Source organism: Ruegeria sp. CDSA020 (assembly GCF_059612345.1).
Genome location: NZ_JBXWQK010000001.1, coordinates 338,092 through 395,762, shown reverse-complemented (window position 1 = coordinate 395,762; position 57,671 = coordinate 338,092). Strand labels below are relative to the sequence as shown.

Here is a 57,671-nt window from a genome sequence, read left to right as displayed (position 1 = left end):
GAGTACTTCCCGGATTTGCCCGGTCCATGGACCGCTGGTGTTTCTTTGCCGGGTGGCGATTTTCCCGTTAGCGCAGTGCAAGACCTTATTGCCGGTCTGGAATTCGACTATGCCTTTTTGAATCGCACATGGGCGGAACGGCTGGTGCGCGCCTATGGAACCGAGGCGCGCGCTATTCTGGCCGATGCAAAGACCGCTGAGGATCTGGGGGAAGAGTTCGGGGCGACTCTGACCGAACGCGAAATGGAATGGCTGGTCACCAAGGAATATGTGCGCTGCGCTGAAGATGCCATCTGGCGCAGAAACAAGCTGGGCCTAAGACTTGATGCCGATCAGATCGCTGCCATCCAGCGCTGGATCGAAAAGCGCCTGGCCCATTAAAGAAAAGCCCCGCGTTTTTGGCGGGGCTTTTTTTGATTTATGCGGCTTCTTCCGAAGGGTCGGGGTCGTTCTTTGTCCCTTTGAGCCATTCCCTCAGCCCCTGCATCAGGGCGTAAAGTACCGGCACAAGGATAACGCCAACCAGAGTCGCCGCCAGCATTCCGCCAAAGACGGCGACACCGATGGCCTTCTGGCTAGCCGCACCCGCGCCATTCGCGGCAAGCAACGGTACAACACCCAACAGGAAGGAGAGGGCAGTCATCATCACCGCGCGGAAACGTTGATGGGCGGCTTCGGCTGCAGCATCTTTGATCGAAAGGCCATTGGCACGCTGTTCCATTGCGAATTCAACGATGAGGATACCGTTCTTCGACGCAAGCCCCACCAGCATGATCATCCCGATCTGCGTGTACAGGTTTATGTCGCTGCCCACGATGGCCACCGCCGCAACCGCCCCGAACAGGGCAACAATAACAGATAGAAGAATGGACACCGGCATCGACCAACTTTCGTATTGCCCCACCAGGAACAAATAAGCGAACAGGACAGCAAGCCCGAGGATAATGATCACAAGGCTGCCGGATGCAAGCTGCTGTTGCGCGGTACCTGTCCATTCAAACGCGTATCCCGAGGGTAGGGCGTTGGCGGATTCTTCTGTCATCACAGTGATAGCGTCGCCACTGGACAGCCCTGGCGCAGGTACAGCTGTAACTGTTGCCGAACGGAACAGGTTATGCCGTTTTAACAGGACTGGCCCCAACACGTTTTCCACGTCGATCAACGTACCCAATGGAACCATATCGCCCTTGGTCGAGCGCACATACAGGTTCGAAATATCTTCGACCTTGTTCCGATAGCTCCCCTCGGCCTGAATCATCACGCGGTAGACGCGGCCAAACAGGTTGAAATCGTTCACATAGTACGAGCCTAGTTGGGCTTGCATCGTCTGGAAAATCTCAGCAACAGACACTTCCAGGGTTTTCGCTTTCTCACGGTCCAGATCGACAAATAGCTGAGGAACATTGGCCCGGAATGTTGTATAGGCCTGACCAATCTCGGGTCGCTGGTTTGCAGCATAGACGAAGGACCCAACGGCCGAGGCCAGATCCTGAGGCGTACCGCCCCCGACTTGCTGAACCTCCATTTCCACACCGGCTGACATGCCGAGGCCCTGAATCGGTGGCGGGTTGAAGGCCACGATCGAAGCTGCGGATTCGCCATTTGCAATCGCCAGAACCTTGCCCAGAATGGCATCGGCAGACAGGTCGGGATCTTGCCGTTCGTCCCAATTGTCGAGGTTCACAAAAACGGTCGCTCCATTTGTGGTTGTGCCGTTCAGCAGCGAAAACCCGTTGATCAGAACCGTACTGGCGACCCCCGAGATATCGCGGATCTGGTCGTCGACCCGACCTGCGATAGTCTCGGTGCGTTCCAGCGTTGCCGCATCTGGCAACTGGATGTCCACAAAGAGATAGCCGTTGTCTTCAAGCGGAATAAAACCGCTTGATGTGTTCGACATGATCGTCCCTGTACCCATTGCCAGAACAACGATGACGCCCAGTCCGGCGACTGGCAGAATTAACAGTTTGCGCACAATGACGACATAACCGTCACGCAGCGTTCCGATGAAACGCTCAAACAGGGCCAGAATACCCTTGGGCGGACCCGAGCGTGCGCGCAGAACCAATCCGCAAAGCGCCGGAGACAAGGTCAAAGCGTTGATTGACGAAATCACGACCGCAGTCGAGATGGTGACTGCAAACTGAGAATACAGTCGCCCCGAGATGCCAGGCATAAAGGTTACGGGCACAAAAACGGCCAGCAGAACCAGTGTGGTTGCGATGACGGGTCCGGTGATTTGGCCCATTGCTTTCCGTGTCGCCTCAGGCGGGGACAACCCTTCGTCGGCGATAATGCGTTCAACGTTTTCAACCACCACGATGGCATCATCGACCACGATCCCGATGGCCAGTACAAGCGCGAACAAAGAAATTGTGTTCAGGGACATCCCAAACGCCAGCAGGAACGCGAACGTGCCAATCAGCGAAACAGGAATAGCAACCGCTGGAATGATCGTGGCACGCCAACTGCCCAAAAAGACAAATACGACCGAAATCACCAATACGAACGTCAGCATCAGGGTGGAAACCACGTCGTTCAGAGATTGTTCCACGAAGTCGGTCGTGTTGAACGGAACCTGATATTCAACATCTGTTGGGAACGAACGCGACAGCCGGTCCAATTCGGCCTGAACACGATCAGAAACAGCCAACGCATTGGCACCGGGGGCTTGATAGATACCGATAACCGTTGCGGGTTCTGCCTGGAAATACCCCGAAGCCGAGTAGAACTGCGCTCCAAGTTCGGTTCTGGCAATGTCCCTTATGCGTACGATTGCCCCTGCATCACCAGTACGGATGACAATATTGCCGAATTCAGCGGCCGAGGTCAGTCGGCCCTTGGTCTTGATCGTATATTGAAATGTCTGTCCCTCAGGGACAGGCGGCGAGCCTATCGAACCGGCAGACACTTCGATATTCTGTTCTCGGATAGCGTCTATGACATCACCCGGTGAAATCGACAGGGCGGTCATCTTGTCGGGATCCATCCAGATCCGCATTGCATATTCAAGGTTGGTCAGAACATCGGCTTTACCAACACCCTGTACCCGCGCCAACGCATCTTTCAGGTTGATCGAAGCGTAGTTCGACAAGAATACACTGTCATAGGTGCTTTTGGGTGAGGTCAGCGTGACCAGCATCAGCATATTGGTCGATGCCTTCTGCGTAACGACACCCGACGAAGTCACCTCTGACGGAAGCGAAGACATGGCCTGCGCAACGCGGTTCTGTACGTTGACGGATGCAATGTCGGGATCGGTGCCGACTTCGAAGGTAATATTCAACGAATACGAGCCGTTGTCCGAAGAGGTGGACGTCATGTAGATCATGTCATCCACGCCGTTGACCTGCGCCTCGATCGGCGCGGCGACGGTGTTCTCGACCGTTTCGGCATTGGCACCGGTATAGGTGGCGGAAACGCTGACGACCGGTGGCGTAATATCAGGAAACTGGGCGACCGGCAGAACCATATAGCCGATCCCGCCCATGATCGTCAGGACAAGCGAAATAACTAGGGCCAGCTTGGGCCGGCTGATGAACAGGGATGAGAACATCTGTTACTCTCCCGGCTGCTCGGATGCGGTGACAGCATCCACTGCCACACCCGGGCGCACGCGCTGAAGGCCCTCGACGATCACGCTTTCTCCTTCGCGCAGGCCGTCCAGAACGATCACAGCAGTTCCGACATTGTCGCCGGTGGTGATATAGCGCTGTTCGACCATTTGCTTATCGTTAACGACCAGAACGAAATCACCGCGCTGATCACGTGACAAGGCCGCCTGCGGGATCAGAACCTGCAAGGTCGGCTCCAGCGCTTCGATATGAACGCTCAGAAACTGACCATCGAGGATCAGCCGGTCGGCATTTGTGAATTCGGCCCGCATTGCAATCGTTCCAGTTAGCGGGTCGATACGGTTGTCAACGAAAACAATCGAACCTGTTTCGCCCAAGTCCGATCCATTGGGCAGTGTTACATGCACATTCGGGCTTTTGGGGCTTTCGGCCAGCGACGATGCATTCTCGCCATATTGTTCAAGAACCGAGGTAAACTGTTTCTCGTTCAACGAGAAATTCACATACACTGGTGCCTCGCTGACGATATTCACCAATGGTGGGTTGTTCGGGCCGACAACGTCCCCGACGCTGATAGCGACCCGCCCGATACGGCCGGTGAACGGTGCGTGGACCTTAGTATAGCTCAGATCAAGTTCGGCCTGTTGGATCGCGGCTTTCGCGGCTTTGACTTCGGCAATGGCCACAAGTTCGTTGGCACGGGCGATATCCCGTTCGCTTTCCGGAGTGGCATCGCGTTTGTAAAGTTCTTCTTTACGGGCCAGGTCAACTTTGGCGAGCTCAAGATTTGCTTCGGCACGGTCCAGATCGGCATTCCGTGCATCTAGTGTCGCCTGATACAGGTCCGGCTCGATCGTGAACATAAGGTCGCCTTCATTCACCATCGCGCCGTCTTCAACATTCTGACTGTCCAGAAAACCGCTGACCCGGGCGACGATATCGGCCTTGTTCAGCGCCTCAGCTCGACCGATGAAAGTCGCCTCGTCCGTGATTTCTTGTGTGTAGGCCGCTGCGATGGACACTTTGGGCGGTGGGGCGTCACTTTTATCCTGCGCGGCAGCTGGCACCACCAACCCACATAGGGCCAAAGCTGCGGCATACCAAACGGATTTGGCTATGGGGTCATTCGGTCGAAAGCTGAAAAGTGTTGATGCAAGGATCATGGCAGAAGCCCCATTGAAACAAAAACTGGACACAACTCGGGTCGCCGCCAGCGGTCCGAGTCGCCTAAACTCTTTGTGAGGATGGCTGGTTTTGGTAGGTTTCTCAAGCGTGTTAGCCCGTAAGGCAATCGCTTACCCAAGGATATTTTTCTGTAGGGTGGCAGGTTTACGTAAATCGGCCAGGGCTAGTTTCCTGATCTGGCAAGGGCGTTTCCGGCAATCTGGATCAAATGCAAAATGAAAAAGGGGGCCGTTAAGCCCCCTGTATTTTTTTCCCGGTCGGGTGTCTTAGGTGCGGACACCTGCAAAACGGTCCTGCCAGTCTTCGCGCTGTTCGTCGGTGATCTTGGCGAACAGAACATCGGGAACGGCAAAGTCGTGGCCTGCGGGCAGGGCGGACAGGGCCGCCGCAACATCGTCAGGCCAGGCGGTATCCAGCGTGTTCATCGCGCTCAGCATACGGGCGCTGGTTTCGGGAATGAACGGCGCACTGAGCACGGCATAGAGCCGGATCAAGTTCAGACCCAGACGCACCTGTACCGCGGCCTGTTCGGGATCTTCCTTGAAGGTCGACCAGGGTGCCGCGGATTGAAGATACTCGTTCCCGGCAACCCAGATGGCGCGCAATTCCTGGGCGGATTTGCGAACTTCCATCGCCTCCATGAACCCTTCATAGGCGCGGACGCGGCGGGTCAGCTCCTCGATCAGGGCCTGCTCGCGGTCGCCATAGGTGCCGCCTTGGGGCACCGCCTCGCCGAATTTTGAGCGGCAGAACTTGGTGATCCGGCTGACGAAGTTGCCCAACACATCGGCCAAGTCCTTGTTCACCGATTGCTGGAAGTTCTCCCAGGTGAATTCGCTATCGCTGCTTTCAGGCGCATGGCTCAGCAGCCACCAGCGCCAGTAATCGGCGGGCAAGATGTCCAGTGCCTGATCCATGAATACGCCGCGACCTTGGCTGGTTGAGAACTGGCCGCCGTCATAGTTCAGGTAGTTGAAGGATTTCAGGTGGTCGACCATCTTCCACGGCTCACCCGAACCTAGAATGGTCGCCGGAAAGGACAGGGTATGGAAAGGCACGTTGTCCTTACCCATGAATTGAACATAGCGCACGTCATCGGCACCTTTGTCAGTGCGCCACCAGCGCTCCCACTCGGCATTCGCTTTGCCGGTCGCATCAGCCCATTCCTTGGCGCAGGCGATGTATTCGATCGGCGCGTCGAACCAGACGTAAAAGACCTTGCCCTCCATGCCGGGCCAGTCCTGATCGCCTTTCTTGACCGGCACGCCCCAGTCCAGATCGCGGGTAATGCCACGGTCTTGCAGGCCGTCGCCGTCATGTAACCATTTCTTGGCAATGGATGTGGTCAGGATTGGCCAGTCGGACTTGGAGTCGATCCAGGCATCCAGTTGATCCTTCATCGCGGATTGACGCAGATACAGGTGCTTGGTCTCACGCACCTCAAGGTCGGTCGACCCGGAAATGGCCGAGCGCGGCTCGATCAGGTCGGTCGGGTCCAGCTGTTTGGTGCAGTTTTCGCACTGATCACCGCGCGCGCGGTCATAGCCGCAGTTGGGGCAGGTGCCTTCGATATAGCGATCCGGCAGGAAGCGGCCATCGGCGTGGGAATAGACCTGCTTCTCGCTCACTTCGCGGATCAACCCGGCGTCTTCCAGCTTGCCCGCAAAATGCTGGGTCAACGCTTTGTTCTGGGCGCTGGATGAGCGGCCAAAGTGATCAAAGCTCAGGCCAAAGCGCTGTGCGATATCGGCCTGCACACCATGCATATCGGCACAGTAATCAGCGACCGGCTTGCCTGCCTTGGCGGCGGCCAGCTCGGCCGGAGTGCCGTGTTCGTCGGTGGCGCAGAGAAACATGACCTCATTCCCCCGGCCGCGTTGATACCGCGCATATAGGTCGGCAGGCAATTGCGAGCCGATCAGATTGCCGAGGTGCTTGATCCCGTTGATATAGGGGATCGCCGAGGTGATGAGAATCCGAGCCATGTTCCGTTTCCGCGTATGTAACTGCAGGCTCGTCTATCGTATGTCACTGCCCAGCAAAAGCCCGGCTTTTGCACGGATGCCACTTTCCGGCCCCAGGCACCGAAAAAACCCCAAAGAACGGATTTCCCGACTGCCGCTGTGTCACCATGTTAATTACCCATAGGTTGAAATATAGAATCACAACCTCTTGAAACTTTGTCATGACTCCCCATATTTACTGCATACCATCGTATACAATAACGGAGACAGCCCACTGATGTTCAGCTTTCTACTCGAGGGTGCATTTGTGCCCTTTACCATTGCGATTGCGCTGTTGTTTGGCCTTTTGGGGCTGGAACTGGTGGCGCTGTTGCTGGGTGGAAGCCTGATGGCGGGTGAGGGCGACGTTGACCTTGATCTGGTTGAGGCTCCGGAATTGGACATCGGTGATTTCGAACTTGATCTGGACGCGGATGTCGATCTGGGTGAGTTCGAGCTGGCCGAGGTTGCGGCGGAAACGCCGGTTGTGACCTCGGACGGTCCTGCAAGCTGGCTGGGCTTTGGCAAAGTGCCTTTCATGATCTGGCTGGTGGTTTTGCTGGCTGGTTTCGGCCTGTCGGGCATCGGTCTGCAACTGGGCCTGCGTGATGTGATGGGCTTTGATCTGCCCTCATGGATGGCTGCGATCCCGGCCGGGGCCTTTGGCATCTGGTTTGCGCGTGGCTTTAGCGTGGTCTTTGCCCGCCTGCTGCCGAAAACCGAGACCGAGGCGATGTCAGAACGGATGCTGGCCCGCCGTCGCGGTTTCATCTCGCAAGGGACGGCATCCCGAGGCCGCCCGGCCGAAGTGCGGGTCATGGACCGCTTTGGCAATGCGCATTACCTGCGCGCTGAGCCCCTGCAGGACAAGGATACGCTGGAACAAGGCACCGAAGTGCTTGTCCTGCGCGACCGACGGCGCGACCGGTTCGTTCTGGTCGGCTTGTCAAACTAACCAATTCAACAACCCCAAATCGGAGGATTTTGCATGGAACTTACATTCCTAGCCGTCACAGTTGTGACCATTTTAGCGGTCGTTATGTTCATTGGCCTTGTACTGGCCCGACTGTACCGCCGCGCAACCCGCGAGGTGAGCCTGGTGAAAACCGGTGCTGGCGGTAAGAAAGTGATCATGGATGGTGGCGTCATCGTCGTGCCGCTGTTGCATGAGGTCAGCCCCGTCAACATGAAGACCCTGCGTCTTGAGGTGCAGCGCAGCGCCGAGGCCGCTTTGATCACCAAAGACCGGATGCGTGTTGACGTGGGAGTCGAGTTCTATGTCTCGGTCATGGCCACCGAAGAGGGCATCGCACGCGCGGCCCAAACCCTGGGCGCCCGTACATTCGATGTTGAGCAGCTGCGTGAGATGATCGAAGGCAAGCTGATCGACGGTCTGCGTGCCGTGGCTGCGCAGATGACCATGGACGGTCTGCATGAAAACCGTGCCGATTTTGTGCAAGAGGTGCAGAATGCCGTCTCCGAAGACTTGCTGAAAAATGGTCTGTCGCTGGAATCGGTCTCGCTGACCGCGCTGGACCAGACACCGTTCGAAGCGCTGGATGAGAACAACGCCTTTAACGCCGTGGGTATGCGCAAGCTGGCCGAGGTGATTGCGACCTCGAAAAAAGAGCGCGCGCAGATCGATGCGGATGCCGAGGTTGAAGTGCGCCGTGCTGCGATGGAAGCCCAGCGTCAGAAGCTGTTGATCGACAAGGACGAAGAGCAGGCCCGCATCGAACAGACGCAACAGATCGAAACCCTGCGCGTGGCGCAAGAGGCCGAGATCGCCGCGCGGACCGAGGATTCTGTACGTGAAACCGAGCGTGCCCGGATTGCGCGCGAGGAAGCAATTCGAGCGGCTGACATTGAACGCGAGCGTAAAATCCGTGAGGCCGAGATCTCGAAAGAGCGTGAGTTGGAGGTTGCCGAGCAAGAGCGTCAGATCATCATCGCGCAGAAATCCGAAGAGGAAAGCCGCGCGCGTGCATCCGCTGATCTGGCCCGTGCCGAGGCGACCAAAGCGACCGAAGCCGTGGTTACTGCCCGCGATGTGGCCGAGGCCGAGCGTCAGAAGCAGATCGTTCTGATCGAAGCGACGCGTGAGGCCGAGCGTCAGGCAACAGCTATCCGTCTGGCCGCCCAAGCCGAGAAAGAGGCCGCCGCTGACCGTGCTGAGGCGCGCCGCGAAGAGGCGCAGGCCGAAGCGGATGCGCTGAACATTCGGGCCGAGGCCAAGAAGAACGACATGCTGGCCGAAGCGGAAGGTAAGCGCGCGATTGTCGAGGCTGACAATGCCCTGTCCGTCGATCAAATCCGTCTGAAGGTTGATCTGGCCCGGATTGAGGCGATGCCGACGATCATTGCGGAAATGGTCAAGCCCGCCGAAAAGATCGACTCGATCAAGATCCATCAGGTCGGCGGGATTGGAGCAACCGGTGGTGGTGGAGCCGCGAGTGGTGACAAGCCTGTTGTGAATCAGGCGCTGGATTCGATCATGGGCATGGCCGTTCAGATGCCCGCGTTGAAAAAGCTGGGCGAAGAGCTGGGCCTGTCGATGGAAAACGGGGTCGGGGGCATCGTCAACGGCGCGCTAGAGCCCACTGTTAAACCAGCAGATGAGGCCGAAGTGGTTGATCAGAAACCTCGAACCGAACACTAAAAGAATGGGCCGGGAATTTCCCGGCCCTTTTTACTGCTTCTCGCGCGAACGTTTCAACAGGCGCCCGATAGTAAAAGAAGTTCGTGGCGAATAGACATAGTTGGTGCGCTCTTCGGGGGTCGGACGTGAGCGCATCCGCGCCAGTCCAAAGATGATCAGGAAGACGTGGCCAAGTGCCACAAATGCGAAAAGCGCGCCGGGTCCGAAGGACTGAATAAGTGTGGATGACAGATAGGGAGACGCAATCGCTCCGAGCGCATACCAGAACATCAGGGCGGCCGACAGCTCGACCCTTTGTTCGGTTGTCGCAAAGTCGTTGGCATGCGCGGACGAGACCGAGAATATTGGGAAGGTCGTAAAGCCGAACAAACTTGCAGACAACATAACACCAACGGTACCGGTGTTACTGGCGGCCATGGTTACGCCACAGCTTAGGACTGCGGCAACAGAAAGCCAGATCAAAACCCAGCGCCTGTCATATTTGTCTGCTAGCCATCCCATAGGATATTGAGCCAGCGCGCCGCCCAGGACAAAGGAAGCCAGGAAGAACGCGATCTGATCGACGCCAAGCCCCACTTCTTGCCCGTAAACAGGACCAACCATCCGAAAGGACGCGGAACTCAACGCGGCAACAATCACGCCGGCCACCGCCAGCGGAGAGCTATTCCATGCCAGTTGGGGGCGCAGGCGCGGGGCGTCTGGTGTTTCTGGTTGGCTAGCGCGTGTCAGTGTCAGTGGTAAAAGGGCAGCGCAGCACAGGATCGCCAGCAAATTATACGAGACATATGATGCTGGCGGCAGAACTGCGATGATCAGCTGGGCGCAGAGGGACGCGCCCATATCGACGATGCGATAGGTGCCCATGGCGCGCCCGCGCGTCTCATTCGTGACCTTTGCGTTCAGCCAGGCCTCGATCACTGTGTAGCACCCGGCGACACAGGCGCCTGACGCGATCCGAAGCATCGCCCAGATATAGGGGTCGTCGGTCAGTGTGTGCCCCAGCAACCCCATTGCGCCCAAAGCTGTGCAAACGGCAAATGCCCGCGAATGGCCGACGCTTCCCATCAGGCGCGGGGCCCACCAGCATCCGACAAAGAAGCCAACGAAATGGGCCGAGCCCAACAGGCCAATCTGCCCGGTGGTGAAATTCAGGGTCAGGCCGGAAATCGCATCCAGCGGGCCAACGCCACCGGTGGACAGTTGAAGCAGAATGACGGAAAGAAATAGGGCGGCAAAGGAAATGATCGTGCGCATGATGGGCTCAGATTGCGATATTTCCAGCGCGGTGCGCGCGGCTTATCGACTTTGTGGCGTCGTTTTTGATCTATCCAGTCTTTTTGATCTTGGCCCGGATATCAAGGCCAACAGTTTCCTTTACGAGGTCGGAATAACCCGAGGCGCCAAATTCGTGACGGTTCAGTGAACCGCTGAGTTGGATGGAGAGGTTATTCAAGTTGTCTCGGGCGCTGCCGGGCGGGCGAAATATATTGGCGCGCAATGTGATTGGTCGCGTTACGCCACGCAAGGTCAGATCTCCTGTGATCTCGGCCCCGTTCGAGATACGCCCACCGTTGCCAAGCTGAATATCGGTCGAGGTGAAATTAATTGTGGGAAATCCTGTGGCGTCCAGAACCCCAGCGCTGAGCATCGGTTTGCGGGCGAAGGGCAGGTTGGTGCGCGCCTTGGCGACGTTTAGCGAGACATCCACCCGGCTGTTGGCCAGGTCGGTCATGTCAATTCGGATATCTGCAGATTGTATCGGCATGGTTCCGGACTGTGTGATGCCGGACAGCTCGAACGTAAAATCTACGGAAGTGCCATTGCGGACCAGTTCATAGGGACGCAACCCGGCCAGAGCCGGGTGCGCAAATGGAAGGGCGGTCAACCCGGACAGTACAGCGCGCCTTGTCAGTTGGGTCATATCATGACCTCCTGCCTGCGGGGCCGCGATCGCCTTAGCAACATCAGCAGGATAGCGATGTTCAGCCCGTTCCAGAGGATGCCATTGATAAAGGCCAGTTGATAATTTCCGGTTAAGTCGTAAATCCAGCCGGACATCCATCCGCCCAGTGCCATGCCCATGATGGTCATCATCATGACAAAGCCAACGCGTGCTCCGGCCTCTTGCGGGGGCATATATTCACGTACGACCAGCGCATAGCTGGGGACAATGCCGCCCTGCGCCAGACCGAACATGAGGCTGACAATGTAAAGTGAGGCCATCCCGTCATAGGGAAGGAACAGAAATAGGGCGATACATTGCAGGAAAGAGCCGACCAGCAATGTCATCAACCCGCCCAGCTTGTCGGCGACCAACCCCGAGATCACTCGGCTGACCACGCCGCCCAGCAACATCAGCGAGAGCATCTCCGCCCCGACCGCCGGGCCATATCCGAGCCCGACGCAGTAGGACACGATATGGACCTGCGGCATCGACATGGCCACGCAACAGCCGATTCCGGCCAGACCAAGAACGTATTGCAAGCTGCGCGGCGATATTCCCACGCTGCGCGCGTTGATCTGGGCATTGGCGGCGGCGGTCTGATGGGCCTCAATCGGGACTTGCCGGCGCAGCAGCAGAGACAGGGGGATGACAACGAGCAGCGTTATGACCGCCAGCGTCAGATAGACCTGCTGCCATCCTTCACGTGCAAGGATGCCTGACAGAAGCGTTGGCCAGATCGCCCCGGACAGGTAGTTTCCGCTGGCAACCAACGCCACCGCAATCCCGCGGCGTTTCATGAACCAGTGTGAGATGTCCGCGATCAGAGGGCCAAAACCAACAGCCGTGCCCAACCCCAACAGCAGATGGGCCAGTGACAAGAGCAGCATATTCGGCGCCCATGTTGCCAACAGATAGCTGACCGCGCTCAGAAGGGCGGCACCGATCAGTGCCTTGGTCACGCCCAACCGATCAACCAGTTGCCCCAGCCACATGTTCCCCAGTGCAAACCCGATCATCGACAAGACATAGGGAAATGAGGCTTCGGCCCGACCGGCGCTGAATTGCGCCTCGATCGCAGGCATCACGACGATTACTGCCCACATGCCCACATTCGCCACCGTAGCGATTGCGAGGGTGATCAGAAGGCGAAGCCAAGAATAGCGGCTGTCATGGATTGGATGGCTCATACCGGAACGCTAGGGTTGGATGTGGCACTTGGCTAGTCACAAGTGCCGTGAGTCGCGTAACTTACTCCCCCCAATACACATCTTGGGCCTTGATCCGCGTCAGGTTCAGCCCGGCATGTGGCTTGGTCTGGGTGGCCTGCCAGCTGACCGGGGGCAGGGCGCGGGCGCGACGGCGAGTCAGGGTCCAGCAGGGAACCCCGGCGTGATGATCCGCAGCCATGTGCCAGCGGGTTTCAACCCCCTGTGCGCCGCCATCGCCAGGGGTCAGTAACAGGCCCAGCGGGGCTGGCCCCATCGTGCCGCCTTGTTCCGCGGCCAGATGCATCCGCCGGACCGGTGTCAGGCCGGGCGCCTCGGGCAGATCGCAGATCACCAGTGGGGTTGCCCCGCTGCGCAACGCTTCTTCCATGCACCACAGCAGGTCCTCGGCATGGTTGGGGCGGGCAAACAGGAACCGAGCAGGATCGGCAAAGGCCATCATCCCACCCGGGTGCAACTGGCTGGCCTCCCACGCGGGGGAAATCCACAACACCGGCCCCTGTGCCTGACCGGCCAACCACATGGCAAAGCTGCGCCGGGCGGGGCCGCAGGCCTCGTGCACGCGGGCCAGTTGCAGGGTGATCTGCGGATGGAGCTGCAGCCCCGCCATTTGTCGTGCAGGCTTGCGGCCAAGAAGATGTGTGGACATGCTATTACTCTAGCATGTTCTCATTATGTTCTCAATATCGAGAGGGCATCAGCGCGACAGGATCAGACGCCCATCCGCGAATTGAATATTCGAGAACCGGTGCAAGTAATCCATGCCGAGCAAGGACTGATCTAGCGCCCCTTCATTCACCCAGGCCGAGACATTGCGATCCGTGATCGGCCCCAGTTCAAGGCTGTCCAGCCGTATCGGGGCGGTGCGCACCTCGCCATTGGCCGTCAGGGCCCGCCCGAAATAGTTCAGCTGATCGGGGTCAACACCGATGCGTCTGGCATCCGCCTCGTTCAACACAATCTGGCTGGCGCCGGTATCGACCAAAAAGGTGATGGGTTCTCCGTTGACCAGAACCGGTAGATAGTAGTGCCCGTCATAGGCGCGCGGCACCTCGATGCTTTCGCCGGTCACGGTCATCTGCGGGGCAGGGCCCACAGTGCTGCGGATATCGCCCCACAGTCCATAGGCGGCAATGATACCGATAAAAATAAACACCCAGGCCAGAGCCTGTTGCAACGTTTTGTTCAGGCTTTGCCGGTTCTGAGAGATAAACCAGGCCACGACCGCTGCGCCCAGCAATCCAAGATAGACCAGATTTGCGATGCTGTCGCCGTCCATACCGCTACCTTACTGCGTCACTCGAATCCAATATGGGGATTTATGACGCAAATCCAAAGGCTTTTAGCCCATCCAAGATAAACTGAACTGACAAGGCCGCCAGCAGCATGCCCAACAGGCGGGTCAGCACATTCAGCCCGGTCTTGCCCAGAATTCGTGCCACCGCGCCTGAAGACAAGTAGGTGACGAACACCATCGCCACTACGATCAACATCATGCCGATCACCACGGCCAGACCCTCTATGCCCGGATGCTGCCCGGCCAGCAGGATCATTGTGGCAATCGCGCCGGGTCCTGCAATCAGGGGAATACCCAGCGGAAATACCGAAGGATCAGGATGCTCTTCTTCTTCGGCGCTGTTTTCGCGCCGCTTGGTGCGCCGTTCGAACAGCATGTCCAGCGCTGTGAGGAACAACAGAACTCCGCCCGCAACGCGGAACGCCTCCATCGAGATGCCAATAAAGCCCAGAACCGCCTCGCCGAATGCGGCGAACATGGCCAGAATCCCAGCCGCTGTCAGACAGGCGCGCACCGCTATTGTATAACGCGCATGCCGATCCATGCCTTGTGTCAGGGCCACAAAGATCGGCGTTTGTGCTGGCGGATCAATGACCACAAGCAATGTTGTAAACGAGGTGATGAGAAAGGCTGTATCCATCATGCTGCGGTCTCTGCCTGTTCCAGCCGCTCTGCTGCAACCACCCAAAGTGCCTCGGCTTTTTGCATGGCCTTGACCACCTCGGCAAATTTCCGGTTCCAGATTGCCAGGTCGTTGATCTTGTCGTCTTCATACAAACTGGGGTCCGCCAGTTTGGCCGAGAGCTTTTCGTGCATATCCGTCAATTTCTCGATCCGTTCCTCGCATTTGCGCAGATCGGCGCGCAGGGTCAGAACCACCTCGCGCGATGGGCGTTTGGGCTTGGCCGTCAGCGGCTTTTCCTTAACAGGTTTGTCGCGGCCCAGCAGTAGGGACCGATAGGATTCCAGATCCCCGTCAAACTGTTTGACGGATCCGTCCGAGACCAGCCAGAGGTGGTCCGCCACCAGCGACAGTAGGTGCATGTCATGACTGACCAGCACTACGGCCCCGGAATAGGCGGTCAATGCCTCAACCAGCGCCTCGCGGCTTTCGATGTCCAGATGGTTGGTCGGTTCGTCCAGAATCAGCATATGCGGGGCGTCGATGGTGGCAAGCAGCAGCGACAGGCGCGCCTTTTGACCGCCGGACAGCCGCCCGACCTTGGTTTCTGCCTGATCGGCATTCAATCCGAACCCGGCCAAACGCGAGCGCCACTTGCCCGGTGCTTCATTCGGGCGCAATCGGCGGAGATGATCCAAGGGCGTCTCGTCCACATGCAGCTCATCCACCTGATGCTGTGCAAAATAGCCGATGCGCAGCTTGGTGCTGCGGCTCATCTTGCCAGCCATCAACGGCAGACGATCAGACAGCAGCTTGGACAGGGTCGATTTGCCCTGACCGTTCTTGCCCAGCAGCGCGATACGGTCATCCTGATCAATGCGCAGGTTCAGTCTGCGCAGCACCTCGGTCTCGCCGTATCCCGTCACACCGCCTTCGATCTGAATGATCGGGGGCGACAGTTCTTCGGGTTCTGGGAAGGAAAAAGCGCGCAGAGCAGCCTCTTGCGGGGTCGAGACCAACTGAATGCGTTCGATCATCTTCAGCCGCGACTGAGCCTGAACTGCTTTGGACGCCTTATAGCGAAAGCGATCCACGAAGCTTTGCAGATGCGCGATGCGCGCCTTGGCCTTGGTGTTTTCCGATTCCGCCTGTGCCAGACGTTCGGCGCGGCGTTCCGCGAATTTATCGTAAGGCACCGCGTAATAGGTCAGCTTGCGGTCTTCCAGATGCAGGATCGACCCCACAGCGCGGTTCAGCAACCCGCGGTCATGGCTGATGATGATCACCGTGTGCGGGTATTTCGCCAGATAGCTTTCCAGCCACAGAGCGCCTTCCAGATCCAGATAGTTGGTCGGTTCGTCCAGCAGCAACAGATCAGGCTGCGAGAACAGCACCGCTGCTAGCGCGACGCGCATGCGCCAGCCGCCGGAAAAGTCCGAACAGGGTTTCAACTGATCCTCGTCATCGAACCCCAACCCCTTGAGGATCGAGGCTGCGCGCGCTTCGGCCGACCAGGCGTCTATATCGGCCAGCCGGGTCTGAATATCGGCGATGCGTCCGGGGTCCGTGGCACTATCGGCTTCAGTCATCAACGCGCTGCGCTCGGTATCGGCGGCCAGAACGGTATTGATCAGTGAGGCATCGGACGAGGGCACCTCTTGCGCCACGCCACCAATACGCGCCCGTTTCGGGACAGCGATACTGCCCGATTCCAGCGCCAGTTCCCCCCTGATCAAGCGAAACAGGGTGGTCTTGCCGGTGCCATTGCGCCCCACTAGCCCAACCTTGTGGCCATCGGGGATGGTTGCGCTTGCGCCCTCGAACAAAGGGCGGCCTTCAACGGCATAGGTGATGTCTTGAATCCGTAACATATGCTGCTCTTAGCAGAGCCGTTATGCCGCCGCCAGCAGCTTGCATGTTCAACCGGCATTCGATGTGTTAGCGCTGATTTGCCTGAAGTTTTCACACGGTTCCATCATGCATACAGCCCGAACACCTCCGTCGTTGGTCACGCTGGTCTTTGCCACGGCGTTGTCGGTACTGACGCTGAATATGTTCCTGCCATCGCTGGCGCATATGAGCGTGGACTTTCAGGTGGATTACGGCCTTATGAATCTGGCGGTTGCGGGATATCTGGCGGTTTCTGCTGTGCTGCAACTGATCATGGGTCCTCTGTCGGATCGATATGGGCGCAGACCGGTCCTGTTGATCTGCATGTCGATCTTCGTGGTCGCATCCATCGGCTGTGTGCTGGCTGGGTCAATCTGGATGTTTCTGGGTTTTCGCCTGATGCAGGCCGTGGTTGTCGCCGGTTCGGTGCTGTCCAGCGCTTCGATCCGCGACCGCTATTCCCCGAACGAGGCCGCAAGCAAACTGGGCTATGTCGCAATGGCCATGGCGCTCGCGCCAATGCTGGGGCCGATGCTGGGCGGCGCGCTGGACATGCTGTTCGGCTGGCGCTCGGGGTTTGTTCTGTATTCCGTACTTGGCACCGGTCTGCTGGCTTTGCTGTGGTTTGATATGGGAGAGACCAATATAAACCGCGCCCCAACATTCGCGGCGCAGCTGAAGGAATATCCGCATCTGTTCCGCGCCCGAAGGTTTTGGGGTTATGCCCTATGCGCGGCATTTTCGATCGGCGGCTTTTTCAGTTTTATCACCGGTGCACCGTTGGTTGCAGCTGCTTGGTTTGATCTGAGCCCCGCGATGCTGGGTCTTGGGATCGGCATTATCACCGGCGGGTTCATGGTCGGGAATTTTGTCACTGGCCGATTGGCGGCGCGGACGCAGTTAACAACGATGATCCTGATAGGGCGGAATGTGGCCACGGCAGGGCCGCTTTGCGGGCTGCTTCTGTTTTGGGTCGGGCTTGGTACGGTTTGGGTCTTTTTCGGCTCGGCCATCTGTGTCGGTTTCGGCAATGGACTGACCAACGCCAATGCATCGTCGGGCGTGATGTCGGTTCGTCCCAAACTGGCAGGCAGCGCGGCGGGCCTGTCAGGTGCAATGATCGTTGCGCTGGGGGCGGTTCTGACGACGATCACCGGCGCCTTTGTCAGCCCTGAAAACGGACCTTTTCTTGTGCTTGGCATGATGTGCGGGTGCAGCTTTATCGGCCTTCTGGCCGTGCTCTATGTTCGTAGGATCGACAGTCTGGACCCGTTGCCCGGCACATTGTGACCGGCAAAGCGCCGGAGCAGGGCATCATAACACTTTTCATAAGCTACAGACCATGATACGCGGCCCGCGATGGATTTCGGCGCGGGCCCCGCGCCCTATTTTAAGGAGAGGCCGACATGGCACTGGAACGCACATTCTCGATCATCAAACCCGATGCAACCCGCCGCAACCTGACTGGCAAGATCAACGCCAAGTTTGAAGAGGCCGGTCTGCGCATCGTAGCGCAAAAGCGCATTCACATGACCAAAGCACAAGCTGGCAAGTTCTATGACGTCCACGCCGAGCGCCCGTTCTATGACGAACTGTGCGAATTCATGTCGTCCGAGCCGGTTATTGTACAGGTTCTGGAAGGCGAAGGCGCCATTGCCAAGAACCGCGAAGTCATGGGCGCAACCAACCCCGCAGATGCGGCCCCCGGCACCATCCGCGCTGAGTTCGCTGAATCGGTTGGCGAGAACTCGGTCCACGGTTCAGACGCACCGGAAACCGCAGCGGTTGAGATCGCCTATTTCTTCTCGGGCATCGAACTGGTCGGCTAATCTGTTTTAAGATCAAGCCTATAAAGCCGCTCCCGGGGTCGGGGGCGGCTTTTCCTATGCGGGTTTCAAGTCGTCCGAAGATATCCGGACGCCGATCGCATCCAAGTCGGCGATCATCTTCGTTTGCGGCGCAGTGCTGTTGCTGGCTTTGATTGCGTCGAACCTTTGCCGCAGGGCTTTTTTCTCTTCGCCTTTGCAATCGTTCCAGGGGCGGCCTTGCAGCCCCATCACCAAAACATAATAGCCGATGAAATGAGGGCGCGATCCTGCCTGCAAAAGTTTTGCATAGGCCGCGTCGGGGCCTATCTCGCGCAGTTGCTGGGCCGAGTGGATACCGGCACGCGCACAAGCCTGTTCATAGGCCGGGCCGAGATTACGGATAGTTGAGATCGGGTCAGACATAATCGACGTTTTAACCGGTGTCAGAATTACTGTCACCCGATCCTTTTTTACCTTTGCGGTTCATGATTACCGGATCAGGGTTTGCGCGAAAGACGAATAGTAGCTTCAAGGCCCGGATCACAGTTGCGGGCGTCGAACATGCCTTTGTGCATATGCGATATCGCTGCGACCAAAGCCAGGCCCAGACCTGCATTGCGCTCGGTCCGGGCGGGATCAAGTGTCACAAAGGGCATCTGCAGGCGGGCCAGATCGTCCTGTGGTACACCGGGGCCGTGATCCCGCACGCTGAGGTTGGTATACAGGCCGTCATCCGCAATATTGATCGTGATGGTCGAACCATCAGGCGCGTATCGCAGAGCATTTTCTAACAGGTTGGACAGTGCCTGAGACAAAAGGGGGCGGTGGCCGGGAAGGGGGGCAGTTGACCCTGTAACTTCAAGTGTTACGCCCTGATCCGTGGCAACCGGATCATAGAGCTCGACCACGTCCGCCACGAGTTGCTTAAGGTCGACATCTTCGAACTGCTCTCGCCCGACACCTGCTTCGGCACGCGAAATCTCAGTCAGTTGGCCCAGAACCCGCAGGACATGATCAACCTCGGTCGTCGCGCGCGCGATGTCGATTTCGCGATCCTGTTCGGATTTGCGGCTATCTGACAGGGATTCGACCCGCTGTTTCAACCGCGACAAAGGAGAGCGTAGATCATGCGCGATCGAATTCGAGGTCGTCCGTAGATTGCTGACCAACTCCTCGATCCGGTCCAACATCGTATTGAGCGTACCTGAAACTTGATCGAATTCATCACCGGTCCCGCGCAAGGGCATCCTGCGCGACAGGTCGCCTGAAACGATATTTTCTGCGGTCGAGGCGATGTCAGACAAGCGCGAAAAGACGAGCCTGGTAAACAGCCAGCCTGTCAGGACGCTCAGCGCCAGCGCGATTGCCAGCGCGAAGCCGACCGAGCGTAAAAGAACACGGTCAAACTGCTGTCGTGCCAACGCATCCCGCCCGACAAGCAGGCGTTCTCCGCCCGGCAGACGAATGGATGCAGCCGAGATTGGCACCAGCTGTTCGCTGTCCGAGCGTCGCAGCTCAAGTTGGACCCAACCACTTCCGGCAGTGATGTCATCGGGCCATTGCCTCAGGTTGCCAGCCAATTTCGACCCGTTGCGGTCGGTCAATAAGTAGAGGGCATCCCGTTCAGAGGCGGTGGGAATACGGCGTTCGATGGCTGTCAGCAAACCGATGAGCCCGCGCCTTTCGTATTCATCGGCCAGACCGGTCAATTCCGCGGAAACCACCGAGCGGGTTTCGCTTTCGATACTGCGATTTGCGGTGACATAGACAAGGGCCAGCACGGTGGCTGTCAGCAATGTGCTCAGAACCATGCTGGCCAGAACCAAACGTGTTCTGGAATTATTGAACGAAAGCCGCAGGTTATCCATCAGATATCATGTAACCTGCGCCCCGGACTGTTTCAATCAACGGGATCTCTCCGCCTTCATCCAATTGGCGGCGCAGTTTCGAGATATGGACGTCAACCACATTGGTGTTCGGGTCGAAATGATAATCCCAGACACCTTCCAGCAACATAGTGCGTGACACCACGCGGTTCTTGCGTCTCAGGAAGAACTCCAAAATCTGAAATTCACGCGGTGTCAGGGTAATCTCTCGCCCGTTGCGAGTGACTTTGCGGGTCAGCAAATCCATATCCAGATCGCGGCAGGTCAGGGTCGGGTTTTCCTCAGATTCCTGCGGGCGTCTTAACAGAGCTTCGATCCGCGCATGCAGTTCCTGAAAAGAGAACGGTTTGACCAGATAATCATCTGCACCGGCCCTCAGGCCTTTGACTCTCTCATCGACCGCGCTCATTGCGGTTAACATCAGAACCGGAGTTTTCAGACCCGCGGCGCGCATGGATTTGATCAGTGACAGGCCGTCTAGACCGGGCAGCATTCGGTCCAGAACGATGGCGTCAAAGCCACCATCTGTGGCGTGATACAGCCCTTCGCGCCCATCCGCGGCCTGTTCGACGACATATCCTTCCTCGCTGAATCCTTTTGCTATGAATTCCCGGGTGTCTTCATCATCTTCAACGATCAACAGGCGTCGGCTCATGATCTGAAATCCTTTCTACCGGAACTTAAACACAATTTTTCAAACAAAGTACAAGATTTGACCGGTTTAGATGCCGGGTGCGTCGTTGCGCACCCGGCTGCTCCGGCAGATTGCGGACAATTCAATCATGCCAGAGAGGCGCCCGCCAGATCTCCCCATCACGTGGCGCGCGCAGGTGTTCGATCAGGCGATTTCCACCGCAACAAAGATCTGGTTGCCGCCACGGTTGATCAGGACAAGCGCGGGATCGGTTTTTTCGCTATCCAGCGCTTCTTTCAGCGCGTCAGGTGTGGCCGTATCCTGGTTGCCCAGCTTCACGATCACGTCGCCACGCTGAAGACCGGCTTTTGCTGCAGGGCTGTCCGGTTTCAGGTCCGTGACGATCACACCGTCAATATTCTCGGCCACGCCCAGTTCCGCACGATTGGTTTCTGTTAGTGGTGCAACGGTGACGCCCAGGGCGGTGCCCGAAATGCCTTCATCCACTGACTTGTCCATTTCGGCCGATGCGGACTGATGTTGTCCAATCGTCAACTTTATGTCTTGCTCACTGCCGTTGCGTAAAACTGTAAGCGTGCTTTCTGTTCCAACCTTGGTAGTCCCGACAAGGATCGGCAGGTCGCTGCTGGACGCGACGGGTTCGCCGTTAAAGGTCAGGATGACGTCGCCCTGTTCCAGGATGCCTTCGGCAGGGCTGTTGGCAACAACGTCCGAAACCAATGCGCCGTTAGAGGCATCAATTCCCATCGCCGCAGCGATCTGAGGGCTGACATTCTGGATTGACACACCCAGCCAACCGCGGCTGACCTGGCCATCATCGCGCAGATCCGCGGCAATATGGTCCACAATGTTCGACGTGACGGCAAAACCCAACCCGACCGACCCACCGCTCGGGGAATAGATGGCCGAGTTCACGCCGATAACCTCACCATCCATGTTGAACAGCGGGCCACCGGAATTGCCTTTGTTGATGGCCGCATCCGTCTGGATGAACTCGGCATAAGGTCCCTGCGAAATATTGCGGTCCTTGGCCGATACAATCCCGGTCGTCACGGTCGAGCTGAGGCCAAACGGGTTCCCGATGGCGACAACATCCTCGCCCACACGGATCACATCGCTATTGCCAAGCTCTACGGCCTGAAGTGGCTCGCCCGCGTCGATCTTGAGAACCGCGATATCGGTCAACGGGTCGGTACCGATCACCTCAGCCTCAAAAGTTCGGTCATCATTCAGGCGCACGGTCACGGTCGCGGCATCGTCGACCACGTGATGGTTCGTAATGATGTACCCGGCTTCATCCAGTACAAAACCTGACCCCAAACCCTGAGACGGACCACGACGGGGGGCATCGAACCCTTCAGGCACGCCAAAGCGTTTGAAGAATTCACCGAATGGTTGGCCTTCGAAATCAAACTGCTGTCCGGTTTCCGGGCCCTTGGCGGCGTTTTGTTCCGCGATGATGGTCACGACAGAAGGTGACACGCTCTCAACTAAATCAGCCAGCGCTTCGTCAGCTTTCGAGGGCAGGGCGGTCGTCGCCAACAAAGCCGCACTCAGCGCTGAGACGCCTATCCAGTTTGATGTGCGTGGCATAAGAAGAGAGGATTTACGGATGCTCATTTTGGTCTCCTGATTGAAGCACGCGACACTGGCCGCGCCTTGGATCAAGAGATGCTGCATCAGTCTGTGACTTTCCTGATTGGTTGGTTAATAAATCTTAATTTTGCCACAAACGAGAGGCTCTATCCCGGCGTCGGGTGGCAAAGATTCGCGGAAATCTTCCGAATCATAAGGTTAGAATCGGTGGATTGTTGCCTGTTCGGCAGTCAAATGATGATTTTAGTTGAATTAAATCTGTTTGATAAACAAAGCGAGCTCTCAGAAATTGATGGATTTATGACACAGCCATTGGTTGTGAGTGGATCTGGTGTCATAGGCTGAATTTGCCGGAAACATATCATATTATGAACATGTTATATATATGGTCTGTGAAAATTGGAGTGTACTCGCTTTTAGATTTTCTCGGACGAACAACCTATAGTAGAAACGCATTGAGAGAGATGTTGCGTAAAAACCAAACTGAAACATCAGAAAATGCAAGTTTGGGCCAATTTTACGTTGTTTGAGAGCATCTGATAGGTGACGATGGTCTTGCCCAAGCGAAGGGAAGTCGGCGGCACTAGGGGGTGCCAACGGCTTGTCACAGTCTCTGGAAGCGCTGAGCGGCATGTTAACGAGGGGGTCTTGTTTAGGTTCGGTTGCGGAATATTCGGAATGCCTAGTGTGTTCTGGACGCGCTTTCAGGATCAGTGAAAAGTGGTAGTCCTTAATTGGGTAACCGGCCCGGTCTTCATTGACCGGGCCGTACTCGTTTTAACTGTTGCGATATTTTGCCCAGATATCCCATGCTTCGGGCGTGTCCAGATCCAGCACGGCATGTTGGCCGGGGAGCACACACAGATGGACCTTGTCCCGATGGTCCCGAACCACAGATTGTGCGCCTTCGTCTCCGGTCAGGCGGCTGATCTGATCAAACAGGAGACGGCTGAAGATCACAGGGTGGCCAGGCTGTCCTGACGCCGTCGACCCGCGCCAGATCAGCTTATCCGGATACGCCTTAGTCGCCTTGATCAGCGTCTGAAGGTCATCCAGAGTGATTTCAGGCAGGTCAGCTAGCAGAACCATGGCGGCTTCGGCCTCTGGCCCAACAGCAGACAGGGCCCCTCGTAAGCTGGCATTCATACCTTCCTCCGCATCTGCGATTTCGACCAGATGCAGGTCCAGCCCCTGCAACACGTCGTACCTGGGATGAGGCTTGGACGGCAGGGCAACAATAACCGACGATGCGGCCCGTGCTGTCTGGGCGGAACGGAGCAGCAGCGGGCAGCCATCAATCTCTTGCAGCAGCTTATCTGCGCCTCGCATACGCCGGGATTGTCCGGCGGCCAGAAGGATGATGGGTATTTGCGTCATGCGCCGACAATGCAGACGTATGAACGCAGTGTCATCCCCTCATACGCGCGCCCTCGGCGTCGAATAACGGTTCTGAGATCACGCGTGCCTTGCACAACTGGCCAAGTATTTCGATTTCTACTTCCAGCCCGTCCACAGCGCGGTCTGTTGGCAGAAACCCCATGGCAATGGACTTGCCTGCATAGTGTGAATAGCCACCCGAAGTGCAGAACCCGGCGACTTTTCCGTCCAGCCATATCGGCTCATACGCGTTGACATCAGCGTCCTCGGCATCAAGCTCGAACGCGACCAGTCGGCGGGCAGGGCCAGAGGCGCGTTCAGCCTCGGCAGCTGCGCGGCCAATGAAATTGGCGTTCTTAGAGAAGGAAATGAACCGATCCAGACCGGTTTCCGCGGCTGTGTAGTCAGGCGAGAATTCTCGCATCCAGGATCCAAAGAACTTGTCCAGACGCAGGTTCATCATCGCGCGCATGCCAAATGGAACGATGCCGCGTTCTTGCCCGGCCTGCCATAAGGTCCACCACAACTGCCTTTGTGCCATGGGATCGCAGTAAATCTCGTACCCCAAATCGCCGGTATAGCTGACGCGCTGGACGATACAGTCGGTCATCCCAACGGTCATACGGCGCAGATCGAGGAACCGAAATCCGCTCAGGTCATCACGGGTGCAGGCCGCCAGAACCTGCGTGGCTTTTGGGCCTGCGATCTGGAACCCGTTCTGCCGATCGCTGATGTTTTCGACAGTCACGCCATTCTGCGCATTTTGCAGGAACCAGCGCATGTGAAACGCCTGAGAGCCGTAGGAGGCGGTCAGGCGGAACTCGGTCTCATCAAGACAGGAAACGGTAAAATCACCGATCAGCTTGCCCTTTGGTGATAGCATCGGGGTTAGCGACACGCGGCCCGGTTTCGGGATTCGGCCCGCCATGATCCGATCCAGCCAATCACGGGCAGCAGGTCCAACAATGCGGTATTTGCCAAAATTGTGCACTTCGTTGATGCCAACACCTGATCGCACGGCCCGAACTTCGCGCCCGGTGGCATCGAATGCGTTGGATCGGCGGAACGAGGGCGTTTCATAGCCGGGTTCATCCCCCTGGGCAAAGTAATTGGGCACCTCAAGCCCGTATTGCTGACCCCACACAGCACCAAGATCGGTAAAGATATCATACATCGGCGTTGTGCGGGCTGGGCGGGCTGCCGGCAATTCCTCGTTCGGATAAGAGACGCTGAACCGCTTCTGATAGTTCTCGATGACCTTTGGACGGGTATAGCCCGGGCTGATCCAATCCCCGAACCGCGCCACGTCCATCGCAAAGACGTCGCGCTCTGGCTCACCCTCAATCATCCATTGCGCCAGTGTCAGACCAACGCCGCCGCCCTGGCTGAACCCGGCCATCACGCCGCAGGCCGACCAATAGTTGCGCAACCCCGGAACCGGCCCGACCAGAGGATTGCCGTCCGGTGCAAAGGTAAACGGCCCGTGGATCACCGATTTCACACCAGCCTCGGCCAGAACAGGAAAGCGGCGATAGGCGAATTCAATACTATCGGTGATCTTATCGAAATCATCGGGAAGAAGCTCGTGACCGAAATCCCACGAGGTGCCGTCGACAGCCCAGGGCCTGCAGGTTTGTTCATAAAAGCCGATGCACAGACCGCGTCCCTCTTGCCGCAGATAGCTTTCGCCGGCGGGATCCATGACATGGGGATGTTCGCCACCTGCGTCGATAATTGCCTCAATTTGGGGGATCGAGTCGGTGACCAGGTACTGATGTTCCATCGGATGCAGCGGGAAATAGACACCGGCCATGGCGCCAACCTCGCGCGCCCAGAGCCCACCAGCGTTGACCACATGTTCAGCATGAATCGTGCCCTTGTTGGTGACCACATCCCAGGTGCCATCGGCGCGCTGATTTGTTTCGTGCACCATGCAATGGGTTTCGATTGTTGCGCCGCCCATCCGCGCCGCTTTGGCATAGGCATGGGTGGTTCCGGACGGATCAAGATGCCCGTCCAGCGGATCATAGAGCGCGCCGATGATGCCGTCGGTATTGGTGATCGGTGCGATTTTCCTTATCTCTTCAGGGCCTACGATTTCGGTCTCTAACCCCATAAAGCGGTGCTTGGCACGTTCGGCCAGGAGCATGTCAAACCGGTCGCGGTCGTCGGCCAACGTTATGCCGCCAACGTGGTGCAGGCCACAGGACATGCCGGTGATCTCTTCCAGCTCTTTATACAGCCGGATCGTATAGCCTTGCAGTGCGGCCATATTAGTGTCGCCGTTCAATGTGTGGAAACCACCCGCCGCGTGCCAGGTCGAGCCACTGGTCAATTCGGACCGCTCCAGCAGCATCACATCCGACCAGCCCAGCTTGGTCAGGTGATAAAGAACCGAACACCCGACAACGCCGCCACCGATTACAGCTACCTGAGTTGTTGTCTTCACGTCACAGACTCCCCTTGCGATATAGTCAAAGCCTGCAATCGCAGTACAAGGGATACTGTTCCGTTCACGACATAGGCTGTCGCGGCGAGAGGATCAGAGGGGACGGATCTTCAGCTCTGTGATCCTGTTGCCTTCGCGCGCGACGACTTCGAATCTGAAACCGTGGAACGAGAATACCTGACCCGTGATCGGGATCATCTGCGCTTCGTGGATGACCAGACCGGCCACGGTATTGGCCTCTTCGTCGGGCAAAGACCATTCCATTGCGCGGTTTACATCGCGGATCGTCATGGCGCCTTCAACAAGGTACTGGCCGTCTTCGGTTCGCGTTACCGGGACGTCCTCATCAATGTCAAACTCATCAGCAATCTCGCCGACGATTTCTTCGAGGATATCTTCAAGCGTGATTAGACCCCTGAGTGAACCATATTCGTCGACCACCAGCGCAAAATGGCTATGCATCCGCAGGAATTCCCGCATCTGATCGTCCAGAGTGGTCGTTTCAGGCACAAAATAAGGGGCGTTCGCTACCTTTGAGACATCGAACTCTTTCAGTCGGTTGTTTTCACGTTCGCTGCTTCCTGCATGAGCATACATAGCGCGGAACAGGTCTTTGGCGTGAACAACCCCAACGATGTTTTCTGGTTCGTCCCTAAAGACAGGCAGGCGTGTATGGGGGCTTTCAAGGCATTGTTTCAGGATCGCCTCGGGAGCGTCATCCGCATCAACCATCTCGATATTCGAACGATGGAGCATGATCTCTTCAACCGCACGTTCACCCAGATCCAAGGCGCCCAGAATACGGTCACGGTCTTCCTTCTCGACCACGCCTTCGGAATGGCCCAGATGCAGGGCCCCAACGATTTCGTCGCGCACGGCCAGAATGTTGCTATCCGGGTCGATCTGTACACCGAACAGGCGTAAAACTCCCCGTACCAATAGGCGTACGGCCGAAACGACCGGTGAGAATAAGGTGACAACCACGCTGATGATCGGAGCAACGGCGGATGCCGCTTTTTCCGAATTGGTTATGGCATAGGTCTTGGGCAAAACTTCAGCAAAGATCAGAACCAGCAAGGTCATGACCAGGGTTGCCAATGCTACGCCGCTTTCGCCAAAGAGGCGCGTGAACATCGCTGTGGCCAACGAGGCCGCAAGAATGTTGACCAGATTGTTGCCCAGCAAAACCGATCCGATCAGCCGTTCGTTGTCGTCGGTGATGTCCAGCGCCTTCTGCGCCCCGCGCGACCCTTTGTCCGCCTGCGCCCGCAGCTTGCCGCGTGACGAGGCCGTCAGAGCCGTTTCAGAACCCGAGAAAAACCCCGATAAGAAGAGCAATAGCAATATGGCACCGGACGTAAGCCAGAATGTGCCGTCGATCAGAGAAGTTGAGGGTTCCATCGGTCCTTAGCTGCTTGTGTTTCTGCGTCTGTTATGGGGGCGCGGCTTGACTGGATCAAGGAGTTAGCCCTTTTCAACTGGATCTTTAGCTAATGGGTGATGCTGCAACACCAGTTCAGCCAGCCGTTCTTCCAGGACATGAGTATAGATTTCTGTGGTCGCCACATCCGCGTGACCAAGCAATGTTTGGATCGATCGCAAATCGGCACCGTTGGCAAGAAGATGTGTCGCAAAAGCGTGACGCAAGGTGTGCGGTGTAACCTTTTCGGGCGAAACCCCACCGTGAACCGCCAGTTCCTTGATCAGATGATAGAACATATGCCGTGTCAGATGCCCGGCCTTGCCACGTGAGGGAAAAAGAAATCGGGAACTCTGCCCACCCTTTGTAACACGCTTTTCCTCAGTCTCATCCCGAGCCGCCAACCATGCCGAAAGCGCCTGTCGAGCCGGAGGGGACAGTGGAACCATCCGCTCTTTGCCGCCTTTTCCCAATACCAAGAGCATCCTCGGATCGCCGCGCGCCGATGACACCGGCAACGATACCAGTTCAGTGACACGCATCCCGGTGGCATACAGGATTTCCATCAGGCAGGTATTGCGCAGCTTTTCGATGTTGTTTCGCCCGCTTTCGCGCGCAGCAACCAATAACCGGTCCACCTCGGATACATCCAGAGTTTTCGGCAGCCGCTTTGGCCGTCCTGGGCCTTTGATCTTGATCGCGGGGTTTGTCGAACGCCAGCCTTCCTCGAATGCGAACCGATAAATCTGTTTTATGGCAGACAAACGGCGGGCGCGGGTGGATTGAGCCAATCCCTGTGCGTCGCAACTGATCAGGTAATCCTCAACCTGCTTGGCGTCGGCCTCGGCAAACCCAATTTTCCGGCGCCGCAGCCAGGCCGCAAAATCCTTGAGATCGCGGCCATAGGCAACAAGCGTATTTTGGGCAGCGCCTAACTCGGCGGCCTGTGCTTCCAGAAAGGTCGAAATCCAGATTTCGTCAGAGCCCGGAGACGTCATGATCACTTGCCCTGCAGGATCAGCAGGTTCAGCGCGGCGCGGCGCGCGGTATCTTCTAGACCGACCCGGCGCAGGGTTGCCATGGCAGCTGTCAGGTCGACCAGATTTCCCCGCGATCCATGGGCAAACAGGACCATCGTCTCCAGAAGCGCCTCACCGAGGCGGCCTTCGTCCAGCATGTTGCCAATATCGGTTGGCACCGGCGCCGCCCATGCAAACCCCTCTGCAACGGCATCCGCCAGCGGCGAAGGGGAGGGCGCGCGCCCCGGATCACCCTGAGCCAGCGCAGCCAGAAACTGACTTTCTTCAGAATTGTCCGGAGCCGACAACGCCGCTGTTTCATATAGATCTGACAGCAACAGAATGCGCCACCGCAGATCCTCGGCCGCGGGTTTCTGTAGTTTGACCTGAGAGAGGCGCCCGGCGAAAAGTTCAGCGAATGGCACTTCCAGGCCGATATTGCGCATCTGGTTCCAAACCACCGGCAGAGCTTTGGCGATCTTTGCCGAATTGCCAGAATCCAGTGCTTTTTCGAACCGCTGTATCGACGATACCCGGTCCCATACGGCTCCAGACGCAGCCGGAGACCGTTCTGTATAGAGCCCCAGCAGTTGATTTGGCGTAAGCGCCCCAACGCGGGTCAACCGTTCTGCGGCTTCGACCTGAGCCTTCCAGCCCGCAACATCCCGCAGATCCGCATTTGCGAAGACGCGAGGCAAAGCAGCCGAGGGCAAACGTTCGCCAATAGCTTCGAACAAGCGGAACATCAGGGGCGACGGGTCGTCCGGTTGCGGCAGATACTCGGCATCTTCGTACAGTTCGGGGCTTAGAAACCTGTCCAGAACCTCCAGCTCTTGTGGTGCCAGAACCTGTAGGGCATGGGCTGCCTCAAGCGTGAGAGCGGCCGAGTCCCAATCCCCACGCCGGGCCTTGCAGAAAATCTGAGCGGCATAGTCCCGTGACAAATGCGGCTGAGCAATCAGCGCCGTGCAACTGCGATCTTCATCCCCGGTCAGAAGGGTGGCGTCGAACCAGCGTTGAAATCGGTCAAGACTGTTCGTCGGGCCTGCCAGCTGTACCAATGATTGCGTGGGGTCTGCAGCGCCAAGATGCATGAGGCGGTCGAGCCGCGCCAAAAGCAAAATCTCTTCCCCTTTACTGGACGTCGGTGCCCGAGCTTCGGTTAAAAGCAACGTGAACAGCAAACGCTGCATTGCAGGGTTATACTTGACCGGGACGCTTTCGATCAGTTCGGACAGGCGTTGGGGATCGCTGTTCTGCCACATGTCGACAGGCAATCCTGTGACAGTCGAAGCAACCAGGCCCAGGGGTTGTGACAATGCCTGAAGTGGGGTCACAAGAACATCGGGCTGACCGCCGGGCTGCGCCACGGGTGGCTCAAGCAAAACCGTCCCCGGAAGATTTTCCGGAGGATTGGCCAGCCATTCAATAACAGAAAGGGGTTCCTGCTGCGCCTGCGCTGTTCCTGCAAGAAACAGTGCAACCACCGCCACTTTATTCGACATTCAGTATTACCGGCTCCCTGACCTCGCTTTGCGGCGCAGAGAAATCTGCACCAAAAAACTCACCCAGGTAGACATATCCCACCAGCCCGATGAAACACAGGCAAATCAGATATATCAGGAACTTGATCAGACGGCCCATGGTCAAACGCTGCCTCAATTTTCTCTTTTGACCAAGTTATAACTGGCATTTTTCCTAAGATCACGTCATTCACGATGAAATGAGCGAAATTAAGCATAACACCCATGCGGCATCTGCCGTTTCGGACTATACACTGCACAAAACAGTGGTGCTTGTAGGTATGATGGGGGCCGGAAAGACCGCCGTAGGCCGCGCATTGGCCGCTCGGTTGAGGGTTCCTTTCCTCGATAGCGATGCTGAAATCGAATCAGCGGCCAACATGACCATCCCCGAGATATTCGAGCGTGATGGCGAAGCCTTTTTTCGCAGCAAGGAAAGTCAGGTCATCGGGCGGCTTTTGGTCGAGGAAAAAGGTATCCTTTCTACCGGCGGCGGCGCCTTTATGGCCGAACAAAACCGCGACATGATCACTCAACGCGGCGTGTCGGTCTGGTTGCGCGCCGATTTGAACGTGTTGTGGAACCGGGTTCGCCACAAGGATACGCGCCCGCTTTTGCGCACCGAAAACCCGTTTGCGACCCTTCGTGCATTGTACGATCAGCGTGTTCCGATCTATGAACGCGCCGATCTGGCGGTTTCGTCCGACGGGGATGTCTCGATTGAAGATATGGTAGAGCGTGTCGTCAAAGCTCTGATGACGCGACCTGATGTTTTGGAACGGAAATAGATGCACCAAACCGTACATGTTGAGCTTGGGGATCGGTCCTATGATGTTGAGATCGGCCCCGATCTGCTGACGCAGGCCGGTCAGCGCATAGCGCCTTTGCTGCCGCGACCCAAAGTAGCGGTTCTGACCGATGAAAACGTGGCGAGCCTGCATCTTGACGCGTTGCGGGATGGGTTGGCCAGCGCAGGGATCGAAATGTCCGCATTGGCGCTGCCCGCGGGCGAAGCCACCAAAAGCTGGCCGCATTTTGAGCGTGCGGTCGAATGGTTGTTAGCCGAGAAAATCGAGCGGCGTGACGTGGTGGTTGCGTTCGGAGGTGGGGTTATAGGTGATCTCGCAGGATTTGCCGCGGCCGTTTTGCGCCGGGGCGTACGGTTTGTTCAGATACCAACTTCGCTGCTAGCGCAGGTCGACAGTTCGGTCGGCGGCAAAACCGGGATCAACGCACCGCAGGGCAAGAACCTGATTGGCGCATTTCATCAACCCTCACTGGTGCTGGCGGATACTTCGGTTCTGGGCACAATGACCGACAGGGATTTCCTGTCCGGTTATGGTGAGGTCGTAAAATACGGGCTGTTGGGGGATGCGGCATTCTTTGAATGGCTCGAGGGCCATGGCCCCGATGTCTCGGGCGGGGATATGGCCGCGCGGGTTCGGGCCGTCACCCGATCCGTTCAGATGAAAGCCGACATCGTCGCTCGTGATGAGACCGAACAGGGGGATCGCGCCCTGCTGAATCTCGGGCATACGTTCTGTCATGCGCTTGAGGCTGCGACCGGGTATTCTGATCGTTTGCTGCATGGAGAAGGCGTTGCGATTGGATGCGCACTGGCATTCGAACTGTCGGCGCGACTTGGTTTATGTTCGCAAGAGGACCCAAGCCGGGTTCGGGCACATCTGCGTGCGATGGGCATGAAAACCGACATTTCCGATATCCACGGGGATTTGCCCGACGCCGAAGCGCTGGTCGAGCTGATGGCGCAGGACAAGAAGGTTATCGATGGCCAGCTGCGTTTCATTCTGGCCCGAGGCATCGGGCAGGCATTTGTCACGTCGGATGTTCCGCGGGATGCGGTTTTGAGTGTCCTCTAGGACGCGCTGGGTTGATCAACGCCCGCGAATGATCATTAACTCGCCAATATTTTCACGGGTAATATAGCCGACCATTTGATCTGACCGCGTGCAGACGGCAACTGCGGGGGCACCCCCGTGGAACTGTTTCAGAACCGCTTCCAACCCGCTGCTCAGGGTCACTGTCGGGATATCCTCAACCATGATTGAACTGGCCAATTCTGACCGGGGAATATCTTTGGCGAGGGCAGCAAACAGCCGGTCGCGCGTGACAAAGCCCTGCAGTTTCCCTGTTGCATCCAACAATGGAAATTCATGCTGAGTGGTGTGAATAACTGCTTGAGCGGCGGTCGCAAGCGTGTCGGTTGGCGATAGGGCGTGAAACTCGGTGATCATGGCGTCGCGGGCCAGAACCTGACGCGCCACTGATCGCATTGCGACGTCCTGGCTTTCTGCATTGGCGGCAACGAATACAAAAACCGCGATCAGAACCAACAACGGATTGCCTGTGCTTAGCCCCAGAAACCCCAATCCTACCGCCACTATCTGACCGGCAAATGCGGCAATGCGCGTGGCCTTGACCCGATCCATCCTCAGGCAGAGCAGTGCGCGAAAAACGCGTCCACCATCCATCGGGAATGCGGGGATGAGATTAAAGGCAGCCAGAAGAAGGTTCACATAGGCGAGGCGGTTCAAAAGCCCGGTCTCGGGTGAATCAATTTTGGCGAGTGTTTCAAATGGCATTCCTGCGCCCAAAAAGACGAGGGTGATCCAGATGACGACGTTTACCGCAGGACCGGCCAAAGCCACCGATACCTCTTGCATGGGGTTCTCTGGCATCCGTTCCAATCGGGCAAGACCGCCGATCGGCAATAAAGTAATGTCCGGAGTTTTTATGCCATAGCGCCGCGCCATCAGCGCATGACCAAACTCATGCGCGACCACACATGCAAAAAGGGCAAGCACGAAAATCAGGTTCCCGATCGCGGCCTGCATCCCTCCGGTAGAATAGGCAGCGAATCCAACCCATGCCAACAAGAGGAAAAAAGTGACATGGACCTTCAGTTCCGACCCCAATAGTCGGCCGAGCGAGAAGGACCATGTCATGATGTGTCTCCGGTGTGCCTAGAACGGAATCTCGTCGTCGTCTATTCCACCAGATGCGGGTGCCGGGGCGCTGGATTGTCCGCCATAGGGGTCACCATAGCCACCACCTGCCTGGCCGCCACCGTAACCGCCGGATTGACCACCGCCACCGCCGCCGCCTTCTCCACGCGCATCCAGCAAAGTCAGCTCGCCGCGATAGGGGCGCAAAACCACCTCAGTGCTATAGCGGTCCTGACCGGACTGATCCTGCCACTTGCGGGTTTCCAGCTGACCTTCGATATAAACTTTGCTGCCCTTGCGCAGATATTGCTCGGCAATGCGGGCCAATGGTTCTGAAAAAATCGCGACCGAGTGCCATTCTGTCCGCTCGCGGCGTTCGCCGGTGTTGCGGTCTTTCCAGGTCTCGGAAGTGGCGATGCGCAGATTGCAGACCTTGCCACCGTTCTGGAACGACCGTACCTCGGGATCGCGCCCCAGATTTCCCACCAGAATGACCTTGTTGACAGAACCCGCCATGTATTTCCCCGTTCTTAACTGACTTGAGTGCGCCCGAATCTGGCGCTGTGTATTTCTGAGACCCTATACGCCCTGAACCATGGTTGGAACATGGATCATGAGAAATGAACTGGTCGGGAGTTTGCACAGAGAAAATTTACCATGCTTTCATTATTGGCTGAAATACATATACTCACTCGGGTTCGTGACAGTGCGGGACAGGCATTAATGCGTTTCAGATTTGGTTTTTTATCGGTTCTATGCTTTGCGTTGACCTGTGGACTCGCTGCGGCGGATACGCTGTCTACCAAAAGCCGTAAGGACATCTTTCTGAAGCAATCCAAATATTTGGACGGCCGTGCGGCCACCCAGTACCGCGATTCAGATCGGTTGAAACCTAAGACGCCTCAACCACAATTCAGTAAGCGATATTCCGGCAACTATCGGGGTGAGTACCTGACGATGGCGCGGCAAGCGGCTCGTAAACACGATGTTCCCGAAGAGCTGTTCCTGCGCCTTGTTCAGCAGGAAAGTGGATGGAATCCGCATGCCGTGTCACATAAAGGCGCGTTGGGTCTGGCCCAGTTGATGCCCGGGACCGCGCAATTATTGGGCGTGAACCCGCGCGACCCGAAACAGAATCTTGAAGGTGGGGCCCGGTATTTGTCCTGGCAATACCGCAAGTTCAAATCCTGGCGGCTTGCGCTGGCCGCCTATAATGCCGGACCTCAGGCTGTTGAAAAACACGGTGGCGTACCACCCTACAAGGAAACCCAGAATTACGTGAAGGTGATTTGGGGCGGTTAGGCCGCCCGATGAATTGCCGGATCAACAGGTGATGCGGCTTGGCCAAATCAGCGCGTTCAGTGACTGGCTGCTCGAGGTCGTGTCGCTTAATTAGGGCGCCGGAACCACCTTACCGACGCCCTTGTTGCGTACCCAATCCCATTACTCAGCGGCGATTTTTATGACGGGTTCCATACGTGCCAGGATGTCGTCTGCCAGATGGCATTTGACCTGATGACCGTCTGCCAGGGTTTTCACGGGTGGGACATCTCTTTCGCAAAGACCGTTGGGGACTTCGGATTTCCAGCGACAGCGGGTCTGAAACGGACAGCCAGGAGGCGGGTTCATCGCTGATGGGATGTCGCCTTCCAAGACGATGTGCTGCTTCTCGACCGATGTATCGGCGATGGGGACCGCGCTCAGCAGGGCTTCTGTATAGGGGTGATAGGGCGGCGCAAACACTTGATCAGTGGTGCCCAGCTCGACCACATGGCCCAGATACATCACCATCACCCGGTCGCTGAGATAGCGCACGATCGACAGGTCGTGGCTGATGAACAGCAGTGTGGTTTTGTGCTCGCGTTGGATCTCCATCAGCAGGTCGGTTACCGCCGCCTGCACCGATACATCCAGCGCCGAGACCGGCTCATCCGCCACCACGATCCGCGCATCCCCGGCAAAGGCGCGGGCGATACCTACACGTTGTTTCTGACCACCCGATAGCTGTCGCGGCATCCGCTCGGCAAAGGCGCGGGGCAGTTTCACCAAGTCCAACAGTTCGAGCATCCGCTTCTTGCGCTCGGCCTCGGACTTACCGACGCCAAAGATTTCCAGAGCGCGGATGATCTGACGGCCCACGGTCATCGAAGGATTCAATGTGTCGAATGGATTCTGGAACACCATCTGAACCTCGCCCACCGTCTTGGCGTCGCGCTCTTCGATGGGCACGTCCTGGATATTGCGGTTGTCCAGCAGGATCTGCCCGTCCGTGGCCGTCTCCAACCCCATAAGAACTTTGGCAAAGGTGGATTTGCCGCAGCCTGATTCGCCCACTATGGCGAGTGTCTCGGATTCATGCGCCTCAAAGCTCAGCGTTTCGTTGGCTTTGACTACCTTCGCTTCGCCGCCGCCGAACAGTGCATTTGCCGCAACCTCATAGTATTTCTTGAGATTTTCCATCTTTAGAACAACGCGGCCAATCTCACCTTTTTCCTTTTGCTCGGCCAGAGTGATGGGCGCGTTCCAGTCGATCTCCTGAAATTTCAGACAGCGGGTATGATGCCGGTCATTGCCTGGCACGGCCTCCATCAGAATGTTCTGCGCGTCACAGCGACCTTCCTCGAAATAGTCGCAGCGTGGGCCAAAGTTGCAGCCCGGAGGGCGCTCATGGGGCAGGGGGAAATTGCCCGGAATGGCCACCAGCGGGCGCGCGTTCTTGTCCGCACCCGGCAGTGGAATCGACCGGAAGAGCGCCTGCGTATAGGGGTGCTGCATTTCGTCGAACACATCCTTGATCGAGCCGCGCTCGACCGCTTCGCCGGAATACATCACGCACAGCCGGTCGCAGGTTTCCAGCACCAGCCCCAGATTGTGGCTGATGAACAGCATAGAGGTGCCGTATTTCTTGCCCAGATCCTTGACCAGCTCGACCACCGCGGCCTCGACGGTCACGTCAAGCGCGGTGGTGGGCTCGTCCAGGATCAGCAACGATGGCTTGGACATCAGCGCCATCGCGATCACGATGCGCTGTTGCTGGCCTCCCGACAGCTGGTGGGGGAAAGAATTCAGCATCCGTTCAGGGTCGGGCAGGCGTACATCGGTGACCACTTCCAGCGCACGGGCATAGGCCTCGTCCTTGCTGACGCCCTCGTGGATCATCGGTACTTCCATCAGCTGCCGACCGATCTTCATCGCGGGGTTCAGGCTGGCCATAGGTTCCTGATAGATCATGGCTATTTCATTGCCGCGAATATCGCGCAGTTCTTCGGCCGTCATCTCGGATAGGTCACGACCCTTGAACTTGATGGATCCGCCAACAACACGCCCGTTCTTGCCCAGATCCTGCATCACGCCCAACGCAACGGTGGATTTCCCGCACCCCGATTCCCCAACCAGCCCCACAGCTTCACCAGGCTGCACGCTGACCGAAAAATCCATCACTGCAGGGATCTCGCGCAACCGCGTGAAAAACGAAATCGACAGCTTGTCGATCTCCAATATCGGGCCCTCATAGGACGCAAGTTTGGTCATCTGTGTTGCTCCTCACCAGATCCCGGGGATCCCCTTCATCTGGCCAAATATACCTCGGGGGTCCGGGGGCAGGGCCCCCGGCCGCTCATACATCAGTCCTTCAGACTTTCTTCGCGCAGGCCATCAGCCAACAGGTTCAACCCAAGAACCAGTGTCAACAGCGCCAGCGCAGGTGGCAGGGCAGGGTGCAGATAGATCGACAAGAGCTTGCGCCCTTCATTGATCGTCGACCCCCAATCGGGACTTTCGGGTGGTAGCCCGAGGCCAAAGAATCCCAAGGTTCCCAAAAGGATGGTCGTATAGCCAATGCGCAGACAGAAATCGACGATCAGCGGCCCGCGCGCATTGGGCAGGATTTCCCAAAGCATGATGTACCATGGACCTTCACCACGGGTTTGCGCTGCGGCAACATAATCGCGGGTTTTGATGTCCAACGCCAGGCCACGCACGATACGGAATACCGTGGGTGAGTTTACGAAAACCACCGAAACGAACACGACCAGAATGCCGCCGGGGATATTGAACAGGTCCAGATAGGTGGGCAGTCCCCAGATGTTGTAGCTGTTGGTTTCGATGATGTAGCCGTCTGTTGAAATCAGAGATAGATAGAGCCACATCGCGATGCCCAACACTCCGATCAGCAGAGGTGTGCGGAAATTGGGCCGCGTATAGAACCGCGAATTCAGCAGGACGCAAAGAAACAGGATCGGAAAGACGAACAACACAGCTGCCATATAGTTCGGCACACCGGTTGCCACGATCTCGGGCGTGACCAGCAGATAGAACAGCAGGATTACCGGGAAGGCCAGGATCAGGTTTGCCAGGAAGGACAGGAACGTGTCCAGACGTCCGCCATAAAACCCCGCAGGTAGGCCCAGAGTAATCCCGACCATGAAGGCAAATATGGTTGCCATCGGTGCGATCTGCACCACGATCCATGCCCCTTTGACCATCCGGCTGAACACATCGCGGGCCAGATTGTCCCCACCCAGCAGATACCAGGAATATGTTCCGTCCTCGGTGCTGGGCATTGGAGTTCCGGGCAACTTGTTCTTCATACCTGAAACTTGCGCCAGCGGATCATGCGTGACGATCAGGTCCAACGCACCAAAAATGCCGGTAAAGACCCAGAACATCACAAGGCCAAAACCGATCATGCCGATGGGGCTGTCGAACAGTTTGCCGTAAAGGCCCAGCTTGCGCTTGAAGGCGATCGACATTGCAAACAGGATGATCAGCGACATCCAGACAGGTAAAAACTGCCGAGAGATCGCTCCGATAATCCCGGCGCTTGTCCCCATCAAAATGCCAAGCACCACATATGCCAGACACAGCGCAACGCAGGCGAAAAAGCTGTATCTTAGCGCGATCTGCGTCAGGCCGCGCAGGCCGGTATCTGCATTGATTGTGCCGTCGATATTCACGACGACCGGCGTTTCGGGCAACACGATGCTGCCCAAGATCCAGACGATGATTGATACCCCTAGTGCAACCAGTGCGATCATCAGCAAGGGGTTCAGAATGGCGATAGAGCCGGTCCAGGTAAGTGGTTCCATGTTCTGTCCCTCCTTACGAAATTCGGATGCGTGGGTTGAGGTAGACATAGCCGATATCCGAGATCAGCTGCGTTACCAGCACCACAAAGACCGACACGACCGAAATCGCCAGCAGCAGCTGGATGTCGTTATTGCCTGCTGCCTGAACCAGCGCCCAGCCGAACCCTTTATAGTTAAACAGGGTCTCGACGATCACCACGCCGTTCAGCAGCCAGGGAAACTGCAGCATGATGACTGTGAACGGTGCGATCAGCGCGTTTCGCAGCGCGTGCTTCATGACGATATTCGGGAAGGAAACACCTTTGAGCCGCGCGGTACGGATATATTGCGCCGTCATCACCTCGGTCATAGAGGCGCGGGTCATACGAGCGATATAGCCCATCCCGTAGAGAGCAATAGTCAGTACCGGTAGAAAGAAGTTCTCAAAGGTCGGGTTCTCCATCGCCTGTGTCGCGGTGCCTTTGAACCATTTCAGGCCAACGGCGGACGAAGTGAAGATCGCGATAAAGATCACGCCCGAGACATATTCAGGGGTCGCTGTCGTCGTGATGGCGAATGTTGAAAGGGTCCGGTCGGTGGCCGATCCTTCTTTCATACCCGCCAGAACCCCAAGGATCAGCGCCGAGGGGACCATCAGCAACATAACCCAAAGCATCAACCGACCGGTCAGGGCCAGCCGAGTGCCAACAACTTTCGAAACTTCCTCTTTGAAAACGGACGAGTATCCCCAGTATCCCTGCAGGATGCCGCAGAAACTTGGCGAGCTTTCTGCAGTTTCGCCGGGCAGGATACATCTTCCTTGCACACTGCCGTCGTCGTTGGTGTGCCGATAGGATGGCAGCACGCCCAACCACTCGCCGTATTTGATCGGCGTCGGCTGCAGATACCCGTTTTTCAGCAGATAGCTTTCAACCTGTTCGTCGGACATACGAAAATTGCCCTGCGTTTTCGCAAGCTTTTCGAGGTTTGGATACAGGTTGGTGAGGAAGAAGACCAAGAATGTCAGGCACAAAGCTGTGATGAGCATGATGCCGACACGCTTTAGAATGAATAGTCCCATATTAGCCCCTGTTGGTGGCCAGTGCAGGTGTCAAAAGCCCCACACTTCGCTGTTTTTTGGTCGCCACGATACGGACGAAAAAGCCGCGCCCAATCGGCGCGGCTTGTATCTGTCGGCTTAGGAAAGAATGCCGAACTTATAGATTTGTGGCAGGTCGGCGATGTGCTTTTCAACCCCAACCATATTGTCCCGGTGGTGACGCATCGCCGTCCGCCAATAGGGTTGGATGGTCACGCCTTCTTCGATCATGATCGCCTGCAGCTTGGCCATGACTTCGCGACGTTTGTCGACATCCGCGATCGAGTTTGCCTCGGCCAGAAGCGCGTCGAACTCGTCATTGGCGAAACCAGCCTCGTTCCAGGCTACGCCCGATTTGTAGGCCAGCGCCAGAACCTGCGTGCCCAGCGGGCGGTGGTTCCAGTTGGTCGACGAGAAGGCGTATTTCGTCCAGTCGTTCCAGAAGGTCGAACCCGGAAGAACCGTATGACGTGCCTTGATGCCAGCATCGTTCAACTGAGCGACCACGGCTGCGGTCGTATTGCGGCGCCAGTCGTCGTCGATGGACTGAACCTCATGCTCGAAGTCACCCATTCCGGCCTCGTCCATCAGCGCTTTGGCCGCTGCGGGATCAAAGGGCAGGCGGGTCACAGCCGAGTCATATTCCGGGTGCATCGGGCCAACATGGCAGTTGTCGGCAGGAATGCCGTATCCCGACATGCCCAGCTCCAGGCAGACGGCGTTGTCGACGGCCATGGCCAGGGCCTGCCGCACACGTTTGTCGGCGTAGATCTTGTTGCCGTCGGCATCTTCGGCCAGCTGGTTCGGGCGGATGACGATTGTAAAGCCCGATGGGATCTCGGACCGTGTCAGACCGATGCTGTCAAAGATGTCTACGAATTCGCCGACCGACTCCCAGTTCATGTCGATCTCTTCGGCCTCATAAGCAGCCAGGAAGGCCGCTGGGTCTGTGCCGTAGTCGATGAATTCGATCCGATCGATATAGCCACCCTTGCCCGCAGCATATCCCCACCAGTCGTGCTCTTCATTGCGGACCAGTACACCCTTTACGCCCACTTCGTGGCTTTCAGGGATCATGAAGCCAGTGCCAATCGGGTTGGCCAGCATATTGTTGGGATCGTGGCTGCTGTGCACGATGGCTGCCGGATAGTCGGCCATACCAGGAATGATCGTGATATCGGGCGTGTTGCAGGTCAGCTTGACCGTGTGATCATCGACCACAGTGATTGCACCTTCACCCGCTTTCTGGGTTGCCTCGTCAACCAGGGATGACATGCGCGATGCCATCGAGTTCCCCTCGACTGCCGCGTCACACCACATTTCGATGTTGCGGGCGACATCCGCTGCGGTGAAGTCATCACCATTGTTCCACTTGACGCCTTTGCGAACGTTCAGCGTGTGCTCAGTCGCGTCATCGTTGGATTCCCAGCTTTCCAGCAACATCGGCTTGAACGAACCGTCATTGTTGTATTCGACCAGATATTCCAGCCAGCCAGCCGTGAAGGTCGCAATTTGCGTCCAGTCATAAGTACGTGGATCTTTCAGGCCGCGCACTTCCATCTGATAGCGGATAGTTCCACCGCGCGGTGGCTCTTGTGCTTGTGCCGGAGACGCCAGGCCGATCATTCCATAGGCGGCGGGGACGGTAACCCCCAATGCCGTCACGCGCGCCAGAAACTCGCGGCGGCTTAGTTGCCCGTCGCGGTACTCTTGCGCGTGCATTTCCGCGGCACGATGGATCGGCGCTCCGGTAATGGTTTGGTGTTTCATTAATGTCTCTCCCTGTGACATCGATTTTGATGAAGTAGCTCTGAACCGCTCAGACCAGTTGGTGCCAGGCAGCAGGTTCGTGTGTTCTTTTTTGGATATGCAGCATCCCCATGGCGTCATTCGGCACCAGATTTCCCATGAGGTCAATGTCGGAAATCGTCATCAACTGCACAAAAGCGACATGTTGGGGCCGAAGTTTCCGTCATCGCGGATGCTTAATCTGTGCTCTAGGTAATTCAAATAAGTGACCGCCAATCAGATTCGATCACTTCGAATCTTCGGTTGGTGTCCTGAAAATGGGTTTGTAACGACCTTAAGTATCACTTTGATAAATCAGCGCGAATCCAGTTTTTCATGCGTGCGCGAAACCACGTGCGCTGACGTTTGGCAAATTGACGGGTCGAGATTGTGGCGCGCTCGCGCGCGTCATCCAGTGTGATACGGCCTTCAAGATAGGCTACCAACTCGGGAACGCCGATGGCCTTGAAAGACGGCAGCGAGGCGTCATACCGGTTTCGCATCGCCTCAACTTCTTCCAAAGCACCACTTTCCAGCATCAGGTCAAACCGGCGCCTGATCCGATCCAATAGCCATTCTTTGTCGACATCAAACACAATGGGCACGGCGTCTTGCGGGTTCAGAACCGGAGGAGGGGTGTCGGCTTGCCAGTCCCGCAAGCTGCGCCCGGTGGCTTGCTGAACTTCCCACGCACGTTGAACGCGGGCGCGATTCCGGGTGTCAATCCCGGCCAGGGTTTTGGCATCGACCCCATCAATCAGTGTAGCTAGGTCCAGTTGATCCGCGGCAGCCCGAACTTTGGTCGGAGTCGCCGGGATATCGGCCATACCTTCGGTCAGGGCAGAAAAATACAAACCTGTACCGCCCACAATGATGGGGCGCTTTCCGCCGGACAGCAATGGCTTGACCTCGCGCAACCAGTGGCCAGTCGAATAGTCCTGATCATAAGGCACATGACCATAAAGCAGATGCGGCGCGCGGGCTTCTTCCTCGGCGGAGGGACGCGCCGAGATCACGCGCCAGCAATCATAAACCTGGCTTGCGTCTGCATTGACGATCACGCCGCCGAACGTTTCGGCGATCTTCAGCGCCAATGCTGATTTCCCCGATGCGGTGGGCCCGGCGATCAAGACGGGTTTGTCGTCAGGAATAGGGGGAAGGCGGTCCCAAAACTGCGTCATCTTGGCATTGGCCATTCAGGTTGCCTCATTCCTCATCATCCGCATTGAACCCGCGGAGCTTTTGCTTCATTTTGCGCCGGAATTAAACCCGTGCCAGCCCGGAGCGCAACATGACCCTTTCCCCCACAACCGACACTGTCGATACAACCAAGGCGAAATACAGCCGAGTGATGCTGAAGATTTCGGGCGAGGCGCTGATGGGAGATCAGGGTTTTGGCCTGCATCCGCCCACCGTTCAGCGCATCGCGCAAGAGGTAAAGTCAGTTCACGATCTAGGGGTCGAGATTTGTATGGTCATCGGTGGTGGCAACATCTTTCGCGGTCTCAGCGGTTCAGCTCAGGGGATGGAACGGACGACGGCGGATTACATGGGTATGCTGGCTACGGTCATGAATGCGCTTGGCATGCAATCGGCGCTTGAGGAGGTTGGCGTATTTACTCGTGTGATCTCGGCCATTCGTATGGATGAGGTTTGCGAGCCTTACATCCGCCGCCGCGCTGTGCGGCATCTGGAAAAGAAACGGGTCTGCATCTTTGCCGCTGGAACAGGGAACCCGTATTTCACCACAGATACCGCAGCGACACTGCGCGCCAATGAGATGGCTTGCGAGGCGATCTTTATGGGTAAGAACGGCGTGGACGGTGTCTATGACAAAGACCCCAAAGAACATTCGGATGCGGTGCGTTATGACTCGGTCAGCTACGATGACGTGTTGGCAAAGCGGCTGAAAGTCATGGATGCATCGGCCATTGCGCTAGCGCGCGACAATAACCTGCCTCTGATCGTATTCGGATTGGATGAGCCGGGCGGTTTCCGCGGTATCCTGGCCGGTGAGGGAACCTACACAAAAGTTCAGGGCTGACACCCGAACGATACTCATTTTCAAGGCCGGGCATAATTGCCCGGCTTTTTCTTTGGTTCAGGGCACAGTGTTCTTGACGATGGCAAAAGCTGTGGGCAATTTGTCGGCGTACTTGCGCGGCAAAGGCGCAGGTTCTGCGGGCACCTGAAAGTGTCGGCTGGGCTGGAAGACCTGCCATGATTTCTGAGGGTTCCGAAATCATGCTCGGGCACCTCTTGGATAGGCAAGCATGATCAAGGAGGCACGTGCTATGAGCACTCTGGATATCAATTTTGTTCGGTCGCAGTTCCCGGCTTTTTCCGAACCCAGCCTGCAGGGGCAGGCATTTTTCGAAAATGCTGGTGGATCATATACTTGCAAGCCGGTGCTTGATCGTTTGACGCGCTATTACACCCAGCGCAAGGTACAGCCCTATGCCCCCTATGATGCCAGCCGTCTGGCCGGAGAGGAAATGGACGAGGCCCGCGCCCGAATGGCTGCGATCATGGGTGTGGATGCAGATGAACTGAGCTTTGGCCCGTCGACCACGCAGAACACCTATGTTCTGGCGCAGGCATTCCGACAGTGGATGCAGCCGGGTGATGCGATTGTCGTGACAAATCAAGATCATGAGGCCAATTCGGGGCCTTGGCGCCGTCTTGCTGATGAGGGCATAGAGGTTCGCGAATGGCAGATAGACCCCGAATCCGGGTCTCTGAACCCGCAGGATCTTGAGGACATTCTGGACGAAAAGGTGCGTCTGGTCTGTTTTCCGCATTGTTCGAACGTGGTCGGGGAAATCAATCCGGTTACCGAGATAACTGCGATTGCACATGCGGCAGGCGCGTTTGTCTGCGTCGACGGTGTCTCTTACGCGCCGCATGGATTTCCGAATGTCGGTGATCTGGGACCGGATATCTATCTGTTTTCGGCGTATAAAACCTATGGTCCTCATCAGGGATGCATGGTGATCCGCCGGGCATTGGGTGAGCTGTTGCCCAATCAGGGGCACTATTTCAACGGCGATGTTCTTTATCAACGCTTTACCCCTGCAGGGCCGGATCACGCACAGATCGCCGCCAGTGCGGGGATGGCGGATTACGTCGATCTTTTATGCGAGCATCATGACGGACCCGGAACTGGTGCTGCAGCGCGGGGGGCGTTTGTCCACGACCTGATGCGCGGGCACGAGATCGCCCTGCTACAACCGGTTCTGGATGCGGTTAAAGATCGCAATGCAGCCCGTCTGATCGGAACCTCTGATGCCTCGCGGCGTGCGCCAACGGTGGCGCTGGCGCTGAACCGAAATGCTGAATCTGTTGCTGCCAGTCTTGCCTCGCATGGGGTTATGGCCGGTGGCGGAGATTTCTATGCCGTGCGTCCTTTGCAGGCCATGGGTGTGGATCTGGGTCAAGGTGTTTTGCGAGTCAGCTTTACGCATTACACATCGAAACAGGAAATTGATCAGCTTTTGAATGCGTTGGACGCTGTTTTGTGATCCAGTTCTGACACTGCTGCGTAGAAAGGTAAACAATACGGAGCAGTCATGGGACCCAAGAGCCCGCCGATAATTATGTGGTTCCGACAGGATTTGCGACTGTCGGACCATCCTGCACTCAGCGCTGCTTCGGCAACCGGGCGGCCAATCATTCCGGTCTATATTTTCGACGATCTTGGGCAGGCCTTGGGTGCGGCTCCTAAATGGCGCCTCGGCAAGGGCCTTGAGGTGTTTGACCGCGCGTTGGCGCAGTTGGGAAGCCGTCTGATCTTGCGGCGCGGGGATGCATTGGAGGTTCTGCAAAACCTGATCAAGGAAACCGGATCCACCGAGGTCAATTGGTCTCGGGCTTACGATCCGGACACGATTGCCCGAGATACAAGGATCAAGACGGCTCTGACCAAATTGGGCGTACAGCCCAAATCGTTTTCCGGGCACCTGCTTTTTGAGCCCTGGACCGTCCAGACCAAGACCGGAACGCCTTTTCGCGTGTTTACACCAATGTGGCGATCGGTACAGAAACGCGAGGTTCCATTCCCACATGCGCGACCCGCCGCGCTGACCCCACCGAAGGAATGGCCGCATACAGATACTCTGGAGTCGTGGGGAATGGCCGCGGGAATGAACCGCGGGGCATCAGTTTGCGCCCGCTATGTACAGCCAGGGGAAGACGCAGCGTTCAAAACGCTCCATCGGTTCTTGGAACGGCTTTCGGGGTATCCCGAAGCCCGGGATCAGCTGGCCGAGGATGGAACGTCGGGCATTTCCGAATATCTATCGCTTGGTGAGATTGGACCGCGTAGCGTCTGGCACGCCCTTCAGGGCGCAGAGATGTTCGGCATGTCCGGAACCCAAGCCTATTTGCGACAGTTGGTTTGGCGTGAATTTGCCTATCATTTGATGTTCCATACGCCTCATTTGTTAAGCAACAACTGGAAACCGGAATGGGATCAGTTCCCTTGGGGCCAGAACGTCTCTAGCCCCGAGATCATTGCTTGGAAGCAGGCAAGGACAGGCATTCCCGTGGTCGATGCTGGGTTGCGACAGATGTACGTCACAGGTCGCATGCACAATCGCGCACGGATGATTGTCGCCAGTTATTTGACCAAACATCTGATGGCGCACTGGAAAATCGGTATGGGCTGGTTTTCCGATTGCCTGACCGATTGGGATCCGGCCTCAAATGCGATGGGTTGGCAATGGGTTGCTGGGTCCGGCCCAGATGCGTCCCCGTTTTTCCGTATTTTTAACCCCGAGGCGCAGCAAAAAAAATATGATCCCTATTGCGACTATGTGCGGAAATGGGTGGCCGAAGGACAGTCAAACCCGCCCTCGAGCGCACTTGATTATTTTGAAGCCATTCCCTGCAAGTGGGGTCTTGATCCGTCTGCGCCATACCCAAACCCTGTTGTGGGTTTGGCAGAAGGGCGCGCGCGCGCCTTGTCGGCCTACGAGGGCCGAAAAAGCCGGTAAAGAACTGAAAACTTGCCAGAAACACAAACTCGTTTTAGCCTTCTACAACAACCGCACAGGGGAGAGCGGATGGTTCTAACTACAATCGAAGGGCAGACAGACCTGCCAAGATATTTTGCACATGTTCTGAATATGCTGAACCAGATGGAGCAGGGGCAGCTTGATATTGCCTTGCCAGACGGTCGTGTATTTCGAACCGAAGGCAAACGCCCTGGGCCTGTCGCACGGGTCGATATTCACAATCCGGACGTATTTGCACGACTTGTCCGGGAGGGTGAGCTGGGGTTTTCAGACGGATATCTGGAAGGCGATTGGAGTACACCAGATCTGCGTGCCTTCATGGATCTAGTGCATCTGGGTACCGAGACCGTGTACGACGATTTCACCGGGAAATTTCTGGTACAGGCCTATGAACGCTTGCGCTTTTGGCTGCATCGAAACAACCGTCGACAGGCTAAAAAGAATATCTCTTATCATTACGATTTAGGTAATGAATTCTATGGGTTATGGCTAGATGATACCATGACCTATTCCAGTGCCTTGTTCGAAACCGGACAGGAAAGCTTGGAAAAGGCACAAACCGCTAAATACGCCAGTCTGGTTGATGAAATGGGTGCCAAACCCGGTGACCATATTCTGGAAATTGGCTGCGGATGGGGTGGTTTCGCCGAATATGCAGCAAAAGAGCGTGGCCTGCGGGTCACAGGCTTGACGATCAGCAAGGAACAGTTGAGCTTTGCCCGTCAACGCATTGAAAAAGAAGGACTTACAGATTTAGTTGATCTGAAGCTGCAGGATTATCGTGACGAACGGGGCCAATATGACGGGATCGCCTCTATTGAGATGTTCGAGGCGGTTGGTCAGAAATATTGGCCGGTCTATTTCGACACTATCCGTGATCGCTTAAAACCTGGCGCACAGGCAACCTTGCAAATCATTACCGTCGGCGATCATCGCTGGGATGTGTATAAGAATGGTGTTGATTTCATTCAGAAATATATCTTTCCGGGTGGGATGCTTCCGGCTCCGACAATTCTGCAGGAGCAGGTGGCGAATGCGGGTTTGACCGTGGTGAAGTCAAAAGAATTCGGCAAAAGCTATGATCTGACACTGCGCCGCTGGTACGAGACGTTCAATGACAAATGGGACGAGATTTCGGGAATGGGGTTTGATGAGCGTTTTCGCCGCATGTGGAATTATTATTTGACCGCTTGCGGCGCGGCCTTTGACACCGGCAACTGTGATGTGACACAGATCACCATAGCGAAACCTACTTAGTAAACGGACCTTTAGAATGCCCAGCGCCTCACGTCTTGTCGCAGCCCTTTGTCTGGCGGTGGTGGCATTTTTGGTTTCCAGTATGATCATCGCAAATGGTGAAGAAGGCAAAAGCTATGGCTACTTCACTGTCGTCAACATGGCCCTAGGGGTCGCGTGTGGTTGGAAAATCATGGGTAAACGGACCGGCAAAGGGTGGACCGCTGCCGTCAATAACGGACTGACAGGCATTGCTTCGCTGGTGTTTTGGGGTCTTTTCGTTCAGGGCACCTATGAGATGTTCCGCTTGGCCATGCGCCACCGTTATGATGGACCGTTCGAGGCCCTTACTGCGATTTTCAAAATCAGTGTTGGCTATGGCGAACAGTTGTTAGCTCCGGAAATTCTGTGGACTTTGGCTATTGGCGCTCTTATCGCCGGTTTGGCGACGGAAGAAGCAAGCCGCCGCTGGCGCTAGCACCCAAACACCAACGCGAGATACCCTTGTGAACGATCTGTTTTTCTATGGCACGCTTCGGCATCTGCCACTGCTGCAACTGGTGCTTGGCCGTCCGCTGTCACGCCTGACTTTGTCAGAGGCCAAGCTGAAGGATCACGCGGTTTACGGCGTGCGCGACGAGGCATTTCCGATGATCAAGCCAGAACGTGGGGCCGTTGCGGATGGCCTTCTGGTTCAGGGCCTCGAACCCGAGGATTTCAGGCGACTGATTTTCTATGAAGGGGGGTTTGATTATGATCTGCAGCGGCAGCCCGCTGAATTGCCCGATGGCTCTGTTGACGAAGTCAGCGTGTTCTTTCCCGAGCCTGACCTGTGGTCGCCTGGTGAGCTATGGTCCTTGCAGGACTGGGCAGACGCGTGGGGGGATCTGACCCTAACCGCCGCGCAAGAGGTCATGGGCTATTACGGCAAGGCCGATGCCGTCAAGATCGCGCGCAGTTTTCCGTCGATCCGAACCCGCGCCTGGGCCAAGCTGGCTGCACGCAAACGCGGAACCGGTGACGCGCGTGATCCGAAGAAGGATGTGATCGTACACGAGCATACCCATGCCTATATTGACTATTTCGGCATGCAGGAGGTTCAGCTTCAACACCGCCGGAATGACGGCACGATGGGGTCGGTGCTGAACCGCAACGGATTGATGCAGGGCAGTGCTGTGGTGGTTCTGCCATATGATCCGGGGCGTGACGCGGTGCTTTTGGTTGAACAATTTCGGACACCGGTTTTCCTGATCGAAGACCCCGAGCCGTGGATGTGGGAACCCGTTGCAGGCATGATTGACCCGGGTGAAACGCCGCAACAGGCAGCGCGGCGTGAGGCGATGGAAGAGGCCCAGATCAGCCTCAAGTCGCTTGAATTTGCCGGAGAGGCCTATTCGTCCAGCGGATCGTCCACCGAATACGTCTATCTTTACGTAGGGTTGGCCGATCTTGAGAAAACGATAGACGATGGCGGGCTTGCCTCGGAAGGTGAGGATATCCGCACCAAAATCATTCCCTATGCTCAGTTCATGGATCAAGTCGACGGGCATGGGTTCAAGGATTTGCCGCTATTGTCACTGGCGCATTGGCTGGCTCGGCACAGAGACAGGCTGCGTGGGGCGTGATCGCGGCTTGTGGTTGTTGCGCAGCATCTGTAAATCTTCGTTGATACGTAAAGAAATGAGGGCGCCATGCGCATTGCGAAAGACCTTGCCGACGCAGTAGGGAAAACTCCGTTGATCCGGCTGCGCCGTATCAGTGAGGAAACCGGGTGTGAAATTCTTGGCAAGGCCGAGTTCATGAATCCTGGTCAATCGGTCAAGGACCGTGCCGCTCTTTATATCATTCGCGATGCCATAGCACGGGGCGATCTGAAACCTGGGGGCACCATCGTTGAAGGCACCGCCGGAAACACTGGTATCGGTCTGGCGCTTGTCGGGGCGTCGATGGGCTTCAAGACCGTGATCGTGATCCCCGAGACCCAGTCCGAAGAAAAGAAAGACATGCTGCGTCTCGCGGGCGCACAGTTAGTTCAGGTCCCGGCAGCGCCGTATCGCAACCCGAACAACTTTGTACATTACTCTCGCCGTCTAGCTGAAGAACTGGCGCAGACGGAACCCAATGGCGCAATCTGGGCCAATCAGTTCGACAACGTCGCCAACCGTCAGAGCCATGTCGAGACCACCGGCCCCGAGATCTGGGAGCAAACCGGCGGTAAGGTCGACGGCTTTGTCAGTGCGGTTGGTTCAGGTGGCACGTTGGCCGGTGTGGCCGAGGCCCTGCAGCCCAAAGGCGTCAAGATCGCATTGGTCGACCCGATGGGGGCCGGGTTGTATTCCTATTACAAAACCGGTGAGATCGCGATGGAGGGAAGCTCGATCGCGGAAGGTATCGGGCAGGTGCGGATCACCAAGAACCTTGAGGGGTTCAAACCGGATTTCGCCTATCAGATGACGGATAACGAAGCGTTGCCCTATATTTTTGACCTTCTGCGCGACGAAGGTCTGGTCATGGGCGGATCGACCGCCATCAACATGGCTGGCGCCGTGCGCCTGGCCAAGGATCTGGGTCCGGGCCATACCATTGTTACGATTCTGTGTGATTATGGCACGCGCTATCAATCCAAGCTGTTCAATCCGGAATTCCTGCGCGAAAAAGAATTGCCTGTTCCTGATTGGATGACCGAGGCGCCGCGTAGCATTCCGGGCGTTTTCGAGGACGTATGATGTTGCGGCAGGTCCGCCTGTTTCTGGCCCTTGTTTCACTTTTGTTTGCAGTTCTGTCTGGCCCTGCAACGGCCCAGCTTTCGGATCGGCAAAGTGACTACTATCAGGGTTGGGTAAAAACGGCGGATCGGGCCGAAGATGTGATCGAGGCCAATCGGGCCTCGAACGCTTCGCTGGAAAATCTGCGATCGGAAATTCATACCTATCGAGATGTTTTCAACAGCGCGCGTGGTGCAAATACCGAACGTATCCAGACCCTGGAAAGCCAGATCAAGGCTTTGGGTCCCGGACCGGAAGGTGATGCAACCGAACCGGAAGACATTGCTACGCTGCGTTCACATCTTGAAAACCAACTGAACGCGCTGCGGGTGCCGCATATCATTTCCGACGAGGCCTTCAGTCGCGCCAACGGACTGATTGCAGAAATTGACCAGATCCTGCGAAATAGGCAGAAAAAAGAGCTGTTGGAGCGCGGCCCATCGCCACTGAACCCCAGCTATTGGCGACCAGCCTGGGTTGACCTGACTGAAGCCGGCCGAAGCCTTTTCAACGAGGCTGTGCAGAACTACCAAACAGACGTGGTGCATGAGCAGCTTCGCAAACAGGGGCTTGGAATTCTTTTGCTGGTCTTCGTGGCCATTGTTTTGCTGGGCTATGGAAAACGTTGGTCCGAGGCTGCCGGGAACTATCTGCGTACCATAGGGGGGCAGGGAACTGGTGTATGGACATTCCTGACATCGCTGTTTCGGATAATTCTGCCATGGCTGGGTGTTTTGTTGCTGGTAAAAGCCGTCGTATTGACGGGGATATTGGGATTGCGGGGAACCCTTCTGATAGAAAACGTACCGTTTTGGGCGGCCATTGTTCTGTACTACGACTGGATTGGTCGTCAGGTCTATGTAATGCAGCAGGCGCAGGGTTTCAGAAAGCTCTCGCCAAAGCGGATCACCGAGCTTCGAATCTACCTGGATCTGCTTGCCGTTTTTCTCATTTTGCACGATCTTGGGAACCTTTTCGAACAGATCGAGAATACTTCGGATGCGACGCGCGCGGTTGTGGGCTTCCCAGTTATTCTTGCAACTGCTCTGGTTCTGTTGCGTGCGCGGCAGATACGGCTTGCCGAGGTGCAGGCAGAACCTGATGGCAATGCCCGTGGAACCGGTGTTATCCAGCTGGTCGAATTCTTGCGCCGAGCATTGTTCCTGTTGGGAGTTGTCAGCCCAGTTCTGGCCGCCATCGGTTATAACAACGCGGCTGAGGCCATTGTTTTTCCAGCAGTAAAATCGTTGATCCTGATTGCCGCACTGATCATCCTTCAACGATTCCTGACTTCGGTTTACGGATTGATAACCCGCAAGGGAGAGGCAGCCCGGGACACATTGTTTTCGGTTCTGATTGGCTTTGCCATGGCCATTTTGGCCCTGCCGGTTCTGGCGCTGATCTGGGGCGCACGCGAGACCGATTTGTTAGAGGCATGGTCGCGGCTCCTTTTGGGGTTCGACATTGGGGGCGTGACCGTCTCGCCCAGTAATTTCTTTACTTTTCTGGTGGTCTTCCTGATCGGATACGGGCTGACACGCGCCCTGCAGGGTGGGTTGCGGACCTCATTGCTGCCAAAGACGAGCATTGATCCCGGTGGTCAAAACGCGATTGTTTCTGGGACGGGGTATGTCGGTATCTTCCTGGCAGCCTTGGTCGCCATCATGGTTGCGGGTTTCGATCTGTCGTCTCTGGCCATCGTGGCCGGGGCGCTATCTGTCGGGATCGGATTTGGTCTGCAAACTATTGTCTCGAACTTTGTGTCCGGCATTATTCTTTTGGTCGAACGTCCGATCTCAAAAGGCGATTGGATCGACGTAAACGGGATGATGGGTTATGTGCGCGACATCTCGGTACGCTCGACCCGAATTGAGACCTTCGATCGAACAGATGTCATTGTCCCGAACTCGGACCTGATCAGCGGTGTTGTCACCAACTATACCCGTGGAAACACGATCGGACGCGTCATTGTCCCGGTCGGGGTAGCCTATGGTACCGATACCCGCGTGGTCGAGACAATCCTGGGCGAAATCGCCAACGCACATCCGATGGTATTGGCGAATCCGGCACCCAGCGTAGTGTTTCAGGGGTTCGGTGCGGATTCTCTGGACTTTGAAATCCGCGCCATTTTGCGGGATGTGAATTGGGTTCTTTCGGTGAAGTCCGACATGAACCATGAGATCAATCGCCGCTTTGTCGAAGAGGGGATCGAGATACCGTTTGCTCAGCGTGATGTCTGGCTGCGAAACCCCGAGGCCCTTCAATCGTCAGGTAACGCGCAAATGCCCCCATCTGAGCCTGTTTCAGAGACAAAAGCGCCCCCGGCCTCTTCGCCCGCCGAATTGACCGAGGCTGATCTTTCCGACGGTGATGGTGACGAACCCTGAGGCAAGTTCGGGCCTGAATCGAGCCAGAGAATTTTACACTAATCGGGCCTTGCAAATCCCCAGGCGATAGTCCAAATAACGCCCGCACGGAGAGGTGGCCGAGTGGTCGAAGGCGCACGCCTGGAAAGTGTGTAGGCGGGAGACCGTCTCCAGGGTTCGAATCCCTGTCTCTCCGCCACAACACCAGCTCTTGTCTTGGACGCTTAGGTGTTTCACATCTCAGACATTGTTTTGGAGCCCGGAGCAAAAAAGGCTCGGTAAGCGTTTCACAAAACCCATGTTGAGCGAAATTATCCAATTTAGATGGCCCCGAATTACTGTTTCTTTCAGGCAAGGGAATTTCAGGATGCGAGGCAGTCAAAATGTTGGTTAGGGCCTATTCCTGTGTCGGTTGGGTAACTACAGGTGAAAACTCGGCGCCCGGCTTGTTCGCTGATGCGTGTGTTGAGATATCAATACATCTACAACGCCAAGTGAACGTTATTCCTTGGCTGGTCCGTTTTGCGATAGGTGCGCAGCAAAATTGCGCCCGGAGGTTAGATGTTACTGTCTGTCGTCATTCCATGCATGAACGAAGAGGAGTCGATCCCCATACTGGTGGAGCGCCTGATCGCTGCGACTGAACAGTGGAACGCCGAATCCGAGATTATTCTGGTGGATGATGGGTCTAATGACGAAACATGGCGCGCAATCTGTGCCCAAAGCGAGTTTCATCCGCGTATTCGCGGTTTGAAGCTATCGGGTAACCGCGGTCACCAGATCGCTCTGACAGCGGGGCTGAATGCAGCCCAAGGGCAGCGGATTTTCATGTTGGATGCCGATCTGCAAGACCCGCCGGAGCTTTTGTCGGACATGATGGCGATGATGGATCAGGGTTATGATGTGGTTTACGGGCGTCGGAGTGAGCGAAAAGGCGAAAGTTGGTTTAAGAAAGTAACAGCTCATGGTTTCTACCGCATATTGAACCGGCTTTCGGACGTACCCATTCCAAATGACACGGGCGATTTCCGGCTTGTCAGCCGTCGGGCGCTGGATGCGGTTCTGAGTATGCCGGAACGCGCGCGGTTCGTTCGGGGCATGTTCGCTTGGGTTGGTTTCCGTCAAATCGGGATCGAATACATCCGCGACCCACGGATCGCGGGCGAGACAAAATACCCGATGTCCAAGATGATCCGCTTTGCGCTTGATGCACTGGCAAGTTTTTCGATCAAACCGCTGCAGATCGCCACACGAATGGCCTTTCTGACACTGATTATCGCCGCGCTGATGGCGGTCTACGTCTTTTGGTCCTTGATCCTTTACAACGCAGTTGCGGGTTGGGCGTCGACGGTTCTGGTGATCAGTTTCTTTTCGGGTATCCAGCTGTTGACGCTTGGAATCATGGGGGAATATCTCGGACGTCTGTATATCGAGGCCAAAAACCGACCACTCTATTTTGTAGATCAAGAGACCTCAGAGATTTCGGACACCATAGTAGAAGAGAAGACCGCGCAGAAATGAACGAACGGCGCCGCATAATCCGGTTTGCCATCGTGGGCTTAGGCGTGGCTGGTTACTACATGCTGGCTTATCTGGGCCTGTTGGGTGTGTTTCATTCGCCCTGGATCGCCAATGCATTGGCTTTTGGGTCCGCAATCCTGATCCAGTATATTGGGCAAACAGTCTGGACCTTCGGGCAGGCGCTGGTGGTTCCTGCACAGTTTGGGCGGTTTCTTTGCATGGTCGGAATTGGGCTGCTGGTTTCAGCTGCGATTACCGGACTGGCCGGCCCTCGTTTTGGCCTGAGTGAAGTTGTCTCGGCCGCTGTCGTTGTAGTTGTTCTGCCTGTGATCAACTTCGCGTTCCTACGGCTGTGGGTCTATAAACCGCAGAATTCAACCTAGAGATTGGCAATGTCGCATATCTATTCAAACGAGTTCTTTGACTATATTGACCAGGGCGCCCGGCGGTCCGCAAACAGGCTAATTGCTTGCCTTCTAGGAAAAATCTCTGCGGACAGTGTCGTGGACTTTGGCTGCGGGCGGGGTGTGTGGCTGTCGGAGTGGCAGGCCGCGGGTTGCAAGGATATTGCCGGTGTCGATGGCGACTATGTGGATCGTGACAAGCTTGCGATACCGGCTGAGGCGTTTATCGGTGCAGATCTGTCCAAACCGGTCGAGCTTGGACGCCAGTTTGATTTGGCTCAGTCGCTTGAGGTCGGTGAACACTTGCCGCATGACGCGTCGGCCAGCCTGGTTCAGAGCCTGACCACACATAGCGATCTGGTCCTGTTCTCAGCCGCCGTTCCGGGGCAGGGCGGCGAGTTTCACATAAATGAACAGCGCCTGTCCTTTTGGCAGGGTTTGTTCGCTGAACGGGGATACACGGCCTATGATTGTTTGCGGCCTGAGATGTTCGGGGATCAATCGATCGAACCCTGGTATCGGTATAATTCTGTCCTCTATGCGAACCAATCAGGGGCAGTCCGGCTGTCTCAGGACGTGCTGGATACCAAAGTCGCGCCCGGCGCGTTGAAAGAGGTCGGCAGTTTAGGCTGGACCCTACGCAAGCTGGTTGTGCGTGCCTTGCCCCGGTCGGCTGTCACCGCGATCGCGCAGGTCCGGGCCTCTGTTATTGCAAGGTCATATGGCGACAAATCATGACGGAAAAAACACCTCGGCAGGAGTTTCTTTTTCTGTCCCTGCTTTGCACCGCTGCGTTGTTCCTGATCAACTGGCCACAGCTTTTCGACCCTTTCGTACGTCATGATGATTTCCCGGCGCTGCTGGGCTGGACCGAGATTGCCTACCACAAGGCCTTGGATGAAGGTCGTTGGTTGAACTACTGGTGGCAGTTCCGGCCATTTCTATGGCCCTCACAGATAAGCATGTATCTCTATAACATAGCCTGGGGCTTGTTCTCGGCTGCGGCGGCAGTCGCGATCATGGAGCGTTCGGACCCGATCTGGTATAAAGGCTATCTTGCGCTATTCATTGCGTTTTCGGTTCCAGCATTCCTGATTTCATACTGGTTCAACACGTTGCTGCCGGGGATCTGGGTTATCACCTTGTACAGCCTGGCAGTTCTGTTTCTTCCGCATCGTGTGTCGCTGGCCCTGTTGGTTCTGGCAGTGCCCTTATCCTTCATGGCCTACACGACCTATCCGTTCTTGTTGCTGACACTGATCCTACTGTCAAACAAGGCGCCAAAAACCTATACCAGCGTCGCTGTTACGCTGATCATTTTCTTTGTCAGCCTGGTTCTGGCGCTCCTGTGTGTTTACACCCTGAACTACTTCTATCATGGCATATTCGGTATTCCGGTTGCTGAATGGCGTGGGCCGAACGAAGTCAATTCGGTCGATGACCTGCTGCTGAACCTTACCAAGGTCAAAGTATTCCTCCGATCCATCATCTATACGATGGGCGGAGGGACAATCAGCTATGGCTTGATGCTCTTGGCCCTATTTGCAGGCGCCTGGGGGTTCATGTTTACCCGAAGACGGATGTTTGCCGTCGCGATCCTGATGGCTGCACTTGCTGGTCTGGCACCGCTTATCCTCAAGGCGATGATGTCGGGGGTGCAGGTCCCGGTTCGGGCGTTGAACTGGCTTTGGATCTTGTTTGGGGTGGTGCTGACTTCGTGTGGGGTTCAGTTTCTGCAGTCTTCAAAAAGATGGTTAAGTGTTTCGCGTATCTTGTTGATGTGCGTGTTGATGATCAATTTGATGCTCATTGGCAAAACATCGTTTATGTTCATCCCGCCTTGGCAAAAAGCAACGCGCGCATTGGCGCAAAGCCTGCCTGAACAGGTCGAAACCGTATATATCTATGGGCATTTTCTTGGCGTGAATGGCGCGGCAGACGCCAGAGTTCAATTCGAACGGGGGCTGCGGTTGCGGTTAAACTATCTGACCGGGGCCGAGATCATCATGTGCTGGAAGCAGCCCGATAGATGCGATGGGATTACACCTCCGTTCGATCCAGGCGACTGGGTCTCGACGCCTGTTGTCGCATCAACTGGTGACCAGGCCTTTATCCTTTTGCCGCGTCCCAATCTGGGGCCCTGATCAAAAGGTGAGTTGTAACAGGTTTGAGAAAATTCTATGAATGCGCCCACTTGGGCTGTCCGGCATTCAAGGACACAGACCCCAACCCCTGTTGGAACACCCGGACATGATTGACCTGAGCGACCACAAACCTCTGCGAAAAAGTCGCAACTATCTGATTTATCAGCACCCCGAGGTCGAAGGGGCGCTGCTGAAAGTGCGGGTGGACGAACCTGTGCGTAGCCATTTTTTGCCGCGTTATGCCGAATGGCGCTATGGCAATCTGCGCCAATGGAACCGCGAAGCAAACGAATATCTGGCGGCGCTCAACCGTGGATGCCCCGAGATCGAAAGGTTGGCGCAATTCATGGGATATGCGCCAACATCAGCGGGCCCGGCGATAGTGGTGGAAAAACTGACCGGCCCGGACGGAGATCTTGCGCCAACCCTGCATTCGGAACGCGTCGCGCTGGCCAAGGATCAGGCCGGACGTGAACGTCTTCATGCCGAATTGATGGAACTGTTTGACGATCTCGAAAGTGGCCGGATCATTGTGGGTGACATGGGGTTCGAAAACATCGTTCGTGCGCAGGAAAGAGGCGGCAAGCTGACCGTGATTGACGGCGTTGGCGAGAGGGTTCTTTTTCCGCTGTCACTGGTCAGCGAAACAGCGTTTCGCAAGTCAATCGACCGTCGGCGACAGAGGATGTCGAGTGGCTTTGGTTTAATGAAGACCTGACCACTAAACTGCTACGCGCAAGGGAAACGCGCGTTCGACCTCTTTTGCTATCTCCGCAATCAGCGCTTTTGTCACGGCGTTGCGGTTGTTCATCTGAACCCGCGCGACATAGGCAAGCTCTGGAGGGGTCGGAAAGACATCGTTGATGACTTCCATGTCTGGCGTAATGTGCATCCCGTTCAATAGCGCTATGCCCAGCCCTGATCGAACAGCCGACTGGATTCCTGCTGCACTTGGACATTCCAGGATATTGTCAAAACGGTGGTCCTGCTGCTGACTGTCTTCCATTCCCCACCTTCGGTAGAAACACTGTGTGTCAAAGGACAGAAACGGAACCGGTTCTGACAGATTCAGGCGATAGTCGGGTGATTTGACCCAATGAAGGGAATCCTGAAACAGGATCAGATCTTCGGGCTGCACGTCGTTGCGAAATATCTGAATCACCGCC

At 56.5% G+C, this 57,671-nt stretch carries 50 protein-coding genes and 1 tRNA gene (2 of these 51 only partly in view); 23 read left to right on the top strand and 28 right to left on the bottom strand.

The window, feature by feature from the left end; translation table 11 throughout:
- Positions 1 to 381, top strand: the final stretch of a protein-coding gene (glpD, locus tag AC2FJW_RS01990; RefSeq protein WP_496749076.1) for a glycerol-3-phosphate dehydrogenase. The gene continues 1,197 nt to the left of window position 1, outside the view; only the last 381 of its 1,578 coding nucleotides appear in the window; its start codon lies off the left edge, out of view; the stop codon is at positions 379 to 381.
- A gap of 37 nt (positions 382 to 418) precedes the next feature.
- Here glpD and AC2FJW_RS01985 read toward each other — a convergent pair whose 3' ends face one another.
- The 3 genes from AC2FJW_RS01985 to metG form a co-directional block, all read right to left on the bottom strand.
- On the bottom strand, positions 419 to 3,556 hold the full coding sequence (locus AC2FJW_RS01985) for an efflux RND transporter permease subunit (RefSeq protein ID WP_496690692.1): 3,138 nt from the start codon (positions 3,554 to 3,556) through the stop codon (positions 419 to 421).
- A gap of 3 nt (positions 3,557 to 3,559) precedes the next feature.
- The gene (locus AC2FJW_RS01980) at positions 3,560 to 4,738 is read right to left on the bottom strand and encodes an efflux RND transporter periplasmic adaptor subunit (RefSeq protein ID WP_281972227.1); all 1,179 of its coding nucleotides are present in this window, start codon (positions 4,736 to 4,738) and stop codon (positions 3,560 to 3,562) included.
- Between the two features lie 288 nt (positions 4,739 to 5,026).
- Positions 5,027 to 6,745: a methionine--tRNA ligase gene (gene metG, locus AC2FJW_RS01975; RefSeq protein WP_496749075.1), complete on the bottom strand. Its 1,719-nt coding sequence runs from the start codon at positions 6,743 to 6,745 to the stop codon at positions 5,027 to 5,029.
- Positions 6,746 to 7,001: 256 nt separating this feature from the next.
- Here metG and AC2FJW_RS01970 point away from each other — a divergent pair, with 256 nt between their 5' ends.
- Entirely contained in the window at positions 7,002 to 7,718 is a 717-nt protein-coding gene (locus AC2FJW_RS01970; protein WP_496749074.1) for an OB-fold-containig protein, read from the top strand.
- 33 nt (positions 7,719 to 7,751) lie between these two features.
- Complete coding sequence (locus tag AC2FJW_RS01965; protein WP_496749073.1) at positions 7,752 to 9,422, top strand: flotillin family protein; 1,671 nt, start codon at positions 7,752 to 7,754, stop codon at positions 9,420 to 9,422.
- A gap of 30 nt (positions 9,423 to 9,452) precedes the next feature.
- On the opposite strand, the gene AC2FJW_RS01960 is transcribed toward AC2FJW_RS01965, so the two are convergent.
- The 7 genes from AC2FJW_RS01960 to AC2FJW_RS01930 all read right to left on the bottom strand — a co-directional run bounded on the left by AC2FJW_RS01960 (position 9,453) and on the right by AC2FJW_RS01930 (position 16,383).
- The gene (locus AC2FJW_RS01960; protein ID WP_496749072.1) at positions 9,453 to 10,676 is read right to left on the bottom strand and encodes an MFS transporter; all 1,224 of its coding nucleotides are present in this window, start codon (positions 10,674 to 10,676) and stop codon (positions 9,453 to 9,455) included.
- Positions 10,677 to 10,746: 70 nt separating this feature from the next.
- Complete coding sequence (locus tag AC2FJW_RS01955) at positions 10,747 to 11,343, bottom strand: YceI family protein (protein ID WP_496749071.1); 597 nt, start codon at positions 11,341 to 11,343, stop codon at positions 10,747 to 10,749.
- On the bottom strand, positions 11,340 to 12,554 hold the full coding sequence (locus AC2FJW_RS01950; protein ID WP_496749070.1) for an MFS transporter: 1,215 nt from the start codon (positions 12,552 to 12,554) through the stop codon (positions 11,340 to 11,342). The genes AC2FJW_RS01955 and AC2FJW_RS01950 overlap by 4 nt, the downstream gene beginning before the upstream one ends.
- 61 nt (positions 12,555 to 12,615) lie before the next feature.
- Positions 12,616 to 13,242 (bottom strand): ImuA family protein, encoded by a 627-nt coding sequence (locus AC2FJW_RS01945; protein ID WP_496690685.1) that lies wholly within the window; start codon positions 13,240 to 13,242, stop codon positions 12,616 to 12,618.
- A 48-nt stretch (positions 13,243 to 13,290) separates the two neighbouring features.
- Positions 13,291 to 13,872: a retropepsin-like aspartic protease family protein gene (locus AC2FJW_RS01940; RefSeq protein WP_496695175.1), complete on the bottom strand. Its 582-nt coding sequence runs from the start codon at positions 13,870 to 13,872 to the stop codon at positions 13,291 to 13,293.
- A gap of 40 nt (positions 13,873 to 13,912) precedes the next feature.
- A complete protein-coding gene (locus AC2FJW_RS01935) occupies positions 13,913 to 14,533 on the bottom strand; it encodes a MarC family protein (protein WP_142634274.1) in 621 nt (206 codons plus the stop codon).
- Positions 14,530 to 16,383, bottom strand: a complete 1,854-nt coding sequence (locus tag AC2FJW_RS01930; protein ID WP_496749069.1) for an ABC-F family ATP-binding cassette domain-containing protein — start codon at positions 16,381 to 16,383, stop codon at positions 14,530 to 14,532. The genes AC2FJW_RS01935 and AC2FJW_RS01930 overlap by 4 nt, the downstream gene beginning before the upstream one ends.
- A 106-nt stretch (positions 16,384 to 16,489) precedes the next feature.
- Here AC2FJW_RS01930 and AC2FJW_RS01925 point away from each other — a divergent pair, with 106 nt between their 5' ends.
- Together AC2FJW_RS01925 and ndk are read left to right on the top strand one after the other, a co-directional pair.
- A complete protein-coding gene (locus tag AC2FJW_RS01925) occupies positions 16,490 to 17,692 on the top strand; it encodes a multidrug effflux MFS transporter (protein ID WP_496749068.1) in 1,203 nt (400 codons plus the stop codon).
- 116 nt (positions 17,693 to 17,808) lie between these two features.
- Positions 17,809 to 18,231 carry a nucleoside-diphosphate kinase gene (ndk, locus tag AC2FJW_RS01920; RefSeq protein ID WP_142634270.1) on the top strand — a complete coding sequence of 141 codons (423 nt, stop codon included), beginning with the start codon at positions 17,809 to 17,811 and terminating at the stop codon, positions 18,229 to 18,231.
- Positions 18,232 to 18,285: 54 nt separating this feature from the next.
- Here the strand turns inward: ndk and AC2FJW_RS01915 are convergent, their stop codons facing one another.
- The 4 genes from AC2FJW_RS01915 to AC2FJW_RS01900 form a co-directional block, all read right to left on the bottom strand.
- Positions 18,286 to 18,633 (bottom strand): TfoX/Sxy family protein, encoded by a 348-nt coding sequence (locus tag AC2FJW_RS01915; protein ID WP_496687709.1) that lies wholly within the window; start codon positions 18,631 to 18,633, stop codon positions 18,286 to 18,288.
- A 74-nt stretch (positions 18,634 to 18,707) separates the two neighbouring features.
- A complete protein-coding gene (locus tag AC2FJW_RS01910) occupies positions 18,708 to 20,078 on the bottom strand; it encodes a sensor histidine kinase (protein WP_496690682.1) in 1,371 nt (456 codons plus the stop codon).
- Positions 20,071 to 20,751: a response regulator transcription factor gene (locus tag AC2FJW_RS01905; RefSeq protein ID WP_142634264.1), complete on the bottom strand. Its 681-nt coding sequence runs from the start codon at positions 20,749 to 20,751 to the stop codon at positions 20,071 to 20,073. Before AC2FJW_RS01905 ends, AC2FJW_RS01910 begins: the two co-directional genes overlap by 8 nt.
- A 183-nt stretch (positions 20,752 to 20,934) precedes the next feature.
- Positions 20,935 to 22,371 carry a Do family serine endopeptidase gene (locus AC2FJW_RS01900; RefSeq protein ID WP_496749067.1) on the bottom strand — a complete coding sequence of 479 codons (1,437 nt, stop codon included), beginning with the start codon at positions 22,369 to 22,371 and terminating at the stop codon, positions 20,935 to 20,937.
- Between the two features lie 51 nt (positions 22,372 to 22,422).
- On the opposite strand from AC2FJW_RS01900, the gene AC2FJW_RS01895 reads away from it, so the two are divergent.
- Entirely contained in the window at positions 22,423 to 22,692 is a 270-nt protein-coding gene (locus tag AC2FJW_RS01895) for a hypothetical protein (protein WP_496749066.1), read from the top strand.
- A 432-nt stretch (positions 22,693 to 23,124) separates the two neighbouring features.
- On the opposite strand, the gene AC2FJW_RS01890 is transcribed toward AC2FJW_RS01895, so the two are convergent.
- The 6 genes from AC2FJW_RS01890 to AC2FJW_RS01865 form a co-directional block, all read right to left on the bottom strand.
- Positions 23,125 to 23,724, bottom strand: coding sequence for a nucleotidyltransferase family protein (locus AC2FJW_RS01890; RefSeq protein ID WP_496749065.1), 600 nt, complete (start codon positions 23,722 to 23,724; stop codon positions 23,125 to 23,127).
- 31 nt (positions 23,725 to 23,755) lie between these two features.
- Complete coding sequence (locus AC2FJW_RS01885) at positions 23,756 to 26,173, bottom strand: GcvT family protein (protein ID WP_496749064.1); 2,418 nt, start codon at positions 26,171 to 26,173, stop codon at positions 23,756 to 23,758.
- A gap of 93 nt (positions 26,174 to 26,266) precedes the next feature.
- Positions 26,267 to 27,574, bottom strand: coding sequence for an HlyC/CorC family transporter (locus AC2FJW_RS01880; protein ID WP_142634257.1), 1,308 nt, complete (start codon positions 27,572 to 27,574; stop codon positions 26,267 to 26,269).
- A gap of 63 nt (positions 27,575 to 27,637) precedes the next feature.
- Positions 27,638 to 28,591, bottom strand: a complete 954-nt coding sequence (locus AC2FJW_RS01875) for a site-specific tyrosine recombinase XerD (protein ID WP_496677775.1) — start codon at positions 28,589 to 28,591, stop codon at positions 27,638 to 27,640.
- 2 nt (positions 28,592 to 28,593) lie between these two features.
- Entirely contained in the window at positions 28,594 to 30,117 is a 1,524-nt protein-coding gene (locus AC2FJW_RS01870; RefSeq protein ID WP_496690678.1) for a hypothetical protein, read from the bottom strand.
- Positions 30,107 to 30,256 (bottom strand): hypothetical protein, encoded by a 150-nt coding sequence (locus AC2FJW_RS01865; protein ID WP_185956616.1) that lies wholly within the window; start codon positions 30,254 to 30,256, stop codon positions 30,107 to 30,109. Before AC2FJW_RS01865 ends, AC2FJW_RS01870 begins: the two co-directional genes overlap by 11 nt.
- A 79-nt stretch (positions 30,257 to 30,335) precedes the next feature.
- Here AC2FJW_RS01865 and AC2FJW_RS01860 point away from each other — a divergent pair, with 79 nt between their 5' ends.
- Together AC2FJW_RS01860 and aroB are read left to right on the top strand one after the other, a co-directional pair.
- Positions 30,336 to 30,923, top strand: coding sequence for a shikimate kinase (locus AC2FJW_RS01860; RefSeq protein WP_496690677.1), 588 nt, complete (start codon positions 30,336 to 30,338; stop codon positions 30,921 to 30,923).
- Positions 30,924 to 32,015 (top strand): 3-dehydroquinate synthase, encoded by a 1,092-nt coding sequence (gene aroB, locus AC2FJW_RS01855; protein WP_496749063.1) that lies wholly within the window; start codon positions 30,924 to 30,926, stop codon positions 32,013 to 32,015.
- Positions 32,016 to 32,030: 15 nt separating this feature from the next.
- On the opposite strand, the gene AC2FJW_RS01850 is transcribed toward aroB, so the two are convergent.
- Positions 32,031 to 33,101, bottom strand: coding sequence for a site-2 protease family protein (locus AC2FJW_RS01850; protein WP_496749062.1), 1,071 nt, complete (start codon positions 33,099 to 33,101; stop codon positions 32,031 to 32,033).
- An 18-nt stretch (positions 33,102 to 33,119) separates the two neighbouring features.
- Positions 33,120 to 33,617, bottom strand: coding sequence for a single-stranded DNA-binding protein (gene ssb / locus AC2FJW_RS01845; protein ID WP_142634245.1), 498 nt, complete (start codon positions 33,615 to 33,617; stop codon positions 33,120 to 33,122).
- A 207-nt stretch (positions 33,618 to 33,824) separates the two neighbouring features.
- On the opposite strand from ssb, the gene AC2FJW_RS01840 reads away from it, so the two are divergent.
- Complete coding sequence (locus AC2FJW_RS01840) at positions 33,825 to 34,403, top strand: lytic transglycosylase domain-containing protein (RefSeq protein ID WP_271946701.1); 579 nt, start codon at positions 33,825 to 33,827, stop codon at positions 34,401 to 34,403.
- Between the two features lie 141 nt (positions 34,404 to 34,544).
- On the opposite strand, the gene AC2FJW_RS01835 is transcribed toward AC2FJW_RS01840, so the two are convergent.
- The 5 genes from AC2FJW_RS01835 to miaA all read right to left on the bottom strand — a co-directional run bounded on the left by AC2FJW_RS01835 (position 34,545) and on the right by miaA (position 42,250).
- Positions 34,545 to 36,632, bottom strand: a complete 2,088-nt coding sequence (locus tag AC2FJW_RS01835; protein WP_496749061.1) for a dipeptide ABC transporter ATP-binding protein — start codon at positions 36,630 to 36,632, stop codon at positions 34,545 to 34,547.
- Positions 36,633 to 36,724: 92 nt separating this feature from the next.
- A complete protein-coding gene (locus AC2FJW_RS01830) occupies positions 36,725 to 38,188 on the bottom strand; it encodes an ABC transporter permease (protein WP_142634239.1) in 1,464 nt (487 codons plus the stop codon).
- A 13-nt stretch (positions 38,189 to 38,201) separates the two neighbouring features.
- On the bottom strand, positions 38,202 to 39,248 hold the full coding sequence (locus AC2FJW_RS01825; protein WP_281972213.1) for an ABC transporter permease: 1,047 nt from the start codon (positions 39,246 to 39,248) through the stop codon (positions 38,202 to 38,204).
- Between the two features lie 117 nt (positions 39,249 to 39,365).
- Positions 39,366 to 41,036, bottom strand: coding sequence for an ABC transporter substrate-binding protein (locus AC2FJW_RS01820; protein ID WP_496690672.1), 1,671 nt, complete (start codon positions 41,034 to 41,036; stop codon positions 39,366 to 39,368).
- A 320-nt stretch (positions 41,037 to 41,356) separates the two neighbouring features.
- Positions 41,357 to 42,250, bottom strand: coding sequence for a tRNA (adenosine(37)-N6)-dimethylallyltransferase MiaA (gene miaA / locus AC2FJW_RS01815; protein WP_496749060.1), 894 nt, complete (start codon positions 42,248 to 42,250; stop codon positions 41,357 to 41,359).
- 95 nt (positions 42,251 to 42,345) lie between these two features.
- On the opposite strand from miaA, the gene pyrH reads away from it, so the two are divergent.
- The 14 genes from pyrH (at position 42,346) to AC2FJW_RS01745 (ending at position 57,223) form a co-directional block, all read left to right on the top strand.
- The gene (gene pyrH / locus AC2FJW_RS01810; RefSeq protein WP_142634233.1) at positions 42,346 to 43,098 is read left to right on the top strand and encodes a UMP kinase; all 753 of its coding nucleotides are present in this window, start codon (positions 42,346 to 42,348) and stop codon (positions 43,096 to 43,098) included.
- A 250-nt stretch (positions 43,099 to 43,348) separates the two neighbouring features.
- A complete protein-coding gene (locus AC2FJW_RS01805) occupies positions 43,349 to 44,575 on the top strand; it encodes an aminotransferase class V-fold PLP-dependent enzyme (RefSeq protein ID WP_496695202.1) in 1,227 nt (408 codons plus the stop codon).
- 48 nt (positions 44,576 to 44,623) lie between these two features.
- Complete coding sequence (locus AC2FJW_RS01800) at positions 44,624 to 46,048, top strand: cryptochrome/photolyase family protein (protein WP_496749059.1); 1,425 nt, start codon at positions 44,624 to 44,626, stop codon at positions 46,046 to 46,048.
- A gap of 69 nt (positions 46,049 to 46,117) precedes the next feature.
- Positions 46,118 to 47,326 carry a class I SAM-dependent methyltransferase gene (locus tag AC2FJW_RS01795; protein ID WP_496749058.1) on the top strand — a complete coding sequence of 403 codons (1,209 nt, stop codon included), beginning with the start codon at positions 46,118 to 46,120 and terminating at the stop codon, positions 47,324 to 47,326.
- Between the two features lie 16 nt (positions 47,327 to 47,342).
- On the top strand, positions 47,343 to 47,783 hold the full coding sequence (locus tag AC2FJW_RS01790; RefSeq protein WP_496695208.1) for a TrgA family protein: 441 nt from the start codon (positions 47,343 to 47,345) through the stop codon (positions 47,781 to 47,783).
- 28 nt (positions 47,784 to 47,811) lie between these two features.
- A complete protein-coding gene (locus AC2FJW_RS01785) occupies positions 47,812 to 48,930 on the top strand; it encodes an NUDIX domain-containing protein (protein ID WP_496749057.1) in 1,119 nt (372 codons plus the stop codon).
- Positions 48,931 to 48,996: 66 nt separating this feature from the next.
- Positions 48,997 to 50,031, top strand: a complete 1,035-nt coding sequence (locus AC2FJW_RS01780; protein WP_142634220.1) for a cysteine synthase A — start codon at positions 48,997 to 48,999, stop codon at positions 50,029 to 50,031.
- Positions 50,031 to 52,457, top strand: a complete 2,427-nt coding sequence (locus tag AC2FJW_RS01775; RefSeq protein ID WP_496749056.1) for a DUF3772 domain-containing protein — start codon at positions 50,031 to 50,033, stop codon at positions 52,455 to 52,457. The genes AC2FJW_RS01780 and AC2FJW_RS01775 overlap by 1 nt, the downstream gene beginning before the upstream one ends.
- An 88-nt stretch (positions 52,458 to 52,545) precedes the next feature.
- A tRNA-Ser gene (locus AC2FJW_RS01770) sits at positions 52,546 to 52,635 on the top strand.
- A 362-nt stretch (positions 52,636 to 52,997) separates the two neighbouring features.
- On the top strand, positions 52,998 to 53,957 hold the full coding sequence (locus AC2FJW_RS01765; protein WP_496749055.1) for a glycosyltransferase family 2 protein: 960 nt from the start codon (positions 52,998 to 53,000) through the stop codon (positions 53,955 to 53,957).
- On the top strand, positions 53,954 to 54,340 hold the full coding sequence (locus AC2FJW_RS01760; RefSeq protein ID WP_496695215.1) for a GtrA family protein: 387 nt from the start codon (positions 53,954 to 53,956) through the stop codon (positions 54,338 to 54,340). The genes AC2FJW_RS01765 and AC2FJW_RS01760 overlap by 4 nt, the downstream gene beginning before the upstream one ends.
- Positions 54,341 to 54,349: 9 nt before the next feature.
- Positions 54,350 to 55,099: a methyltransferase domain-containing protein gene (locus AC2FJW_RS01755; RefSeq protein ID WP_142634211.1), complete on the top strand. Its 750-nt coding sequence runs from the start codon at positions 54,350 to 54,352 to the stop codon at positions 55,097 to 55,099.
- Positions 55,096 to 56,505 carry a hypothetical protein gene (locus tag AC2FJW_RS01750; protein WP_496749054.1) on the top strand — a complete coding sequence of 470 codons (1,410 nt, stop codon included), beginning with the start codon at positions 55,096 to 55,098 and terminating at the stop codon, positions 56,503 to 56,505. Before AC2FJW_RS01755 ends, AC2FJW_RS01750 begins: the two co-directional genes overlap by 4 nt.
- A gap of 40 nt (positions 56,506 to 56,545) precedes the next feature.
- Positions 56,546 to 57,223 (top strand): YrbL family protein, encoded by a 678-nt coding sequence (locus AC2FJW_RS01745; RefSeq protein ID WP_496700845.1) that lies wholly within the window; start codon positions 56,546 to 56,548, stop codon positions 57,221 to 57,223.
- Between the two features lie 3 nt (positions 57,224 to 57,226).
- On the opposite strand, the gene AC2FJW_RS01740 is transcribed toward AC2FJW_RS01745, so the two are convergent.
- Positions 57,227 to 57,671: the 3' portion of a LysR family transcriptional regulator gene (locus AC2FJW_RS01740; RefSeq protein ID WP_496700846.1), read on the bottom strand. It continues 434 nt past the right edge of the window; only the last 445 of its 879 coding nucleotides appear in the window; the start codon falls outside the window, past its right edge; it ends in the stop codon at positions 57,227 to 57,229.

Bases quoted from the DNA above. Each gene is read 5' to 3' on its own strand.
- AC2FJW_RS01980 (WP_281972227.1), bottom strand. From the start codon at position 4,738: ATGATCCTTGCATCAACACTTTTCAGCTTTCGACCGAATGACCCCATA.
- AC2FJW_RS01905 (WP_142634264.1), bottom strand. From the start codon at position 20,751: ATGAGCCGACGCCTGTTGATCGTTGAAGATGATGAAGACACCCGGGAA.
- aroB (WP_496749063.1), top strand. From the start codon at position 30,924: ATGCACCAAACCGTACATGTTGAGCTTGGGGATCGGTCCTATGATGTT.
- AC2FJW_RS01765 (WP_496749055.1), top strand. From the start codon at position 52,998: ATGTTACTGTCTGTCGTCATTCCATGCATGAACGAAGAGGAGTCGATC.
- AC2FJW_RS01825 (WP_281972213.1), bottom strand. From the start codon at position 39,248: ATGGGACTATTCATTCTAAAGCGTGTCGGCATCATGCTCATCACAGCT.
- AC2FJW_RS01820 (WP_496690672.1), bottom strand. From the start codon at position 41,036: ATGAAACACCAAACCATTACCGGAGCGCCGATCCATCGTGCCGCGGAA.
- AC2FJW_RS01775 (WP_496749056.1), top strand. From the start codon at position 50,031: ATGTTGCGGCAGGTCCGCCTGTTTCTGGCCCTTGTTTCACTTTTGTTT.
- AC2FJW_RS01900 (WP_496749067.1), bottom strand. From the start codon at position 22,371: ATGAGCATCCGTAAATCCTCTCTTCTTATGCCACGCACATCAAACTGG.
- AC2FJW_RS01915 (WP_496687709.1), bottom strand. From the start codon at position 18,633: ATGTCTGACCCGATCTCAACTATCCGTAATCTCGGCCCGGCCTATGAA.
- AC2FJW_RS01945 (WP_496690685.1), bottom strand. From the start codon at position 13,242: ATGTCCACACATCTTCTTGGCCGCAAGCCTGCACGACAAATGGCGGGG.
- AC2FJW_RS01940 (WP_496695175.1), bottom strand. From the start codon at position 13,872: ATGGACGGCGACAGCATCGCAAATCTGGTCTATCTTGGATTGCTGGGC.
- AC2FJW_RS01800 (WP_496749059.1), top strand. From the start codon at position 44,624: ATGGGACCCAAGAGCCCGCCGATAATTATGTGGTTCCGACAGGATTTG.
- AC2FJW_RS01960 (WP_496749072.1), bottom strand. From the start codon at position 10,676: ATGCGCACGATCATTTCCTTTGCCGCCCTATTTCTTTCCGTCATTCTG.
- AC2FJW_RS01895 (WP_496749066.1), top strand. From the start codon at position 22,423: ATGCTGCATCAGTCTGTGACTTTCCTGATTGGTTGGTTAATAAATCTT.
- AC2FJW_RS01950 (WP_496749070.1), bottom strand. From the start codon at position 12,554: ATGAGCCATCCAATCCATGACAGCCGCTATTCTTGGCTTCGCCTTCTG.
- AC2FJW_RS01955 (WP_496749071.1), bottom strand. From the start codon at position 11,343: ATGACCCAACTGACAAGGCGCGCTGTACTGTCCGGGTTGACCGCCCTT.
- AC2FJW_RS01985 (WP_496690692.1), bottom strand. From the start codon at position 3,556: ATGTTCTCATCCCTGTTCATCAGCCGGCCCAAGCTGGCCCTAGTTATT.
- AC2FJW_RS01745 (WP_496700845.1), top strand. From the start codon at position 56,546: ATGCGCCCACTTGGGCTGTCCGGCATTCAAGGACACAGACCCCAACCC.
- AC2FJW_RS01805 (WP_496695202.1), top strand. From the start codon at position 43,349: ATGAGCACTCTGGATATCAATTTTGTTCGGTCGCAGTTCCCGGCTTTT.
- AC2FJW_RS01780 (WP_142634220.1), top strand. From the start codon at position 48,997: ATGCGCATTGCGAAAGACCTTGCCGACGCAGTAGGGAAAACTCCGTTG.
- AC2FJW_RS01755 (WP_142634211.1), top strand. From the start codon at position 54,350: ATGTCGCATATCTATTCAAACGAGTTCTTTGACTATATTGACCAGGGC.
- pyrH (WP_142634233.1), top strand. From the start codon at position 42,346: ATGACCCTTTCCCCCACAACCGACACTGTCGATACAACCAAGGCGAAA.
- AC2FJW_RS01830 (WP_142634239.1), bottom strand. From the start codon at position 38,188: ATGGAACCACTTACCTGGACCGGCTCTATCGCCATTCTGAACCCCTTG.
- AC2FJW_RS01870 (WP_496690678.1), bottom strand. From the start codon at position 30,117: ATGTCGAATAAAGTGGCGGTGGTTGCACTGTTTCTTGCAGGAACAGCG.
- AC2FJW_RS01790 (WP_496695208.1), top strand. From the start codon at position 47,343: ATGCCCAGCGCCTCACGTCTTGTCGCAGCCCTTTGTCTGGCGGTGGTG.
- AC2FJW_RS01850 (WP_496749062.1), bottom strand. From the start codon at position 33,101: ATGACATGGTCCTTCTCGCTCGGCCGACTATTGGGGTCGGAACTGAAG.
- ndk (WP_142634270.1), top strand. From the start codon at position 17,809: ATGGCACTGGAACGCACATTCTCGATCATCAAACCCGATGCAACCCGC.
- AC2FJW_RS01860 (WP_496690677.1), top strand. From the start codon at position 30,336: ATGAGCGAAATTAAGCATAACACCCATGCGGCATCTGCCGTTTCGGAC.
- AC2FJW_RS01970 (WP_496749074.1), top strand. From the start codon at position 7,002: ATGTTCAGCTTTCTACTCGAGGGTGCATTTGTGCCCTTTACCATTGCG.
- AC2FJW_RS01890 (WP_496749065.1), bottom strand. From the start codon at position 23,724: ATGACGCAAATACCCATCATCCTTCTGGCCGCCGGACAATCCCGGCGT.
- AC2FJW_RS01910 (WP_496690682.1), bottom strand. From the start codon at position 20,078: ATGGATAACCTGCGGCTTTCGTTCAATAATTCCAGAACACGTTTGGTT.
- AC2FJW_RS01760 (WP_496695215.1), top strand. From the start codon at position 53,954: ATGAACGAACGGCGCCGCATAATCCGGTTTGCCATCGTGGGCTTAGGC.
- AC2FJW_RS01930 (WP_496749069.1), bottom strand. From the start codon at position 16,383: ATGTTACGGATTCAAGACATCACCTATGCCGTTGAAGGCCGCCCTTTG.
- AC2FJW_RS01835 (WP_496749061.1), bottom strand. From the start codon at position 36,632: ATGACCAAACTTGCGTCCTATGAGGGCCCGATATTGGAGATCGACAAG.
- AC2FJW_RS01965 (WP_496749073.1), top strand. From the start codon at position 7,752: ATGGAACTTACATTCCTAGCCGTCACAGTTGTGACCATTTTAGCGGTC.
- AC2FJW_RS01865 (WP_185956616.1), bottom strand. From the start codon at position 30,256: ATGGGCCGTCTGATCAAGTTCCTGATATATCTGATTTGCCTGTGTTTC.
- ssb (WP_142634245.1), bottom strand. From the start codon at position 33,617: ATGGCGGGTTCTGTCAACAAGGTCATTCTGGTGGGAAATCTGGGGCGC.
- AC2FJW_RS01880 (WP_142634257.1), bottom strand. From the start codon at position 27,574: ATGGAACCCTCAACTTCTCTGATCGACGGCACATTCTGGCTTACGTCC.
- AC2FJW_RS01875 (WP_496677775.1), bottom strand. From the start codon at position 28,591: ATGACGTCTCCGGGCTCTGACGAAATCTGGATTTCGACCTTTCTGGAA.
- AC2FJW_RS01935 (WP_142634274.1), bottom strand. From the start codon at position 14,533: ATGATGGATACAGCCTTTCTCATCACCTCGTTTACAACATTGCTTGTG.
- AC2FJW_RS01750 (WP_496749054.1), top strand. From the start codon at position 55,096: ATGACGGAAAAAACACCTCGGCAGGAGTTTCTTTTTCTGTCCCTGCTT.
- AC2FJW_RS01840 (WP_271946701.1), top strand. From the start codon at position 33,825: ATGCGTTTCAGATTTGGTTTTTTATCGGTTCTATGCTTTGCGTTGACC.
- AC2FJW_RS01925 (WP_496749068.1), top strand. From the start codon at position 16,490: ATGCATACAGCCCGAACACCTCCGTCGTTGGTCACGCTGGTCTTTGCC.
- miaA (WP_496749060.1), bottom strand. From the start codon at position 42,250: ATGGCCAATGCCAAGATGACGCAGTTTTGGGACCGCCTTCCCCCTATT.
- AC2FJW_RS01795 (WP_496749058.1), top strand. From the start codon at position 46,118: ATGGTTCTAACTACAATCGAAGGGCAGACAGACCTGCCAAGATATTTT.
- metG (WP_496749075.1), bottom strand. From the start codon at position 6,745: ATGGCTCGGATTCTCATCACCTCGGCGATCCCCTATATCAACGGGATC.